Source organism: Halogeometricum rufum, assembly GCF_900112175.1.
Classification (GTDB): domain Archaea; phylum Halobacteriota; class Halobacteria; order Halobacteriales; family Haloferacaceae; genus Halogeometricum; species Halogeometricum rufum.
Window position 1 is genome coordinate 1 of record NZ_FOYT01000003.1, and the last position, 57,671, is coordinate 57,671.

At 64.5% G+C, this 57,671-nt stretch carries 50 protein-coding genes and 1 pseudogene (1 of these 51 running past the window's edge); 24 read left to right on the forward strand and 27 right to left on the reverse strand.

Going from position 1 to position 57,671, the window contains the following annotated elements; all coding sequences use genetic code 11:
- Window positions 1–1,062 (reverse strand): chorismate-binding protein (locus BM310_RS15160; RefSeq protein ID WP_089809296.1); only part of this gene is annotated, 1,062 nt, incomplete at its 3' end.
- 326 nt (window positions 1,063–1,388) lie between these two features.
- Here BM310_RS15160 and BM310_RS15165 point away from each other — a divergent pair.
- Complete coding sequence (locus BM310_RS15165; protein ID WP_089809298.1) at window positions 1,389–2,282, forward strand: bifunctional methylenetetrahydrofolate dehydrogenase/methenyltetrahydrofolate cyclohydrolase; 894 nt, start codon at window positions 1,389–1,391, stop codon at window positions 2,280–2,282.
- 251 nt (window positions 2,283–2,533) lie between these two features.
- On the opposite strand, the gene BM310_RS15170 is transcribed toward BM310_RS15165, so the two are convergent.
- Window positions 2,534–2,734, reverse strand: a complete 201-nt coding sequence (locus BM310_RS15170) for a hypothetical protein (protein WP_089809299.1) — start codon at window positions 2,732–2,734, stop codon at window positions 2,534–2,536.
- 88 nt (window positions 2,735–2,822) lie between these two features.
- Here BM310_RS15170 and epsC point away from each other — a divergent pair, with 88 nt between their 5' ends.
- The 3 genes from epsC (at window position 2,823) to BM310_RS15180 (ending at window position 4,890) form a co-directional block, all read left to right on the forward strand.
- On the forward strand, window positions 2,823–3,692 hold the full coding sequence (gene epsC / locus BM310_RS15175) for a serine O-acetyltransferase EpsC (RefSeq protein ID WP_089809301.1): 870 nt from the start codon (window positions 2,823–2,825) through the stop codon (window positions 3,690–3,692).
- 118 nt (window positions 3,693–3,810) lie between these two features.
- Complete coding sequence (locus BM310_RS21475) at window positions 3,811–3,969, forward strand: hypothetical protein (RefSeq protein WP_177232660.1); 159 nt, start codon at window positions 3,811–3,813, stop codon at window positions 3,967–3,969.
- A gap of 270 nt (window positions 3,970–4,239) precedes the next feature.
- Window positions 4,240–4,890 carry a bifunctional 4-hydroxy-2-oxoglutarate aldolase/2-dehydro-3-deoxy-phosphogluconate aldolase gene (locus BM310_RS15180; RefSeq protein WP_089809304.1) on the forward strand — a complete coding sequence of 217 codons (651 nt, stop codon included), beginning with the start codon at window positions 4,240–4,242 and terminating at the stop codon, window positions 4,888–4,890.
- A gap of 29 nt (window positions 4,891–4,919) precedes the next feature.
- Here BM310_RS15180 and BM310_RS15185 read toward each other — a convergent pair whose 3' ends face one another.
- The 8 genes from BM310_RS15185 to BM310_RS15220 form a co-directional block, all read right to left on the reverse strand.
- Entirely contained in the window at window positions 4,920–5,345 is a 426-nt protein-coding gene (locus BM310_RS15185; protein ID WP_089809306.1) for a DUF7522 family protein, read from the reverse strand.
- Between the two features lie 124 nt (window positions 5,346–5,469).
- Window positions 5,470–6,282 carry an SDR family NAD(P)-dependent oxidoreductase gene (locus BM310_RS15190; RefSeq protein WP_089809308.1) on the reverse strand — a complete coding sequence of 271 codons (813 nt, stop codon included), beginning with the start codon at window positions 6,280–6,282 and terminating at the stop codon, window positions 5,470–5,472.
- Complete coding sequence (dgoD, locus tag BM310_RS15195) at window positions 6,276–7,424, reverse strand: galactonate dehydratase (protein WP_089809311.1); 1,149 nt, start codon at window positions 7,422–7,424, stop codon at window positions 6,276–6,278. The genes BM310_RS15190 and dgoD overlap by 7 nt, the downstream gene beginning before the upstream one ends.
- Before the next feature lie 68 nt (window positions 7,425–7,492).
- Window positions 7,493–8,614 carry an ABC transporter ATP-binding protein gene (locus BM310_RS15200; protein ID WP_089809313.1) on the reverse strand — a complete coding sequence of 374 codons (1,122 nt, stop codon included), beginning with the start codon at window positions 8,612–8,614 and terminating at the stop codon, window positions 7,493–7,495.
- Between the two features lie 4 nt (window positions 8,615–8,618).
- Entirely contained in the window at window positions 8,619–9,542 is a 924-nt protein-coding gene (locus tag BM310_RS15205) for a carbohydrate ABC transporter permease (RefSeq protein ID WP_089809900.1), read from the reverse strand.
- Entirely contained in the window at window positions 9,535–10,542 is a 1,008-nt protein-coding gene (locus BM310_RS15210) for a carbohydrate ABC transporter permease (protein WP_089809315.1), read from the reverse strand. The genes BM310_RS15205 and BM310_RS15210 overlap by 8 nt, the downstream gene beginning before the upstream one ends.
- Window positions 10,543–10,549: 7 nt before the next feature.
- A complete protein-coding gene (locus BM310_RS15215; protein ID WP_089809317.1) occupies window positions 10,550–11,929 on the reverse strand; it encodes an extracellular solute-binding protein in 1,380 nt (459 codons plus the stop codon).
- A 125-nt stretch (window positions 11,930–12,054) separates the two neighbouring features.
- Complete coding sequence (locus tag BM310_RS15220) at window positions 12,055–14,061, reverse strand: beta-galactosidase (RefSeq protein WP_089809319.1); 2,007 nt, start codon at window positions 14,059–14,061, stop codon at window positions 12,055–12,057.
- Window positions 14,062–14,189: 128 nt separating this feature from the next.
- On the opposite strand from BM310_RS15220, the gene melA reads away from it, so the two are divergent.
- The 7 genes from melA (at window position 14,190) to BM310_RS15255 (ending at window position 26,409) form a co-directional block, all read left to right on the forward strand.
- Entirely contained in the window at window positions 14,190–15,497 is a 1,308-nt protein-coding gene (melA, locus tag BM310_RS15225) for an alpha-galactosidase (RefSeq protein ID WP_089809322.1), read from the forward strand.
- Window positions 15,498–16,179: 682 nt separating this feature from the next.
- On the forward strand, window positions 16,180–16,929 hold the full coding sequence (locus BM310_RS15230) for an IclR family transcriptional regulator (protein ID WP_089809324.1): 750 nt from the start codon (window positions 16,180–16,182) through the stop codon (window positions 16,927–16,929).
- Between the two features lie 714 nt (window positions 16,930–17,643).
- The gene (locus BM310_RS21940) at window positions 17,644–18,624 is read left to right on the forward strand and encodes a 2Fe-2S iron-sulfur cluster-binding protein (RefSeq protein ID WP_089809326.1); all 981 of its coding nucleotides are present in this window, start codon (window positions 17,644–17,646) and stop codon (window positions 18,622–18,624) included.
- A 32-nt stretch (window positions 18,625–18,656) separates the two neighbouring features.
- The gene (gene fdhF / locus BM310_RS15240; protein WP_089809902.1) at window positions 18,657–20,894 is read left to right on the forward strand and encodes a formate dehydrogenase subunit alpha; all 2,238 of its coding nucleotides are present in this window, start codon (window positions 18,657–18,659) and stop codon (window positions 20,892–20,894) included.
- Between the two features lies 1 nt (window position 20,895).
- The gene (locus BM310_RS15245) at window positions 20,896–21,633 is read left to right on the forward strand and encodes a DUF1641 domain-containing protein (RefSeq protein ID WP_089809328.1); all 738 of its coding nucleotides are present in this window, start codon (window positions 20,896–20,898) and stop codon (window positions 21,631–21,633) included.
- 12 nt (window positions 21,634–21,645) lie between these two features.
- Window positions 21,646–23,700 (forward strand): molybdopterin oxidoreductase family protein, encoded by a 2,055-nt coding sequence (locus tag BM310_RS15250; RefSeq protein ID WP_089809329.1) that lies wholly within the window; start codon window positions 21,646–21,648, stop codon window positions 23,698–23,700.
- Window positions 23,701–23,790: 90 nt separating this feature from the next.
- Window positions 23,791–26,409: a cation-translocating P-type ATPase gene (locus tag BM310_RS15255; protein WP_089809331.1), complete on the forward strand. Its 2,619-nt coding sequence runs from the start codon at window positions 23,791–23,793 to the stop codon at window positions 26,407–26,409.
- Window positions 26,410–26,423: 14 nt separating this feature from the next.
- On the opposite strand, the gene BM310_RS15260 is transcribed toward BM310_RS15255, so the two are convergent.
- Both BM310_RS15260 and BM310_RS15265 read right to left on the reverse strand, forming a co-directional pair.
- A complete protein-coding gene (locus tag BM310_RS15260; protein ID WP_089809333.1) occupies window positions 26,424–27,002 on the reverse strand; it encodes a VIT1/CCC1 transporter family protein in 579 nt (192 codons plus the stop codon).
- Window positions 27,003–27,008: 6 nt separating this feature from the next.
- Window positions 27,009–27,299 (reverse strand): DUF211 domain-containing protein, encoded by a 291-nt coding sequence (locus BM310_RS15265; protein ID WP_089809335.1) that lies wholly within the window; start codon window positions 27,297–27,299, stop codon window positions 27,009–27,011.
- 94 nt (window positions 27,300–27,393) lie between these two features.
- Between BM310_RS15265 and BM310_RS15270 the strand changes: the two genes are divergently transcribed.
- Both BM310_RS15270 and BM310_RS15275 read left to right on the forward strand, forming a co-directional pair.
- The gene (locus BM310_RS15270; RefSeq protein WP_245778510.1) at window positions 27,394–27,981 is read left to right on the forward strand and encodes a hypothetical protein; all 588 of its coding nucleotides are present in this window, start codon (window positions 27,394–27,396) and stop codon (window positions 27,979–27,981) included.
- Complete coding sequence (locus BM310_RS15275; RefSeq protein WP_089809337.1) at window positions 27,978–28,619, forward strand: hypothetical protein; 642 nt, start codon at window positions 27,978–27,980, stop codon at window positions 28,617–28,619. Before BM310_RS15270 ends, BM310_RS15275 begins: the two co-directional genes overlap by 4 nt.
- A gap of 49 nt (window positions 28,620–28,668) precedes the next feature.
- Here the strand turns inward: BM310_RS15275 and BM310_RS15280 are convergent, their stop codons facing one another.
- Entirely contained in the window at window positions 28,669–29,142 is a 474-nt protein-coding gene (locus BM310_RS15280) for a hypothetical protein (RefSeq protein ID WP_218156451.1), read from the reverse strand.
- A 371-nt stretch (window positions 29,143–29,513) separates the two neighbouring features.
- Here BM310_RS15280 and BM310_RS15285 point away from each other — a divergent pair, with 371 nt between their 5' ends.
- A complete protein-coding gene (locus BM310_RS15285) occupies window positions 29,514–30,866 on the forward strand; it encodes an aryl-sulfate sulfotransferase (RefSeq protein WP_089809341.1) in 1,353 nt (450 codons plus the stop codon).
- A gap of 105 nt (window positions 30,867–30,971) precedes the next feature.
- On the opposite strand, the gene BM310_RS15290 is transcribed toward BM310_RS15285, so the two are convergent.
- Window positions 30,972–32,081, reverse strand: a complete 1,110-nt coding sequence (locus BM310_RS15290) for a tyrosine-type recombinase/integrase (RefSeq protein WP_089809343.1) — start codon at window positions 32,079–32,081, stop codon at window positions 30,972–30,974.
- Window positions 32,082–33,316: 1,235 nt separating this feature from the next.
- Between BM310_RS15290 and BM310_RS15300 the strand changes: the two genes are divergently transcribed.
- Window positions 33,317–34,081 carry an IclR family transcriptional regulator gene (locus BM310_RS15300; protein WP_089809345.1) on the forward strand — a complete coding sequence of 255 codons (765 nt, stop codon included), beginning with the start codon at window positions 33,317–33,319 and terminating at the stop codon, window positions 34,079–34,081.
- A 368-nt stretch (window positions 34,082–34,449) separates the two neighbouring features.
- Here the strand turns inward: BM310_RS15300 and BM310_RS15305 are convergent, their stop codons facing one another.
- From BM310_RS15305 to BM310_RS15340, 8 genes are all read right to left on the reverse strand, one after another.
- Entirely contained in the window at window positions 34,450–35,304 is an 855-nt protein-coding gene (locus BM310_RS15305; RefSeq protein WP_089809347.1) for an MBL fold metallo-hydrolase, read from the reverse strand.
- 64 nt (window positions 35,305–35,368) lie between these two features.
- Window positions 35,369–36,451, reverse strand: a complete 1,083-nt coding sequence (locus BM310_RS15310) for a mannonate dehydratase (RefSeq protein WP_218156452.1) — start codon at window positions 36,449–36,451, stop codon at window positions 35,369–35,371.
- 142 nt (window positions 36,452–36,593) lie between these two features.
- On the reverse strand, window positions 36,594–37,028 hold the full coding sequence (locus BM310_RS15315; protein ID WP_218156454.1) for a nuclear transport factor 2 family protein: 435 nt from the start codon (window positions 37,026–37,028) through the stop codon (window positions 36,594–36,596).
- 112 nt (window positions 37,029–37,140) lie between these two features.
- The gene (locus BM310_RS15320) at window positions 37,141–38,070 is read right to left on the reverse strand and encodes a dihydrodipicolinate synthase family protein (RefSeq protein WP_089809351.1); all 930 of its coding nucleotides are present in this window, start codon (window positions 38,068–38,070) and stop codon (window positions 37,141–37,143) included.
- A gap of 112 nt (window positions 38,071–38,182) precedes the next feature.
- Window positions 38,183–39,013: a carbohydrate ABC transporter permease gene (locus BM310_RS15325; protein ID WP_089809353.1), complete on the reverse strand. Its 831-nt coding sequence runs from the start codon at window positions 39,011–39,013 to the stop codon at window positions 38,183–38,185.
- Window positions 39,010–39,945 (reverse strand): carbohydrate ABC transporter permease, encoded by a 936-nt coding sequence (locus tag BM310_RS15330; protein WP_089809355.1) that lies wholly within the window; start codon window positions 39,943–39,945, stop codon window positions 39,010–39,012. Before BM310_RS15330 ends, BM310_RS15325 begins: the two co-directional genes overlap by 4 nt.
- 116 nt (window positions 39,946–40,061) lie before the next feature.
- The gene (locus tag BM310_RS15335) at window positions 40,062–41,306 is read right to left on the reverse strand and encodes an ABC transporter substrate-binding protein (protein ID WP_177232661.1); all 1,245 of its coding nucleotides are present in this window, start codon (window positions 41,304–41,306) and stop codon (window positions 40,062–40,064) included.
- A 399-nt stretch (window positions 41,307–41,705) separates the two neighbouring features.
- On the reverse strand, window positions 41,706–42,845 hold the full coding sequence (locus BM310_RS15340; protein ID WP_089809359.1) for an ABC transporter ATP-binding protein: 1,140 nt from the start codon (window positions 42,843–42,845) through the stop codon (window positions 41,706–41,708).
- A 144-nt stretch (window positions 42,846–42,989) separates the two neighbouring features.
- Between BM310_RS15340 and BM310_RS15345 the strand changes: the two genes are divergently transcribed.
- Together BM310_RS15345 and BM310_RS15350 are read left to right on the forward strand one after the other, a co-directional pair.
- Entirely contained in the window at window positions 42,990–44,150 is a 1,161-nt protein-coding gene (locus tag BM310_RS15345) for a mandelate racemase/muconate lactonizing enzyme family protein (RefSeq protein ID WP_089809361.1), read from the forward strand.
- A 39-nt stretch (window positions 44,151–44,189) separates the two neighbouring features.
- On the forward strand, window positions 44,190–45,041 hold the full coding sequence (locus tag BM310_RS15350; protein ID WP_089809364.1) for an NAD-dependent epimerase/dehydratase family protein: 852 nt from the start codon (window positions 44,190–44,192) through the stop codon (window positions 45,039–45,041).
- Window positions 45,042–45,090: 49 nt separating this feature from the next.
- Here BM310_RS15350 and BM310_RS15355 read toward each other — a convergent pair whose 3' ends face one another.
- The gene (locus tag BM310_RS15355; protein ID WP_089809366.1) at window positions 45,091–46,152 is read right to left on the reverse strand and encodes a mannonate dehydratase; all 1,062 of its coding nucleotides are present in this window, start codon (window positions 46,150–46,152) and stop codon (window positions 45,091–45,093) included.
- Window positions 46,153–46,296: 144 nt separating this feature from the next.
- On the opposite strand from BM310_RS15355, the gene xacF reads away from it, so the two are divergent.
- A complete protein-coding gene (xacF, locus tag BM310_RS15360) occupies window positions 46,297–47,745 on the forward strand; it encodes a 2,5-dioxovalerate dehydrogenase (RefSeq protein WP_089809368.1) in 1,449 nt (482 codons plus the stop codon).
- A gap of 40 nt (window positions 47,746–47,785) precedes the next feature.
- On the opposite strand, the gene BM310_RS15365 is transcribed toward xacF, so the two are convergent.
- Window positions 47,786–49,009, reverse strand: coding sequence for a mandelate racemase/muconate lactonizing enzyme family protein (locus BM310_RS15365; RefSeq protein WP_089809371.1), 1,224 nt, complete (start codon window positions 49,007–49,009; stop codon window positions 47,786–47,788).
- Window positions 49,010–49,139: 130 nt separating this feature from the next.
- Here BM310_RS15365 and BM310_RS15370 point away from each other — a divergent pair, with 130 nt between their 5' ends.
- The gene (locus BM310_RS15370; RefSeq protein WP_089809373.1) at window positions 49,140–50,078 is read left to right on the forward strand and encodes a dihydrodipicolinate synthase family protein; all 939 of its coding nucleotides are present in this window, start codon (window positions 49,140–49,142) and stop codon (window positions 50,076–50,078) included.
- A gap of 427 nt (window positions 50,079–50,505) precedes the next feature.
- Here the strand turns inward: BM310_RS15370 and BM310_RS15375 are convergent, their stop codons facing one another.
- The gene (locus BM310_RS15375; protein WP_089809374.1) at window positions 50,506–51,180 is read right to left on the reverse strand and encodes a carbohydrate-binding family 9-like protein; all 675 of its coding nucleotides are present in this window, start codon (window positions 51,178–51,180) and stop codon (window positions 50,506–50,508) included.
- 202 nt (window positions 51,181–51,382) lie between these two features.
- Here BM310_RS15375 and BM310_RS15380 point away from each other — a divergent pair, with 202 nt between their 5' ends.
- Complete coding sequence (locus BM310_RS15380) at window positions 51,383–51,808, forward strand: nuclear transport factor 2 family protein (protein WP_089809376.1); 426 nt, start codon at window positions 51,383–51,385, stop codon at window positions 51,806–51,808.
- 831 nt (window positions 51,809–52,639) lie between these two features.
- Here BM310_RS15380 and BM310_RS15385 read toward each other — a convergent pair.
- Window positions 52,640–53,267, reverse strand: a pseudogene (locus BM310_RS15385) (permease); the annotation flags it as partial.
- Window positions 53,268–53,588: 321 nt separating this feature from the next.
- Here BM310_RS15385 and BM310_RS15390 point away from each other — a divergent pair.
- From BM310_RS15390 to BM310_RS15410, 4 genes are all read left to right on the forward strand, one after another.
- Window positions 53,589–53,867, forward strand: a complete 279-nt coding sequence (locus tag BM310_RS15390) for a hypothetical protein (protein WP_089809378.1) — start codon at window positions 53,589–53,591, stop codon at window positions 53,865–53,867.
- A 16-nt stretch (window positions 53,868–53,883) separates the two neighbouring features.
- Complete coding sequence (locus BM310_RS15395) at window positions 53,884–54,471, forward strand: SRPBCC family protein (RefSeq protein ID WP_245778512.1); 588 nt, start codon at window positions 53,884–53,886, stop codon at window positions 54,469–54,471.
- Between the two features lie 104 nt (window positions 54,472–54,575).
- A complete protein-coding gene (locus tag BM310_RS15400; protein WP_089809907.1) occupies window positions 54,576–54,773 on the forward strand; it encodes a heavy-metal-associated domain-containing protein in 198 nt (65 codons plus the stop codon).
- 329 nt (window positions 54,774–55,102) lie between these two features.
- Entirely contained in the window at window positions 55,103–57,118 is a 2,016-nt protein-coding gene (locus tag BM310_RS15410) for a copper-translocating P-type ATPase (protein ID WP_089809383.1), read from the forward strand.
- Between the two features lie 125 nt (window positions 57,119–57,243).
- On the opposite strand, the gene BM310_RS15415 is transcribed toward BM310_RS15410, so the two are convergent.
- On the reverse strand, window positions 57,244–57,671 hold the 3' portion of the coding sequence (locus tag BM310_RS15415; RefSeq protein ID WP_089809385.1) for a helix-turn-helix domain-containing protein. The gene runs 307 nt beyond the window's last position; 428 of the gene's 735 nt are visible here — the last part of the coding sequence; its start codon lies beyond the right edge, outside the window — the gene reads right to left on this strand; its stop codon occupies window positions 57,244–57,246.

Sequence of the window (57,671 nt, forward strand, 5' to 3'; positions counted from 1 at the left end):
GGACACCTCGACGCTGCCGTACTCGCTCACCTTCCCGAGGTCGTTGCGTTCGAGGTCCACCAGCATCGCGTGTTCGGCGCGTTCCTTCTCGTCGGACCGCAGGTCGCGTTCCAGTTCGGCGTCCTCGGCGTCGGTCGCCCCGCGCGGCCGCGTCCCGGCGATGGGTTCCGTGCGGAGGCGGTCGCCGTCCACGTCGAGGAGGAGTTCGGGGCTGGCGCTGACGAGGTCGATACCGGGGAACTCGACGAGCGCGGAGTACGGCGCGGGGTTCACGCGCCGGACGGCGTCGAACGTCTCGACGGGGTGGACGGCGGCGGGCGCGACCAGTCGGTGCGAGACGTTCGTCTGGAACGTGTCGCCGTCGCGGACGTACCGCTTGATTCGCTCGACGCGGTCCGCGAACGCCGCCGCCCCGCACTCGCTCTCGAACGTCGCGCGGTCGCCGGCGGTGCGAACCGGCGGAACGCTCCCGTCGCCGTCGACCGCAGACCGCGCCAGCGACGTCGCCCGCCGCACGCCGTCCTCGTACGCCGCCGCCGGCGAGTCGTCGACGGTCGGGCAGGCGGTCACGCGCAGTTCGACGCTCCCCTCGCGCGGTTCCTCCCACGCCGCGACCTGGTCGAACACGCCCAGTTGCATGCGCGGGAGGCCGTCCGACTGCGTCGTCGACGGCAGTGACTCCAGTTCGCGGGCCACGTCGTACGACAGCCACCCGAACGCTCCGCAGGGGTACGGGACGTCGCAGTCGCCACGAGCGAGGTGCTCGCGTTCGAGGAGCGACGACAGTTCGGCGAGACTCGGGCTGTCGTCGCCCCGCGACGCCGCGTCGGCGCCCACGCGAACCCGTTCCACCGGGTCAACGCCGAAGTAGCCCCACCCCGACTGCCCGCCGGTCGTCTCGTAGTAGAAGCCCTCTGTCTCCTCGTCGCGGGCGCGACGGTAGGCCTCGTAGGGGTCTTCGACGGTGACGCGGACCTCGACGGGCACGCGGGCGCCCGGCGGTGCCGCCCGGGCCGTCTCGACGAACGGTGCTCGCTCCGTGACGGTGGTACACTCGGTCATCTGTGAGGGGTCGCGGCGGGAGTCGTCGCCCCGCCTACGTCGTGCCACACGCTCGGGTCGTCTCCGGCATAAAGCCTCGCGTAACCGGCGTTTCGGGGCGGTACGTGGCCGATTTCGCCGTCGGTCGACGCCGATTCGCCACCGGCGTTCCGCCGTCCACTTCAATGGGCGTACCATTCCACCTGCGGACCTATGTGGCTGGGTCGAGAGACGGTTTGCAGGATGGCGTCACGCGTCACGTGCGGTCGGCGCGTCCGGTCGCGTCGCCGTTGGCGGTGCGCGCCGACCCGCGGACGTCCGCGTGACCATTCACGACTTCACTCACCATGACGACGATAATCGACGGCAACGAGGTAGCCGACGGGATACAGGACGGGATAGCGTCGTGCGTCGAGACGCTCGCGGACGAGGGCGTCACACCGGGGTTGGCGACGGTGTTGATGAGCGACGACGACGCCAGCGAGACGTACGTGTCCATGAAACAGCGGACCTGCGAGGAACTCGGCATCGAGAGCTATCACCACGAGATAGCCCCCGACGAACCGGCGTCGACGCTGTTCGACCGCATCGACGCGTTGAACGACGACCCGGCGGTTCACGGCATCCTCGTCCAGATGCCGGTTCCGGACCACGTGGAGAAGCGGGCGGTCCTCGAACGCATCGACCCGGCGAAGGACGTCGACGGCTTCCACCCGGAGAACGTCGGCCGACTGGTCGCCGGGAACGCCCGCTACAAGCCCTGCACGCCGCACGGCATCCAGAAACTTCTCGCCGCCTACGACGTGGAGACGGAGGGCGCGGACGCCGTCGTCGTCGGGCGCTCCGACATCGTCGGCAAGCCGATGGCGAACCTGTTCATCCAGCGTGACGCCGGCGGGAACGCAACGACCACGGTGTGTCACTCGCGGACGAAGAACCTCGCGGAGAAGACGCGTAACGCGGACGTACTCGTGGCCGCCACGGGCGTCCCCGAGATGATAGACGGCGAGATGGTCGGCGAGGGCGCGACGGTCATCGACGTCGGCGTCAACCGCGTCGAGGCGGACACCGAGAAGGGGTACGAACTCGTCGGCGACGTGGAGTTCGAGAGTGCCAAGGAGAAGGCGTCGGCCATCACGCCCGTCCCCGGCGGCGTCGGACCCCTCACCATCGCGATGCTGATGTACAACACGGTGAAGGCGGCGAGCCTCCAGTCGGGCATCGCCGTGGACCTCCCCTGACACCCGCCGCCGCGGTCCGTATCTGGTACCCCCTGGGACCCCTGATTTCGTCTGTTACCGTCCCGACGCCGCCGCAGTCGCTGGTCGACGGCGCGTTCGGCGAGCGTTCGCCCGCCGGTGCTTCGGTCGACACTCCCGGCCGGCGCGTCGAGTCGACGCTCCGCACGAAACAGCACCTCTCAGAAAAGTCGGGAGTCGAGTTTCGAGTCGCAGACCCCCGCACCGGACTACCGGGGGTCCGCACCAGCGACTCAATGCACCTCGACGGCGCCGCACTCGGGGCAGGTCACTTCGACCGCGTCCCGCGCGTCCGCCGCGTCCTCGACGAGTTCGTAGCCTCTCGCGCACTGTTCGTGGAGGAAGACCCGGTGGTCTCCGTGGTCCCCGAGGACGATGTCGTCCCGTTCGTCCGGGAGGACTAACCCGTGGCAGAAGTAGCACTCGGCGTCCATACCGGTATATGGTGACTAATCGTGATATAACTGCCCCCGCGCGCCGGCGGCGTCCACTACTAAGACGTTCGGCGGCGAACGCCGGAGCATGGAGTACCGGTACACGGGAGAGGCGCACGAACGGTTGTACGCTTCCTACCGCGACGACGAGGACCCGTATCCGAAGCAGGCCCCGATGGAGTTCCCGACGCAGCGTCACAGTCGCGACGAAGTGGACATCCTGAAGCGACTGTTCTTCCCCACGTGCTGGAACGCGGCCAGCCTCGTGCGAGAGGAGTCGGCCATCCTCGACCACCTCGACGAACTCGGGACGCTGTTCTACGCGGGGATTCGCCCGTACACGGACGAGGACCCGGCGGCCACCGTCGAGACGATTCTCGACCGGCTTCCGGACATCCGCGCGCGCCTGAAGAAGGACGTCGAAGCCGCCTACAAGGGCGACCCGGCGGCGAAGACGTATCTGGAGATAATCCGCTCGTACCCCGGCGTCCTCGCCATCCAGGTCCAGCGCGTCGCGCACGCGCTGTACGAGGCGGGTGCGGGAGAGTACGCCCGCGAACTCACCGAGTACGCGAAGACGCAGACCGGCATCGACATCCACCCCGGAGCCGAGATAGGCGAGTACTTCTTCGTCGACCACGGCACCGGCGTCGTCATCGGTGAGACGGCCACCGTCGGCGACTGGGTTCGGCTCTATCAGGACGTGACCCTCGGAGCGCTCCACTTCGAGAAGGACGAGACGGAGGAACACAAACTCAAGAAGGGGTACAAGCGCCACCCGGACATCGGCGACCACGTCGTCATCGGGGCCGGCACGAAGGTGCTGGGGGCGATAACCGTCGGCGACCACGTCAGCATCGGGGCCAACTCGTGGGTGTCCGAGGACGTGCCGGATCACACCACGGTCCTCGTCAGCGACCACCCCACGCAGGAACGCAAGAAGACGGACCGAACGTAACCCGAGCGACCGAATCGACGCTGATGCGGGCGAATCGCTCGCCGAGTCCGTCGTCGAGGGCGTCGAGTCGGACGCCGAGAGCCTGCGGGAGCGGAGACACACGGCGACGCACGGAACGGTGTTGACGAGCGACAGCGAGGCCGACGAGCGGTTCACGACGACGAAGCACGAGCGCTGTGCGGCCGTCGGCATCGAGACGGAACGCGTCGACGTGACCGCACGGCAGGCCGGCTACGACGAGTTCGTCTGCGACGAACGAACCGCGTCTACGCCGTAGATACGCCGACTTCAGCCGCGTTCGGAGCCGGATAGACGCCTTCTTTCGCGAGATGGCGCGAGTTCGGCCATTCTCTGACTCAGATTTGGCATATATGTATTCATAGAGACAGTACTGACAGTCATCTCAGCGATTCGAGATGTAGAATCGCAGATAGAACGGAGGATAGAACGGAGGATAGAATCGCGGGTAGAACGTCGGGTGGGACGCCGGTCGAGTCGTCCGACGTCCGACCACGGCGTTTAAGCGGGTCCTCTACGAGCGATGCGTATGAGCCGAGAGACAGCGGCGCGCATCCGAGACAGCGGCGTCGTCGCCATCGCTCGCGGTACCGACGCCGACGCCGTCGTCGACACCGTCGACGCCATCCGTCGCGGCGGCGTCCCCACCGTCGAAGTGACCGCGAACACCGACGGCGTCCTCGACATGATACGCGACGTGTCGTCGACGTTCACCGCTGACGAACTCACCGTCGGCGCGGGGACGGTCCTCGACGCCGAAACCGCCCGGGCGGCCATCCTCGCGGGCGCGGAGTTCGTCGTCACGCCGTCCTTCGACGAGGGCGTCGTGCGGACGGCGAACCGCTACGGGAAGCCCTCGCTGGTGGGCATCGCCACGCCGACGGAGGCAGTCGACGCGTTCGAGGCCGGCGCGGACATGGTGAAGGTGTTCCCGGCGGCGACCCTCGGACCGGGGTTCGTCTCCGCACTCGGCGGCCCCCTCGGTCACGTCCCGACGGTGCCGACGGGCGGCGTCGGCCTCGGGAACGTCCGCGACTTCTTCGAGGCGGGCGCGACTGCCGTCGGCGTCGGGAGCGCCATCGTGGACGCCGACGCCGTCGCGCGCGGCGACTTCGACGCCGTCGAGGCGAACGCCCGCGGGTTCGCCGAAGCGGTCGAAGACGTCCGTAACGGGGACTGAACCGCCCCCGGCCGAAGTCGGCCGGGCGCTCAGGCCGACGATTCGAGGAGGAGGGTCGAGATGGTCGCCGCGGCCGTCTCGAACTCGTCCACGTCCATCGCGTCCGTCGTGAGGAGGACGCCGTGGTCGCCTTCGAGAATCCGGACGACGAAGCCGTCGCGGTGGAACCGGACGGTGAACTCGTAGTCGCCGATGCCGACCGGGTCCTCGGCCGCCAGCGCCGACCGAACCGGCGACTCCGCGAACCCCACCGTCTCGAAGTCCACGAGTCGCGCCTTCGCGGTGCGCGCCGCCTCGGGCGACTCGTACAGGTCGCTCCGGAGATAGACCACGTCGAACGCGGACGGCGTGAAGTAGACGACGCTTCGGAGCGTGTCGCCCAGACCCGTGCGCGCGGCGCCGATTATCCCCTCCGCCAACTCCGAACCGATTCCCGTGTGGTATTTGTCTGCCATACGTCCAGTACTGTCGCTCAGAGACTATCACCGTATCGTCAGACCGCGGAGAGCGTCCTGACGGCGAGAACGTCGGGAGGGGAACTCCGAAGAACGTCGAGGTGTGCGCCGGAGTCGGTCCGAGTCAGTCGCCGTCCCGGCGGCGTCGGTAGTCCGGGAGCGTGTCGTCCTGCATGACTGCGGCCCGCCCGCCGTCCGCGAGCAGGTTCGCGCCCGTGACGAACGCGGCGTCGTCGCTGGCGAGGAAGGAGACGACGCCGGCGACGTCCGCGGGGGTTCCGAGTCGGCCCGTCGGGTGGATGGCTTCGAGTTCGCGGCGGCGTTCGTCGGACATCTCGCCGGTGGTTCGGTCGATGGCGACCCAGCCCGGGTTCACCGTGTTGACGCGGACGTTCGGACCGAAGTCGAGCGCCATCGCCCGCGTCATGCCGTCGATGCCCGCTTTCACCGCGTTGTAGGGGAACTTCTCCGGCATCGTCAGCACGGCGTGGTTCGAGGAGACGTTGACGACGGCGCCGCGGTCCATCTCGGCGAACGCGTGCTTCGCACAGAGCCAGTACGACCGGAAGTCCGTCTCGAGGACGAACTCCCAGTCGTCCATCGTCGCCTCGTCCGCGGCGGTGTCCGTCTCGACGCCCGCGTTGTTGACGAGGACGTCGACGCCGCCGAACTCCTCGACGGTGGCCTCGACGAGTGCCGCGACGTCGTCCGGGTCGCGCACGTCGGCGCGGACGAACCGGGCCGACCCGCCCTCGTCCCTGATTCGCTCGACGACTGCCTCGCCCGCCTCGGCGGTCCGGCCCGTGACGACGACGTTCGCGCCCTCGGCCGCGAGGCGTTCGGCGACGCCCGCACCGATACCGCGCGTCGACCCCGTGACGAGGGCCGTGTCGCCGTCGAAGCGACCGGGGACCGGCGTCGGGTCGCCGCCTACCATTCGGCGACGCTCCCGTCGGGGTGTCGCCACACCGGGTTGTGCCAGTCGTCGTGCCCGGCGCGGTCCTCGACGACCGAGGCGTCGATGTCGACGCCGAGGCCCGGGCCCTCGGGGATGTCCACGAAGCCGTCGTCGTACTCGAACACCGAGGTGTCGGCGAGGTAGTCGAGCACGTCGGACGTCTCGTTGTAGTGGATGTCGAGGCTCTGCTCCTGGATGAGGGCGTTGGGCGCGCAGGCGTCGACCTGCAGGCAGGCGGCCAGCGCGATGGGTCCGAGCGGGCAGTGCGGCGCGAGCGCCACGTCGTACGCTTCGGCCATGCTCGCTATCTTGTTGACCTCGGTGATGCCGCCGGCGTGACTCACGTCGGGTTGGATGACGTCGACGACGCCCTGTTCGAACACCTGCTTGAAGTCCCACCGAGAGAACATCCGTTCGCCCGTCGCTATCGGCGTGGTGGTGTGCTGGGCGATTTCGGCGAGCGCGTCGTTGTGTTCGGGCAACACCGGTTCCTCGACGAAGAACGGTTCGTGTTCGGACAGCGCCTCCGCGAGGCGCTTCGCCATCGGCTTCGTCACGCGGCCGTGGAAGTCGACGCCGATGTCCACCTCCGGCCCCACCGCCTCCCGGACCGCACCGAGTCGCTCGACGGCGCGCGCGACGGTGTCCGGCGAGTCGATTCGGCTGAGTTCCGACGTGGCGTTCATCTTCAGCGCCGTGAAGCCCGCGTCGACCTTCTCGCGGGCGGCGTCGGCGACGCCGCCGGGTCGGTCGCCGCCGATCCACTGGTAGACGCGGATGCGGTCGCGGGCCTTCCCGCCGAGCAGTTCGTGGACGGGGGCGTCGTAGCACTTCCCCTTGATGTCCCAGAGCGCCTGGTCGATGCCGGCGATGGCGCTCATGAGGACGGGACCGCCGCGGTAGAAGCCGCCGCGGTACATCGTCTGCCAGTGGTCTTCGATACGGAGCGGGTCCGTCCCGAGGAGGTAGGTGTCCATCAACTCCTCGACGGCGGTTCTGACGGTTCGGGCGCGTCCCTCGACGACGGGTTCACCCCACCCGACGAGACCGGCGTCGGTCTCGACGCGCAGGAACAGCCATCGCGGCGGGACGGCGTAGAGGTCGTAGTCGACTATCTTCATGCTGGGTCGGTCGTTGTGTTCGCTCTCATTTAGCTCTGCGTTCGACGTCCGCTGCGGAGGCGAGCGTCTCATTCGGTCGTCATCCTCGCGACGTCGCCGTCGACGGTGTCCGTCTTCGTCTTCAGGGCGTCACCGGTGTCGGGGTCGAAGAGGTAGAGCGCCTCCTCGCCGAACGTGAACCGGACCGTCTCGCCCGTCTCCGGACGAACGGCGCTGTCGATTCGCGCCGTCAACTCCCGGCCGGCGAGTTCGAGGTAGAGGAAGTTCTCGTTGCCCATGTGCTCGGCCACGTTCACCGTCGTCGAGGTGCCGCCCTCGGGAACGAGTTCGACGTCTTCGGGGCGGAACCCGGCGCGGACGCGGTCGTACCCCTGAACCGGCGACTCGTCCGACAGGTCGTACTCGAAGTCGCCCGGGCCGACGAGCGTCGACCCCTCCACGTCGACCGTGAGGAGGTTGATGCTGGGCGACCCGATGAAGTCCGCGACGAACTCGTTCGTCGGCGACCTGTACACCGTCTCCGGCGCGCCGACCTGCTGGAGTTCGCCGTCGTTCATCACCGCGATGCGGTCGCCCATCGCCATCGCCTCCGTCTGGTCGTGCGTGACGTAGACGGTGGTGACGCCGAGCGTCTGCTGGAGTTCCTGCAGTTCGGTCCGCATCTCCGAGCGGAGTTTGGCGTCCAGATTGGAGAGCGGTTCGTCCATCAGGAACACCTCCGGTTCGCGCACGATGGCGCGGCCGAGGGCGACCCGTTGCTGCTGACCACCGGAGAGCTCTTTCGGCTTGTCGTCGAGGAGGTCCTCGATGCCGAGCATCGAGGCGGCGTCCTCGACGCGCTCGGTTATCTCCGCCGTCGTGAGCTTCGTCGAGAGCTTCAGTCCGAACCCGAGGTTCTGTCGGACGTTCATGTGCGGGTAGAGCGCGTAGTTCTGGAACACCATCGCCACGTCCCTGTCGCGTGCCCGGAGGTCGGTCACGTCGCGCGACCCGAACGTGATGGTACCGGACGTCACGTCCTCCAGCCCCGCGACGCAGCGGAGGGTGGTCGTCTTGCCGCAGCCCGACGGTCCCACGAGGACGAGGAACTCCCCGTCGCGAATCTCGAGGTCGACGTTCTCGACGGCGACTATCTTCTGTCCGCCCGATCCGAACTCCTTTCGTACCGCGTCTAGTTGTATGCTCGACATTGGGTTACTCCTTGACGGACCCCGCGAGGATTCCGCTGACGAACTGTTTCTGGAGGAACAGGAACAGCACGAAGATGGGCACGATGGACAGCGTCGCTGCGACCATTATCTGGTCGTAGTAGACGCGCTGTGCGCCCACGAGCTGATTTATCGCCACCGGGATGGTGTACTTGCCCTGTTCGAGGATGACCAGCGGGAACAGGAACAGGTTCCACTGGAACAAGAAGAGGATTATCGCCAGCGCCGCCAGCGACGACTTCATCGTCGGGAGCGCTATCTTGTAGAACAGTTGGAACTCCGTCGCGCCGTCCATCCGCGCCGACTCCAGCAGGGCGTCCGGTATCGACCGCATGTTCTGACGCATCAGGAAGATACCGAGCGGGTTCGCCGCCCACGGGAGGATGATGGCCCAGTAGGTGTTGGTCATGTCCAGCCGGCTCATCAGCAGGAACAGCGGGATGACCAGCAACTGGATGGGGAGGATGAGCGTCGCCAGGATGGAGTAGAACATCGGCTTCTTGAAGCGGAACTCGTACTTCGCGAAGGCGAACCCGGCCATCGAACACAGCAGCAGCGACAGCAGGGTGTACACCACGGCGATGAAGATGCTGTTGGAGATGGCGCCGGGGTTCCACAGGTGCCAGAAGTCGTAGGCGAAGTACACCGGTCCGAGGTCGACGTACTGCGTCATCTGGCCGATGTGGCCGAGGAACTGGACGTTTTCGCGGGCCTGCAGGGACTGCAGGTTCGCGAAGAACTCGTCGCCGGGGAGCAGTCGGGGCGACGTGCTGGAGAGGAACTCCGACTCCGAGAGCGTCGAGGCGACGAAGATCCAGTAGAGCGGGACGAGCGTGAGAATCGACCCGAGGAGGATGAACGAGTACGTGAGGAACTGCCAGACCGCGTCTCGGCGCGTCTCCTCACGCATCGTCGTCACCTCCGACGCGGAGTTGGACCGCCGAGAGGACGCTCACCACGCCGATGAGGACGTAGGTGAGCGCGCTCGCGTAGCCGAGGCGGAAGTCGATGAACGCCGTCTGGTAGATGTACTGCACGATGGTGATCGTCGACTCCAGCGGCGCGCCACCGCTGTTGATGATGACGGGCTCGCTGAACAGCTTGAACGTCCCGATGGTCGAGGTGACGAAGACGAACAGCAACACCGGACGCAGTTGCGGGACGGTGACGTACCGGAACTTCTCGATGCGGTTCGCGCCGTCTATCTCGGCGGCCTCGTACAACTGCTGTGGGACGTTCTGCAGTCCCGCGAGGAGGATTATCATGTTGTAGCCGGTCCACCGCCAGGTGACCGCGCCGACGATGGTCATCCGCGACCAGAACCCGCTGGTGAACCACGGAATGGGGTCGAGGCCGATTGTCGTCAGCACGTAGTTGACGAGCCCCGTATCCTGCATCATCAGCAGGAACACCGTCGAGTACGCGACGAGGTTCGCCGACACCGGCAGGGCGAGGACGGTGCGGAAGACGCCCCGGAACTTGACGAACGACGCGTCCAGCGCCACCGCCAGAAGCAACGCGATGCCGACCATCAGCGGCACCTGCACGAGCAGGATGAACACCGTGTTGAACAGCGCCTGGTGGAACAGCGCGTCTGAGAACATCGCCGCGTAGTTCGACAGCCCCACGAACTCCAGTCGCGAGAGGCTGAGGAGCCTGAACGAGAAGAACCCCGTGTCTATCCAGAGCAGCGTCTCGCTGCCGACGCCCTGGAACCTGAAGAACGACAGGTACAGCGTGTAGAAGATGGGGAACGCGAGGAAGACGGTGAACAGCGCGATGGCCGGGAGCAAGAACAGGTAGCCGACGAGGCCGTCGCTGGCCGACGGCATCGCCGCCGAGACCGACTGCCGCCAGAAGCGGAGCGAGTCGCGGGCGTTCGAGAAGCGGGGTGAGTCTTGCGTCGCCATCAGGTGGTCACGCGAGTTCCCGATCCGTTCGGTCCGCGACCTGTTCTGCGGCGCGCTGGACCGCCTTCTCGGGCGAGATGTCGCCGCTCATCATGGTGCGGAAGTGCGTGTTGACGGCCTTCGTGACCTCCGGCGTGTCCGGCGTGTAGCGGTACGGCGGGATCTCGGGCGCGATGTCCGCGAACAGTCGGCCGGCCGGCTGACCGCCGAGGAACTCGTTCTCCTGGTCGAACGCCTCGCTCTCGTACGTCGTCTCGAGGGCGGGGAAGATGCCGTACTCGTTGTACATCTGAATCTGGTTCTCCTTGTTCGCCAGCGTGTACACCATGTAGTCCCACGCGCGCCGCGCGACGGGGTCGTCGACCTGGTCTGCGATGGTGACGTTCGACCCGCCCCAGTTGGTCGCGCGGGGGCCGCCCGATTCGAGCGCGGGCGGTTTGATGACCCCCCACTGGCCCGACGTGTCGGAGAGTTCGGCTTTCAGCGTCCCCTCCATCCACGCGCCGGCGGTGAGACTCGCCGTCGACCCGTTTCCGAACGCCGTGAACCACGACGACGACCACGACGCGAGGTCGTTGGCGATGCCGGAGTTGTGGACGCGTTGGAGAATCTGCGCGACTTTCACGCTCTTGTCGCTGTGGATGTTGACCGCGCCCGACTCGGTGAACGGTTGCCCGCCGAGTTGCCGGAACATCATCCGCCAGAGGCCGTCGTAGTCGTTCGGCGGCAGGTTGAGCATGTACTGGCCGTCCGGGAGTTTCTTGCCCTCCTCGATGAACTGGTCCCACGTCTCGATGCTCTCGGAGTCGATGCCGTGTTCGTCGTAGACGTCGCGCCGGTAGAACGTCCCGACGGGACCGATGTCCCACGGGAGCGCGTACACGCCGCCGTCCTTCGTCAGCGGTTCCCACTTCCCGTCGACGAACTTGTCGCGGACGCCCGACTCCTCCAGCCACCCGGAGAGGTCGCGGAGGCCGCCCGTGGAGACCCACGCCGCCGCGTCCACGCTCTCCATCATCGCCGCCCCGGGCGCGCCGGACCCCGAGAGGAGCGTCGACTTGAACTTGCTCTTCATGTCCGCCCGGCCGATCTGGGTTATCTTCACGTCGCCGCCGTGGGCCTCCTCGTACGGTTCGTCGATGAGGTCGAGCGACTTCGCCGCCACGTCCCAGCCCCAGACCTCGATGCTGTCGGCCATCTCCGGCCCGCTCTGGGTCGTCTGCGTCGCCTGGTCGCCGCCGCCGGACGTCGCAGTCGACCCGCCGCCCTCCGTCGCCGTCGACGGCCTGTCGCCGGTGCCCGCACAACCGGCGAGGCCCGCCGCACCGGTGAGTCCGAGGTACTTGAGAAGCTGTCGCCGGTCGAGACTGCTGTCTGCTCCAGTCATTGGTGCTCGTCCTTGAGTCAGTATGAGGAAAGATACTTATAGATAACGATTGGTGCAGGTTCGAGCGCGGAGAGAGGAAGTGAGCGGGAGAGGCAGTGAGCGAGAGAACCGTCGCGACGCCGGCCCTACGGCGAGCGTCGTACCGAGAGGTCGCTCGCGGCCGCCTCGACGACTGCCGCGTCGAACCCGTCGAGCGACGACTCGCCCACTCGGAAGTCGGCGTCGTCCGGGGCGTCGACGGCGACGGGGTCGCTCGTGAAGTTACTCACCCACGTCAGGCCGTCGCGTTCGTTCACCCGGACGCCGTCGGGGAGGCGGTCGGTCGTCGCGACGCCCGCCCGGGAGAGGACGCCCGAGACGAGTTCGTCCGCGAGGTCCGCGCCGGGCCAGACGCCGCAGTAGACGACCGACCCGCCGTCGGTCGGCGCGCGCGTGACGGCGGGCGTCCCCGCCGCGAGGTCCGTCGTGTGCGTCGCCACCGTCTCGGTGTCCTCGTCGGGGACGAGCCACTCGGACCAGACGGAGACGGCGCGGGACCCCGCGTCCGTCTCGACCGCGAGGTCCACGTCCGCGGGGTAGCTCTCGTGTTGGTCGACCCGAACGCCCGCGAGGTCGGCGAACGGGCCGGGGGCGAGTTCCTCGTGGAGTTGGTTGGAGGGGGTCTTCACGCCGGAGCGAGCGCCGAGGAGCAGTTCGCCGCCGTCCTCGACGAACTCGCGCAGGTGCGCCGCGCGCTCGTCGTCCGCGAGGTGGAGCGACGGCGCGACGACGGCGGCGTAGTCCGAGAGGTCGGTCTCCGGGTGGACGAGGTCGACCTGCACACCGCGGGCGCGGAGCGCGCGGTAGTAGGTCCGGGCGTGCTCCCAGTAGTCGAACTCGGGCGCGTGGGGTTGCGCGTCTATCGCCCACCAGTCGTCGTAGTCGTGCAGGAGTGCCACCGGCGCGTCGACGTGGGCCGCGTCCACGTCGGCGAGTTCGGACGCCGCGGCGACGGCGTCGCGATAGCCCCTGTCCGGACTGCCGTCCTGCTTTCTGAGGCCGGCGTGGTACTGCTCCTGCCCCTGCCTGCATCGTCGCCACCGAAAGTAGAGGACGGCGTCCGCGCCGTGGGCCGTCGCGTGGTGCGCCCACAGGCGCATCGCCCCCTCGCCGGGTTGCGGGCAGTGCGGCGGCCAGTTCACGTCGCCGGGTTGCTGCTCCATCACCCAGAACGGCGCGTCGTTCGTGCCGCGGTAGAGGTCGTGGTTCATCCCCACCTGGTCGGGGTCGCCCGCGCGGAGTTCGTCCATCGACGGCGCGCCCGCGCGCCGGTCCTGCACGAACCCCGTCGGGTACGAGTCCCACGTCACGAGGTCGAGGTCGTCGGCGACGGCGTGGGCGTCCAGCGTCTCGAAGTCGCCCATGAAGTTGTGCGCGACGAACCAGTCGTCGTCGCGGTCACGGAGTATCTCGGCGTGGACGCGGTTGTAGTCGACGACGCTGTCCGACGAGAAGCGTCGGTAGTCGAGCAGGTGGGAGGGATGGTGTTCGGCCGGCGTCGGTCGCGGCGGGTCGACCGCCTCGAACGAGTCGTACCGCTGGCTCCAGAACGTCGTCCCCCACTTCTCGTTGAGGTCATCGACATCGTCGTACGTCTCCCGAAGCCAGTCCGAGAACGCCGCCGCGCAGTCGTCGCAGTAACACCGGACCGTCCGGTGACAGCCGAACTCGTTGTCGGTCTGCCAGCCGACGACGGCGTCCTCGTCGGCGTACCGGTCGGCCATCTCCGAGACGACGCGACGCGTCTCGCGACGGTAGACGGGGGAGTTGAAGCAGTAGTGACGGCGAGAGCCGAAGTGGCGGGGCGTGCCGTCGGGGTCCGCCTGCAGAATCTCGGGGTGGCGGTCGACCAACCACTTCGGCGGCGTCGCCGTCGGCGTACACAGGACGACCTTCAAGCCGTGGTCCGCGAGTGTCGCTATCGCCTCGTCCAACCAGTCGAACTCGTAGACCCCGCGTTCGGGTTCGAGGACGGCCCACGAGAACTCCGCCAGCCGGACGTACTCGATGCCGGCCTCTGCCATCTGTTCTGCGTCGCGCTCCCACCGCTCTCGCGGCCAGTGTTCGGGGAAGTAGCACACGCCGATAGTCATCGTCTATCTCCCCTCTCTCCGGCCGAAGAGAAAAGCGTTCCCCGACGACGCGTCCGGTGCCGGCGGCCCGGTGTCGGCGCATCCCTCCACCCGGCACGCTTATATCTCCCTCACTGCACCTGCGTACCATGCCGACGATTACGTTCATCGGAGCGGGCAGTATGGTGTTCGCGCGGAAGTTGATCGGAGACGTGCTCTCGTTCCCGGCACTCGCCGACAGCGAGATTCGGCTGATGGACATCGACGAACGCCGCCTGTCGCAGACGGCGCGCGTCGCCGAAGCGATGGTCGAGAACGAGGGTCTCGACGCGACGGTTCTGGCGACGACGGACCGCCGGGAGGCCCTCGACGGCGCGGACTACGTCCTGAACATGATCAACGTGGGCGGGGAGGAACCGTTCGAGAACGAGATTCGAATCCCCGAACGGTACGGCGTCGAACAGGCCATCGGCGACACCGCCGGCCCCGGCGGCATCTTCCGCGCCCTCAGGACCATCCCGACGATGCTGGACATCGCCCGGGACGTGGAGGAGTGCTGTCCCGACGCCCTCTTCATGAACTACACGAACCCGATGTCGATGCTCTGCCGGGCGATGTTCGAGGCGACGGACGTGGAGACGGTGGGTCTCTGCCACTCCGTCCCGCACACCGCGGAGGCGATTGCCGACTACCTCGACGTGCCGCAGGACGAACTCGACTACTGGGTCGCCGGCATCAACCACTTGGCGTGGTTCCTCGAACTCGAACGCGACGGGGAGGACCTGTATCCGGCGCTCCGAGAGGCGATGACGACGGAGTCGGTGTACCGCCGCGACACCGTCCGCTTCGAGATGCTGAAGCACTTCGGCGCGTTCGTCACGGAGTCGAGTCACCACGTGAGCGAGTACCTGCCGTACTTTCGAACCGAGGCGGAGACGATAGCGGCGATGCACGGCGAGGGCTACGCCGAACGGATGCCCACGGGGACGTACCTCGAAGGCTGGACCGCCCGTTCCGCGTCGCGGGACGAACCGACTATCGAGGAGAGTCTGGACGAGGTGGGCGTCGAACGGTCCGAAGAGTACGCCTCGCGCCTGATTCACTCAATCGAGACGGACACCCCCCGGCGATTCAACCTCAACGTCTCCAACGAGACGGACGCCATCGCGAACCTCCCGAACGACGCCTGCGTCGAAGTCCCGTGCGCCGTCGACGGGGCGGGGGTCCGACCCTGTTCGGTGGGCGAACTCCCGACGGAACTCGCCGCCTTCGACCGACAACACGTCGCAGTGTACGAACTCGCGGTGGACGCCGCGCTAGAGAACGACCGAGAGAAACTGCACCGCGCGGTCAAACTGGACCCCCTGACGAGTGCCGCGTGCACGCTGGACGAAATCCACGAGATGACCGAGGAACTCCTCGACGCCAACGACGCGTACCTCCCGCGGTTCGACTGACCGTTCGCAATCGGCGAACGGTTCGAGCACCGCGGGCCAGTTCGTCCACGCCACGCGGTGTAAAGCGCCGCCAGCCGAGATATCCGGCCGTCAGACGACTCGAACAGGAGTTCCGGCCAGCGAGAGCGTTCGCCCACGAAGAACGGTTCGCGTGACACCGCCCGGCGAGCGCACAATTTTTGTTGGAACTTTCGTGATATACAATTTTCCGCGCTTTGATGGGCGGATATATCGGCCTGCGCCGGCTTCCGGCGTCGGCGTTCTCAGTGAGTTAACGATTGACTTCGTCCGTCGCGCGAGGTTCGGATTTCCGTTACAATGATATACTCGTAACGCGAGTCCGAATCGAACGCTCGTGCCACCGGCCGGAATTCGCCCGGTCACGGTGTCTCTCGGGTGACCGGCCGCGTCCCCCCTCGGCCGTCGTCGAACTCGTCCTCCACACAGCGGTCTGTACGTGCGGTATTCGGTGAGAGCGGCGCTCTCGACGCCGACAGTTCGGCGGCGGGCACGACGGGAGTTCGACGATGAGGACGCACGCCGACGTGCGCACGAAAGGTATATGGGAATTCCATCACGAACTATACTCTATGTTCACTCATCGAGAACGCACGTCGGGCCGGGTCGCGAAGGGGCCGTCGAAGCGGCGTTCTGCCTCGAGGACGCGGGAGGAGACGGGACGATGACCGAGGAGTATCCGGTGAAGGCGACGTACACGAGCGTCCGGGTGCTCAGAGCGGTTCGGGCGAGCGACGGTATCGGCGTCTCGGAACTCGCGCGACGGTTGGACCTCTCGAAGAGCGCGGTCCACAAGCACGTGCAGACGCTCTCGTCGCTCGGCCTGCTCGCCCGCGAGGGCGACGACTACTACGTCGGACTCGGCCTGTTCGAACTCGGCACCGCGGCGCGGGACCGCCTCCCGACGTACGAGGCCGCACTCCCGGCGGTCGAACGACTCGCCGACGTCTCCGGTTGCGTGGCGACGCTCCTCGTCTACGAGTCCGGTCGGGGCGTCGTCGTCGCGCAGACGCGGGCGAACGAGTCGATGTCGCCGCCGTTCGGCGAGGGGGACACGGTTCCCCTGCACGCGACGGCGGGCGGGAAGACGATACTCGCGTACCGACCCGGCGAAGAGGTCGACCGGTGCGTCGCCGACGGACTCGACGCCATCACGGAGAAGACGATTACCGACGGCGAACGCCTCCGTCGGGAACTCCAGTCCATCCGCGACCGGCGCGTCGCGTTCGACCGGGAGGAGAACGCCGCCGGGTGGCAGAGCGTCGCCTCGCCGATTACCGACTCGCGGCAACGCGCCATCGCCGCCGTGAGCGTCTCCGGTCCGATGGAGCGGATGTCGGGGAAGACCCTCGAAGAGGACATCACCGGTCTGGTCGTCAGCACGGCGAAGTCGGTGGAGAACGACCTCCTGTGAGGGGGCGCACCGAGCGTTCCGAACGTGAGCGTCGTCGGCTCGACCTCTCCAAGCGTCTCGTGTCCGGTATCGAACGCCGATTAATCCTATCGAGTGACAGATACACCCGGTCCGAAGTTCGATTTGGAATATTGAATACATATCTCACCGTCAGGGCCGTATCAGGAACTACTTTGCCGGCAGTGAAGTTCAGTCCGGTCGATTACCGGCGTCGATTCGGTGACGTCGTCCGTCGAGGGTCGAACGTGGACGGTTCGGGTAGGACGGGCACCTACGTCTGATTTAGCCGGACCGACAGTTCCCCCGCGGAGAGACGGCCTGTGACGCCCGGGCGACGACGGCCGGTGGCGGTGTGGACGGCCACTTCGTATCAGGATTTTTGTATGATGTGTTCTGGCGTGACGGCCGGGCGGGGTGACTATCCGAGTCGGCCGAACCGCCACGAAGGGGCGACAGAGACCAGTTCGGGCGCTACGGCGTCGAACGACCGACAGACGGAAGCCCGCTCGATGTCACCTCACGAGTAGATTTATTATCGCGACCGACGACCGTGTTACATACGGTATCAAATGACACTCAGCACCAGCGAGAGCGGAGTCGTCGTCCGATTCCACAGTTGCGGGCGGCGGGTCTACGGCGTCGACAGTCGGCGGCAACCGCCCGGGAGACGGGGCCGGACGAACGGCCGTCGCTCGACTCGGGAGGGGTCGCGAGATGAGTTCTGACCGGCAGACGGCGACCGACGCGCCACCGTTGACCGAGGAGATTGCGCCGGGGACGGCGTCGGACCCGCCGGTCGGCAGCGACGACGCCGCCGTCGTCACCGTCGACGGCGTCGAGGTGTCCGTCGAAGCGGGCGGAACGCTTCTCGACGCCGTCGAGGCCGTCGAGACGGACGAGTACGTCCCGGCGCTCTGTCACTACGGCCGGCAGGACATCGGCCCGCGGAGCGAGTGCCGGACGTGCATGGTCGAGACGGCGTCGCACGGCGTCGTCCCGGCGTGTAGCTACCCCGTCGAAGACGGGATGGAGGTCCAGACGGACGCCTCGGCCGCCGCCGAGGCCCGCAGCGTGAACCTCGATTTGGTCCTGTCGGACCACAACCTCCGGTGTACGACCTGCGGGAAGAACGGCCGGTGCGAACTGCAGGACGCCTCCATCGAACAGGGCGTCGAGGAACCGCGGTACGGCGTCCTCGACGACCGAGACGAGTACGAACCCATCGACGACACGTCGTCGTTCATCCAGATCGACCGCAACAAGTGCATCCTCTGCAACCGGTGCGTCGAGGCGTGCAACGACGTGCAGGTCGAGGGCGTCCTCAGACTGGAGGGGTCGGGACCGGACACCCGCATCGGCTTCCAGAACGGCGCGGCGACGATGGAGGACTCGACGTGCGTCTCCTGCGGGCACTGCGTGACCGTCTGTCCGACGGGGTCGCTCGTCGAGAAGGGAATCGAGGACGCGACGACCCTCCCCCTCCCCGGCTTCACACAGAAGAACAGCATCGGCAAGACGTACCAGCGAACAGGGCAGTCGAAGGGACCGATGACGCCGAAGAAACGGGACGAACGAACGGAGACGACCGCACCGAGCACCGCGAGCGCAACCGGCGAGATGTCCGCCGAGACGGCGGGCGAAGAGTCCGACGAGTACGACTTCTTCGAGGACGCGACCGGAGGTGACTGGCCGTGAGCGACGAGGAGTTGGCCGGCGTCGCCGGCTACATGCAACGGGCGAAGGAGCAGGCGATGCAGAACGTCGAACACGTCGCCGAGGGCGTCGCCGCAGACACCCTCTCGGAGGGGAAACTGTTCGAGATAGCGCAGGCCGTCGGCGACAAACGGCTCGAAGACCTGAACGTCGCCGACACCACCTGCGGGTACTGCGCCGTCGGCTGTCGATTCGACCTCTACTCCGACGGCGAGGAGATTCTGGCCGCGCGGCCGACCGAAGACGAGGACGCCCCGGTCAACGGCATCTCGACGTGCGTGAAGGGCAAGTTCGGCTACGACTTCGTCAACTCCGACGACCGACTGACGACGCCCCTCGTGCGGGACGAGAACGACGAGTTCCGCGAGGCGTCGTGGGAGGAGGCGTTGGACCGCGTCGCGGAGGGACTCGGCGGGATTCGCGACGAACACGGCGGCGATGCGCTGTCGGTCATCGCCTCCTCGAAGGCGACGAACGAGGAGAACTACCTGATGGGCAAGTTCGCCCGGCAGGTGCTCGGAACGAACAGCGTGGACAACTGCAACCGCCTGTGTCACTCCTCGACCGTCGCCGGACTCGCCGCGACGTACGGCTACGGGGCCGCCTCCATCAGCGTCGAGGACCTCGAACTCGCCGACTGCATCCTCCTGACGGGGTCGAACACGACCGAGGCCCACCCGGTGCTGGCCACGCGCATCAAACAGAACGTCCGCGACGGCGCGGACCTCCTCGTCTTCGACCCGCGCGAGGTGCAGATAGCCGAGTACGCCACGCAGTACAGCCGCGTCAAACCCGGCTACGACGCCGTCTGGATAAACGGCATCACCCGGTACATCGTCAACAACGACCTGCACGACGAGGCGTTCGTCGAGGAACGAACGACGGGGTTCGAGGACGTGAAGGAGGCCGTACAGGAGTTCACGCCGGAACGCGTCGAGGAGGTAACGGGCGTCCCGCGCGAGGAAATCGTCTCCGCCGCGGAGACCATCGCGGAGGCCGACACCTGCGTGTTCGGGTGGACGCTCGGCCTGACCGAGCACTCCCACGGGACGGAGAACGTGATGGCGATGGCGAACCTCGCGGCCGTCACCGGCAACCTCGGCAAGCCGGGGACCGGCGTCTCGCCGTTCCGCGGACAGAACAACGTGCAGGGCGGTGGCGGCGACATGGGGCCGCTACCGGACAACTTCCCGGGCTACCAGGACATCGCGGACGACGAGATTCGCGCGAAGTTCGAGGAGGCGTGGGACTGCGACATCTCGCCGGAGTACGGCCACTACACGACGCAGATGTTCCTCGCCGCGGACGACGAACGCGTCCGCGGGATGTACATCATCGGGGAGAACGCCGCGCTGTCGGAACCCGGCGTCAACCACGCCGAAGAGATTCTGGCGGACCTCGACTTCCTCGTCGTGCAGGACCTGTTCGTCAACGAGACGGCGCAGTACGCCGACGTGGTGCTTCCCGCGTGTTCGTTCGTCGAGAAGACGGGCACGTTCACGAACACCGACCGCACCGTGCAGATGGTCAAGCAGGTGATGGAGCCGAAAGGCGACTCGCGGCCGGACTGGAAGATACTGCAGGACCTCGCGAACCGGATGGGCCGCGACTGGGACTACGGCTCCACCGCGGAGATTATGGAGGAGGTGAACTCGCTGACGCCGCTGTACGGCGGCGTCTCGCACGCCCGCGTCGAGGCCGAGGGCGGCCTGCAGTGGCCCTGCTGGGACAAGGACCATCCGGGGACCGAACGGCTGTACACCGAGGAGTTCAACACCGACGACGGGAAGGCGCAGATGCAGGCCATCGGCTACAGCGAACCCGCGGAACTGCCGGACGACGAGTACCCGTTCACGCTGACGACGGGGCGCGTCCTCTACCAGTACCACACGGGGACGATGACCCACCGCGAGGAGGGCATCATGCAGTACACGCCGAGCGACTTCGTGGAGATTCACCCCGACACGGCCGTCGACTACGGCATCGAGAGCGGCGACATGGTCCGCGTCGAGTCCCGGCGCGGCGAGGTGACGGTGCCCGCGCAGGTGACCGATCGGGTCGGCAGGGACAACCTGTTCGTCCCCATCCACTTCGCCGAGAGCGCGGTGAATCGCCTGACCGACGAGGAGCACCTAGACCCGGCGGCGGCGACGCCGGAGTTCAAGGTGTCCGCCGTCCGCATCCGCCCCGTCAAGGGGGAGGCCGAACCGGTTCGGCGCGCGGACGTCGAAGCGAGCACGGGGGACGACTGAGATGGCGAAACCGCAGGACACCTACCCGGAGACGGCGACGAACGGCGCGCGGAAGGAACGGGCCGACCCCGCGGGCGAGGCGGCGGTCCGCGAGGCGGTCCGCGAGAACGGCGACCGACTCGCGGCCGCACTCGACGCGTCGGACGAGGTGGACGACGCCCTCACCACGGCGATACTGATGCTCGCCACCGCCGACGAGGCGGAACTCGAACACGTCACCGAGTCCTCGGCGAACCTCGTCGAGGCGGCAGATGGACTGACGACGGAGGGAGCGGCCGCACTCGCGAACGACGTCGGCGAGAACGCCGAGGACCTCTCGGAGTCGCTGGAGACGGTCCTCGAACTCCAGCGGCAGGGTCACCTCGAAGACCTGGTGACCATCGCGACGGCGTTCTCCGAGTCGCTGTCGCCCGAGGAAGTCGAGGAACTCGCGACGATGCTGGAGGAGAACGGGACGGACATCGTGGAGGCGTTCGACGTCGTTCTCGAACTCCAGCAGGAGGGGCACTTGGAGGACCTCGTGGCCCTCGCGAAGACGCTCTCGACGCTGGACATCGACGACGACACCGCCGCCGGAATCGACACCGTCCTCGGCGCCGTCGGCGAGGCCCAGCGCACGGCGCGACCGGTCGGCGTCCTCGGACTCTTCAGCGAACTCCGGAGTCGGGACGCCCGCGCCGGCATCGGCTACCTCGTCGCCCTCCTGAAGGCGCAGGGGCGGCGCATGAGGAAGCGATAACGTGGTGTCGCCGTGACCGACCAGCCGTCCGAGTCGGCCGGGGAGGGTACGGCGGACACGTCCGAGCGGACGCCGTCGGAATCGGCGCCGGACGAGCAGACCGAGACGGTCTGCCCGCTCTGTGCGGTCGGCTGTCACCTCGAACGGGGAACGGACCGGACGCGGGCCGTCGGCCGCGAGGGCCCCGCGAACCCGAACGGCCGCCTCTGCCGGAAGGGCCTCCGCGCCTTCGACGCCGTCGCGGCGGACGACCGACTCACGCGACCCGCGATTCGTCGCGGCGGCGACCCCGAACCCGTCTCGTGGGAGGCGGCGCTCGACCACGTCGTCGAGCGCTTCGAGGGAGTCCTCGACGCGCACGGCCCGGACGCACTCGCGTTCCTCGGCGCGCCGCACTGCACCACCGAGGAGAACTACCTCCTGCAGAAACTCGCTCGGTCGCTGGGGACGAACGACGTCGACAACCGCGCGCGCCTCTGCCACGACGCGACCACCCGCACGCTGGCCGACCGCCTCGGGTGGCCGGCGACGACGAACGGTCTGTCGGACCTGCGCGAGGCGGACGTCGTCGTCGTCGCCGGCGCGAACCCCGCGGCGCGGCAACCCGTCGCGTTCGACTCGTTCGTCCGCCCCGCGGTCAACGACGGCACCACGCTCGTCCACGTCGACCCCGTCGGCAACGAGACGACTCGCCTCGCGGACGTTCACCTGACGCCGCGGCCGGGGACGGACGCGCTGGTGTTCGACCTCCTGTCCGCGCTGGTCTTCGACGCCGACGGCGTCGACTCGGGGTTCGTCGGGTCGCGGACGCGGGGCTACGACGACTTCGCGGCCGCGATGGCGGAGTTCGACCGGGAGCGAGCGCGGGGCGTCGCGGGCGTCGACGCCGACGGAGCCGAACGCGTCGCCGAACTCGTCGCCGACGCCGACCGGGTGGCGGTGCTCACGGGGACCGGAATCGAGGGCGGCGCCGCCGCCGGCGACGCCGCGGCGCCGGACTCGATACTCAACCTCCTCCTCGCGTCGGGCAACGTCGGTCGTCCGGGGACCGGCTGGTTCGTCCTCCGCGGCCTCGTCAACGAACAGGGCGCGACGGACGCCGGGTGCGTGCCCGACAGACTCCCCGGACACCGGGCCGTCACCGACGAGACGGCGCGGGCGCGCGTCGCCGACGAGTGGGGCTTCGAACCGCCGTCGTCGCCGGGCCGTGACGCGCGGGAACTGCTCGCGGCGTTCGGCGACGAGATTCGGGGCGCACTCGTCGTCGGCGAGGACCCGGCCACCTCGAAGCGGACGACCGAGTGGCTGGGCGACCGACTGGGCGGCCTCGACGTGCTGGTCGTCTTGGAGGTGGCCGAGAGCGACACGACGCCGTACGCCGACGTCGTCCTCCCGGCGGCGACGGGCGTCGAGAAGGACGGGACGGTCACCAACCTCGAACGCCGCGTCCAGCGGCTTCGAGCGACCGGGTCTCCGCCGGGCGAGGCCCGCTCCGACTTCGCCATCCTCGCGGAACTCGGGCGGCGACTGGCGGACGACGAACGTCAGTTCGACTACGACCACCCGGGCGAGGCGTTCGACGAACTGACGCGCGTCGCGCCGACGCACGCCGGCGTCTCGTACGACGAACTGGGGGCCGAGGGTCGGCAGTGGCCGTTCGGCGGCGAGTCCGTCCTCTACCGGGAGGCGTTCGACACCGACGACGGGCGCGCGCCGTTCCGCCGCCCCCGACCGATAGTCGCGTCCGAACGGGGCGACGGCCTCCGACTCGTCACCGGCGGGCGGGCGAGCGACTTCCTCGACGACCGTGCGGCGAACGACCCCGTCGTCCGGATACACCCCGCCGACGCGGACGAACAGGGGCTGAATCCGGAGGCGCCGGTGGTCGTCCGTGCCGCAGAGCGCGACGACGAGGCCGCCGAGAGGACGGCCCTCGAACTCGCGGTGCAGGTGGACGACGGCGTGCGACGGGGGACGGTGTACATGCACGCGGCCGTCGCGGACCCGCTTCTCAGGCGCGACGTGGAGACGGTCGTCGTGGAGTCGCAGTCGTCGCTGGGCGGGTAGCCGACGGCGACTCGGTCCACGCGTCGGAGCCGGCCCGCCAACAGAAACTATTGTCACGGTGACGGGAGTAGAGTCTCCCGAAGGAGCCCGATGGACTGGCACGCACGCGATACCGAGACGGTGTACGAGGAACTGGACACGACGGCGGAGGGGCTGTCTCCCGAGGCGGCCGCCGAGCGACTGGAGCGTGTCGGTCCGAACGAGATAACCGGCGAACAGCGACGCGGCCCCCTGCGCATCTTCCTCGCGCAGTTCTCCAGCGCGCTCATCTGGGTCCTCCTCCTCGCGGCCGTGCTCTCGTTCAGCATCGGCCACGCCGTCGACGCGATTCTCATCGGCGTCATCCTCCTCGCGAACGGCGTGTTCGGCTTCGTTCAGGAGTACCGGGCCGAGCAGAGTCTGGACGCCCTCCGCGAACTGACGACGCCGGAGGTGACGGTTCGCAGGGACGGGGAGGAAGAGCGCAGAGAGGCGACTGAACTGGTCCCCGGCGACGTCGTCGTCTTCTCGCAGGGCGACGTCGTGCCCGCCGACTGCCGACTCGTCGAGGCGAACAACCTCGAAGTGGACGAGGCGGCGCTGACGGGCGAGAGCGTGCCGGTGACGAAGCGAACGGAGCCCGTGGCCGACGACGCCCCGCTAGCCGAACGGGAGAGCATGGTGTACAAGGGGACGAACGTCACGCGCGGGCGCGGCGTCGCCGTCGTCGTGGGAACGGGGATGGACACCGAAGTCGGCGGTATCGCCGAGGAGTTGAGCGGCGCCGAGACGCTGGAGACGCCGCTTCAGCGCGACCTCGACCGACTCGGCCGCCGCCTCGGAATCGGCGTGGTCGCCCTGTCGGCGGTACTCGTCCCGTTGCTCGTCTTCGTCGGCGGCCGGTCGCTCGTCCAGTCGGCGCTGACGGCCGTCTCGTTGGCCGTGGCGGCGGTCCCCGAGGGGTTGCCGGCCGTCGTGACCCTCACGCTCGCGCTCGGCGTCCGGCGGATGGCCGACGAGAACGCCCTCGTCCGGACGCTCCCCGCGGTGGAAGCGCTCGGCGCGGTGGACGTCGTCTGCACGGACAAGACGGGGACGCTGACGGAGGGCGAGATGCGCGTCCGAGCGGCGTGGGTGTACGACCGGACGTTCGACGTCGGCGAGGACGAAGACGACGACGCCATCGAGGACGAGCGGTTCGACCGACTCCTCGAAATCGGCGCGCTCTGTAACGACGCGACCGCAGACGACGGCGACCCGACCGAACGCGCCCTCGTGAGGGCCGCGAACCGACGGTTCGACGTCGACGGCCGGCGGGAGGCACGTCCGCGGCGCGACGAGAAACCGTTCTCCTCGGAGCGAAAGCGCATGGCGACGATACACGACGACCAGGTGTACGTGAAGGGTGCGCCCGACGAGGTTCTGTCTCGTGCGACGCGAATCCTGACCGAGGACGGCACCGAAGAGTTGACCGCGGAGCGACGCGAGCGGATAGACGACCAGATAGACGACTTCGCCGAGAACGCGCTTCGGGTCCTCGCGTTCGCGTTCAAGGAGCGAGACGACGACGGCGGCTCGGAGGAGAACCTGGTGTTCGTGGGCCTGCAGGGCCTCATCGACCCGCCCCGGAAGGAGGTTCGCGACGCCATCGAGGACACCCAGCGCGCGGGCATCGACGTGAAGGTCATCACCGGCGACCACCCGACGACGGGGCGGGCCATCGCCGCACAGGTCGGGGTCGAGTCGGACGTGCTGACCGGTGCCGAGGTGGCGTCGATGGACGAGGACGAACTCCGCGAGCGAGTGGAAGAGATAGACGTGTACGCGCGCGCGGAGCCGTCGCACAAGGTCCGGATTCTCAAGGCGTTGCAGGCGAACGGCCACCGCGTGGCGATGACGGGCGACGGCATCAACGACGCCCCGGCGCTGAAGAACGCCGACGTCGGCATCTCGATGGGCGTCCGCGGGACGGACGTCGCGAAGCAGGCCAGCGACATCGTCCTCCTCGACGACAACTACTCGACGATTCGCAACGCGATCCGGCGCGGTCGGACCATCTTCGACAACATCTGGAAGTTCGTCGCCTACCTGCTCAGCGCGAACTTCGCGGAGGTGCTGGTGGTGTTCGTCGCCTCCCTGTTCGGCTACCTCATCCTGCCGGCGGTCCAGTTGCTGTGGATAAACCTGCTCACCGACGGCCTGCCAGCGTTGGCGCTCGGGGCCGACCCCTCGGGCGACGTGATGGACCGAAGCCCCCGCGAACGCGTGACCGGCATCATCGACCGCCCGATGCTCGAACTCATCGCCGGCGCGGGCCTGACGGTGACGGTGCTGATGCTGGGCCTGATGTTCTACGTCCTCGACGGCGCACCGGCCGTCACGCCGTACGCCATGACGATGGTGTTCACTGGCTTCGTGCTGTTCGAGTTCGTCAAACTCTACGTCGTGCGGTGGACGAAGGGGACGCCGACGCTGTCGAACGCGTGGCTCGAAGTCGCCGTCGCGGCGTCGTTGCTCCTCCAGTTGGCCGTCCTCTACACGCCGCTCAGGACTTACTTCGGGACCGTTCCGCTGGGTCTCGCCGACTGGGGACTGCTCGGCGGCGTGGTCCTCCTCGGCTCCCCGGTGCTGCTCTCCGTGGGCTGGCTGGTCAAGCGCCGCGAGACGGGCCGCCGCCCGGCAAAGACGGTGCAGTCGACCGAACCCGAACCGGACCCCGGTGACGACTGAACCGGCCACGACGCTCAGTTCGGCAGGAGGACGTTGATGACGGCGACGACGAGGCCGGCCAGCGCCATCCGGAGCGCCGAGACGTACCACCGCTGGCCGGAGATGGACCCCATGTACGCGCCGAACGCCGCGAGGATTCCGGTTCCGAGGGCGACGCCGGCGACGCCGGCTTCGGCCATCGAGAACACGGACCCCTCGAACAGGAACGGGACGAGAGGGACGAGGATGCCGATGAGCGGGCCCAGTCCGCTCATCGTGGCGTGGACGAGTCGCGCGCCTCGTTGCTTGCGTTCGACCTGCGTGTCGTCCAGGTCGACCAGCATGGACCGTTCGAGCCTGAGAATCTCGGCTCTCGTCTCCGCGCGCTCTATCTCCCAGACGCTCCAGACGGCCGACGTGCCCAACCCCACGGCCGCGCCGACGCCTATCTTCACCACGGTGAGTCCGTCGGGGACGCCCGAGAGCACGGCGCCCACGATGACGCCGATGCTCGTCAGCGTCCCGTCGAACCCGTTCGAGACGAAGTACCGGCGAGCGATGGAGACGACGTCCTCGTCGCGGAGGAGGCGCAGAAAGCGGTTGCTCGAAGACACGTCGCGCTACCCGTCCTGTAGCGTCAGCCGTTCTTCGACGATGTAGTCGCCGAACGCGACTTCGTCCACCGAGTGGATGGTGCCACCGAGGTCCTCCACGGCCGCCTCGACGGCGTCGTAGTCCAGCGACGACCCTTCGAGGGTCAGCTTGACGTTCTGGACCTCTTTGTCGAGTTCGATGAGCGAACCGGATATCGCCTCCACGCTCTCGGTGTCGGCGACGTCGGCGGTGAACGCTACCAGCGGGGGGTCGTGCGGTTTCAACACGTCGAGTACGAGTCGGCGGACGTCGGCCATCAGGTGGACGCAACGGCGGGGACGGCCTTAGTATGGTGGGGACCGAGTCGATTCGGCGAGACGACTTATGTCGGTGCTGACCCAACGACGCCCTATGTCTCTCAGTTCACTTGCGCGCAGCGAACGGGCGAACGCCGCGCTGGGGTGGACGTTCACCGGCGTCACCGCCGCGGTCGGCATCGCGGCCGTCGTCGCGGGGTCGCTGGCGTGGGCGGGGCTGTGGTTCCTCCTCTCGGTCGTCGTCGCCGCGCCGGCGGTCGGGACCGGAGACTGGAAGGCGCTCGTTCCGTGGCCGCTCCCGGCGATGGCCGCGGCCGCGGCCGTCGTCCAGAGCGTCGGGCTGTATCCGGAACTCGCGGGGTACGTCGCCGTCGCGGGCCTCGCTCTCGTCGTCGTCGTCGAACTCGACGTGTTCAGTTCCGTCGAGATGAGTCGCCGCTTCACCGTCGTCTTCGCGGCGATGACGACGATGGCCGTGCAGGCGTGGTGGACCGTCGTCCAGTTCGTCTCCGACTGGTGGTTCGGCACGGCGTTCCTGCGCTCGCAGACCGAACTCCAGTGGGACATCGTCGCCGTCACCGCCGTCGCAGTCGTCGCGGGGGGCTTCTTCGTCTGGTACTTCGACCGAATCGACCACGCCGGCGGACGCGGGTACGCCGTCGAGTCGGGGGGGTCCTCGTGACGCTATCCGAGACGCTCGGACTGGGACAGCGATGGGAACGACGCCTCGTCCGCCTCTTGCAGGCGGGACTCGCCGGTCTCGTGCTGTACGGACTGGCGACGTTCCGCCTCGGGATGGCCGCCAACGGCGCGCTGGCGCTCTCGGTGACGCTTCTCCCCGCGGCGTTGCGACGGGAGTACGGGTACACGATGGACGCCGGACTCGTGCTGTGGATCACCCTCGCCATCGTCCTGCACGTCGCCGGGTCGCTCGGCGTCTACGCGGAGTTCTCGTGGTACGACGAGATAACGCACACCGTCTCGGCCACCGTCGTCGCCGGCGCCGGCTACGCCGCGCTTCGCGCCGTCGAGCGCCACTCGTCGGCGGTGGAGGTGCCGCCGCCGGTCCGGTCGGCGTTCGTCGTCGTGTTCGTCCTCTCGTTCGGCGTCGTCTGGGAGGTGTTCGAGTTCGGCGCCGTCGAACTCTCGCGAGCGCTCGGGTTCGACTCCCCCGTCACCGTGTACGGCATCGACGACATCGTCACCGACTTCGTGTTCAACACGGTGGGCGCCGTCCTCGTCGCACTCTGGGGGGCCGACTCCGTCGGCGGCTTCGTCGCGTTTCTCGGCCGGCGACTCGGGTCGAACCCGGGAGAGTGAGACGCGTTCGGCCTCCCTCCCGCGACGGGGCGCGTGCGGCGACGACGGCTCAGTCCCGCGACCCGGCCCAGACGCCGAGCGTGAGTCCGTACATCAGGTGGCCCGCGTGGAACACGGCGGACTCGTCGGCGGCGAGGCGTTGACCGACGAGGTGTCGGAGGACGACGCGTTCGCCGACGACCGAGAGCGCCGCCCCGTACGCGGCCCCGGCGACCAGACCGGCCGTCTCCGGTCGATCCGACCGCTCGATGCGACGCTCGCAGCCGAGTGCGAAGAGGACGCCGGCGACGACGCCGTAGCCGAAGTGGAGCGCGAGGGACGAGACAGGGTAGTCGTCCGGCGCTCCGCCGACCCACCGACCGAGAAACTCGGCCGTCGGCGGGAGCGACTTCGCCGTCGGGAGGCGGAAGACGGTCATCACGAGCGTCGCCAGCAGTCCGCCGACGGCGCCGACGGCGGTCCGGGAGGCGCGTCCGTCGCGGGTCGATTCGTCCGTCTCGGTCATCGGTTCGGGAGGGGACACGAGCGGTTGTGGTCGACACACGACCCCGACGTAACCGTGGTGGCTCCGTGCGGGGGGCCGGCACCGGACCCGAGCGATTCGGGCGGCGTCCCGGCCAGCGACTCCCTCGGAGCGGAACTCGCGCCGGGGTCGCCGACGGACGTGTACCGCACCGACACCGAGGCTTGTCTACCGGTACGTCGCTCGATTCCGCGTTCGAGGGTCTCCGGGAGGTTCGGATACGACCGCCCGGCCGGCGTGCGAACGCTCACGACGACGCCGGTCGGACCCTCGTCCAGTCCGGGGACCAGCGTCTCGTGGTCGCCTTCCAGTCCGTATACGCGAATGTCTCGGAACGGAAAATTTATATCGAGTAGCAGATAGCCAGAGATGTGAGAAAGAAGCGGAAACTGATAGTTCGAACCTTCTTCGCTCTCGTTCTCGTCGGTTCGGCGGCGTTTCTCGGACTCAGCGCGACCGCCGGGGCGACGGGCGACTCGTCGGTCGACCAGCGGACGATAGCGGGCGACTACAGTGGGACGACGGTCATCACTGCACACGGCGACACCGAGAAGTCGAAGCTGTTGGTGTACGGCCCGGACGGCGGCGTCCAGTACGTGAACAGCACGTACGACCGGTACTTCGACGTCGACCCGGAACCGGGGACGAAGAACACCGTGACCTACACCGCCGCGATGCACGTGTACGGCGCTCCCTGTCAGGCCGGTGAGAAGTGCAGTTACAGCGTCATCGAGCAGTTGAACCTGACGACGGGGGAGACGAACGTCCTCTACAAACAGTACCGGCCGAACATCCACAACTCGCGCTGGCACGACGCGGACCGAATCGACGAGGACCGCTGGGTCGTCGCCGACATCGCCTTCGACCGCGTGTTCATCGTCAACACGACGACGGGCATCGTCGAGTGGTCGTGGAACGCGCAGAACCACTTCGACATGAAGACGGGGAACCCCTACCCCGAAGACTGGACGCACATCAACGACGTCGAGGTGACAGAGGGCGGTCAGATAATGATCAGCGTCCGAAATCAGGACCGCATCGTGTTCTTGGACCAGAAGACGGGCGTCGTCGAGGACCGAACGCTCGGTGAGGAGGACAACTACAGCGTCCTCTACGAACAGCACAACCCCGACTACATCGACGCCGAACGCGGCGGCCCGGCGGTGCTGGTCGCCGACTCGCACAACAACCGTATCGTGGAGTTCCAGCGCTCGAACGGCCGGTGGATGCAGACGTGGGAGTGGACGGACGCCGAGATGCAGTGGCCTCGCGACGCCGACCGACTCCCCGACGGGAACACGCTGATCAGCGACTCGTCCGGAAACCGCGTCCTCGAACTCGGACCCGACGGCGACGTGCTGTGGTCGGTCACGGTCGACACGCCGTACGAGGCCGAGAAACTGGGCACCGGCGACGAGAGCGCCGGTGGACAGACCGCTCAGGCGCTGGGTCTCCCCTCGAAGACCACGGACGGGACCGCCGCGGAGAGCCAGTCGTCCGGCCGACCGCTGACGTTGCAGTTCCTCCTGTTCGTGCGTAACCTGCTGCCCGCCCTCGCGGTGAACGCCGTACTCTACGTGCTGCCGACGTGGGTCCACTTCGCCGAGTTGGCCGTCATCGGCGGACTGGGTCTGGTGGTGCTCTCGTGGGCGTACCTCGAATACCGGTGGTCGCGGTACTCGCTTCGCTTCGGCCGGCCCGTGCGCCTCGACCGGGGCGACTGAAGTCCGACCAGCGAAAGATTCGGAACTCACCTTCTCGACGAGCGATTCACCGCGACGAGACGGTCGGAAGCGACGACGCCGGCTATCGGCGGTGTCGCTCGGCTCTCACTCTTCGTCCAACACGTCGCTGACGGCGTCCCCTCGTTCGGACGCATCGATGTGGGAGTACGCCTCTTTCGTCGTGCTGAGCGACTTGTGCCGAAGGACGTCCTGAGCGAGTCCGCGGTCGGTCCGGAACAGTTCGTCGCCGAGGCCGCGCCGGGCACCGTGCGGGAGGGGCGGCTTGCCGTCGATGTCGACGTCGGCCGCGTCGGCGACTCGTTCGAGGACGCGTCGCGCGCCCTCGGTCGTGATGGCGGGCGGCGCGATGGCCTCCTCGCGGAGGACGTCGTCGACGTCCGCGCCGTCGAGGCGTGCGTCCCCCGCGTCGGCACCGAGAGCGTCGCGGACGACGCCGTACTTCGACGGCGCGTGACTCGTCGGGAAGACGGGCCAGTCCGCCGCCGGCGGGTCGAGGACGGTCTGCCACCGTTCGATGGCGTCTCGCGCCTGCTCGGGGACGGAGACGTCCTCCCACTCCTGCGCCTTCCCCCAGACGCGGAACGTCCACGCCTCCGTGTCGACGCGATCCCACGTGAGTCCCTGTCTGCCCTCTCGGTCGTCGCCGCTGACGCGGAACACCTCGGCACCGCGGACGCCCGTGAACGCGAGGACGTGGACGAGAGCGCGGTCACGGACTTCGGCCCGCGCGTCCATCCCCTCGTCCTCGATGGCCTCGTACGCGACTTCGTTCGTGTGTCGAACGAGTCGGCGTCGCGCCTCGCGGGTCCAGAACTGCTGGCTGTGGTCCTCGTCGTCTCGCGGCAGGGGTTCGCGCGCCCGGTCGGCGAGGGCGGGGTTCCGCGTGAGGTCGCCGTCCCGGACGCAGAATCCGAGGAAGCCTGAGATGACGTTGTAGTACGTCTGCGCCGACGACGCCGAGATGCCGCCCGCCTCGACACGCTGAGCGAGACGGTCGGCGTACCGGCGGAGAATCTGCTGTCCCTCGGTCTCGAACGCCTCGAAGGAGTTCTTCCCGCGGCGGCGGAGCCACGTCTCGAACTGCGAGAGGACCGACTCGGCGGTCGACCGGTACTGCGCGCTGGTTCCGTTGGCTCGAAGGTATCGGCTCACGGCGGCGGCGACTTCGGACTCGTCTGGTTCCGACGCGGTCATTGGAGTCGCGTACGGCGACGCCCCCCATAAATCCACTTGGCTTTACTAAGTTAAAACTAAGTGCAAGCATCAAACACCGATTCACCACAGAGAATACCTGCAGTGCCAGTATTCGACGTTTCAAGGGAAAACCAACCAGCCATACACTTTATAACGCTATACCAAAACTCCAGACACAGCAATCCCCACAACCTCGGAGGATGATTCGATTCTGGTCCAGTTCCTCCGCGAATCGATCTCAGATGGGACCGATTACGAGCGTATAATCCTTTTCTTGATCGATGCTGCGCTGTATATCACCAAAACAGCAAGCAACGTTCGTCTTTTGACGATGTTGCCACTCAGAACGGGCACATCAGAGAGTGATCCAGTCTCAGTCAGGGGGCGGAAGCGTTGAGGAGACCAATTCGACGTTCGCCAGCAGTCAATACCGGCGCATACTCTATCTCTTCACCCACAGAGGCTTTCAGCAAGAAGTCCGTGGAACGCCAGATATTGTGCAGTAGCTCCGCGAAGACGAACGACGGGGTTGGAACCGAGACACGTCGCTCCGTAGACAGCGTATTGATCGACGGTATCAGCATTTTCAGTACAATAATAAGACTGTAACGGTAGGGCCCCGGTCGTGTCACGGAGATATCAGCAGGCAGAATGGACTTTACCGTGGGGTAACCGTTGCTCACGTCCCGCTTGACAGAACGGTCCTCATCTTAGTTTGTACAGGAACCGAGACGGAACGACGATGTCAGCAGACCCGGCCGCGAACGATCACACACGACTCCTCGCGCCTCGCCGCGCACCGACGTTTCGGCCGGCCGGGAGACGCACATCTGACAAACCGGTGGCTTGATGCGACGGAGAAAAAGTGTTTCTGTGTCGCCGGTCGGTGACTCGTCTTGTACCTCCACTCGATTCCGAGACAGTTGTCGCGCGTCCGCTACGTGCAGCAGTTATCTTATCTGTTCGACGGAGTTCAGTCCTCCCCGAGGCGTTCCTCCCTCGAGAACGGCTCTCGATAGAGTGAACTCAACAGCTACTATCGGAGACCGTTCAGACACGAAATCGAACCGACTCTTTGATCGACGCGACGTTACAGACCCGTTCCCGACCCACTCGTGCCCCTCACGAGTCTCCTGATTCGGTGTCTGTGTCGAACTAGTGGGGGTGTCGTAAGAACCGAGCCCGTTTCCGCATGGAGAACAAAATTTAAGAGCCTCCGAAGGTACTGCTGTTACATGCCCGAAAAAACGCGGCGAACTGTCGGCGCCGTTAGAACCACGTGTGAGATACTCAACGTGCTCCAAGACCGGCGACAGGCGGGTGTCACGGAAATCAGCGAGGAAGTCGGTCTCGCGAAGGGGGCGGTCCACCGACACCTGACGACGCTCACGGAGTGTGAATACGTCGTGAACGAGGACGGCCAGTACAGGTTGAGCCTCCGATACCTCGACATGGCGAACCAGGTGAAGGAAATGGTCGGTAACTACGACGTCATCGTGAATGAACTCCAGAATCTCGCCGAGGACCTGGGCGAGATAGCGCAGTTCGCGACCGAGGAGCACGGGTGGGTGACCTACGTGTACAAAGCGAACAGCGAATCGGGGATCCAGACGGCCTCCTCCGCAGGGAAGCGCGAGTACATGCACTCCACGTCTCTCGGCAAGGCGATGTTGGCCGAGATGGACGAGGACCGCGTGAACGAGATCCTCAATAAGAACGGGATGCCCCAGAAATCGGATAAGACCGTCGCCAGTCGCGAGGAACTGTTTGACGTACTCGAACAGGTCCGCGAACGGGGTTACGCGGTCGACAACGAGGAGAACATCAGGGGACTCCGCTGCGTCGGAACACCGCTCATCGACCCCGAAACAGGGGTGTTCGGAGCGGTGAGCGTCTCCGGCCCCATCAGTCGCATCACCGAAGACCGCATCGAAGGTGAGATCGTCAACGCTCTCACCCGCACGACGAACGTCATCGAAATCAACTCGAAGTTCGCCTGAGGCCCTCACTCGTCAAGCGACGTCCCAGGTTCTGTTCTCGGCGTCTCTTCCCGGTTTGTCCGCGCTGCCGTACAGGTATCTCTCCGGCGAGTTCTGTATCTCGTAGGCCGGGGGTCCTCCACGTCGCGGGGTCTGTATCTCTGATGCGCGTCGTGAGAGCCGACGTCTTCGAGACGATACGTGGACCTGTGTCTCTCTTCCTCTTCGACTTTTACGTTCAGCCTGTTTTGGTGCATCGACAACCGGCGACTGCCTCTACGCGACCGACCGAAACGAGCGTACCGTGCCCGTCTGTAGTGGATGACGGACGCTAGACGAGCACGCGGCTGTTCTGGAAGAGAGATGTCCCGCTCAGCACACAAGTCGTGCTACAGGTGGATACGGTCACCTATCTGGGCGAGTTCTAACTTGCGCGGGTACGAGAACGAGCGGCTGTGTGCACGAATCGACTCCGGGTCGCCGCACAATCCTCGCCAGAGGTCGTAGTGAGACGGGAGCAAACGGTCGAGTTGAAGCATGTTCGCTGCGGTCACGACTTGATCTTGGTCGTTGTACCACTGAACGGTCCTGGGCTTGTCCTCTTCCGGGAACTGAATTCGTCCTCTGGTGCCGAACGCGAGTACCCCGAGATCGATATCATACGTCTCTCCTATCTTCGTGAACCCCTCGCACGGAAGGCTATCTCCACCATGGAAGAACGTCCCGCTCTCGTGTTCTATCACGTACGAAACCGGGTCTACGCAGTTCGGATCGCGTGCCTCGTGTACGTTGATAGTGAACTCACCGACGGTGACCTTATCTGCTTCCGAGACGGTGTTGAGCTGGCTCGGTGAGATGTCCCACGAGTCTTGCCAGCGTTCTGTTTCGATGAGACGAATGCTCTCTTCGGGTGCATAGAGCTGAGCAGCCGTCCGCTCCAACATCGGTGCCTGACTGGCTTCGTGTCGATGGTCCGAGTGTTCGTGACTGATGAGCAACGCGTCGAGCGAGGACACGTCGTTCGGGTCGAACGGGACCGGAATCATTCGGATAGTCCGCGGTCTCGATGGGACGTGCAGGTCACCCGTCCCGAGGTACGGGTCGATATAGATGGTGGTTCCGGTCCGGTCCTTCAACAGGAATCCGTTGCCACCTAGAAACCAGACGGCAACGCCGTCCGTCGTTGCGTTCCTCACTCGACGCAGTAACCAATCTCCCCAATCGCTGTGAATCGTCGGCGTCATATGTTCTGATTGTGCGGTTTATCGCATTCGCTTCGTGGACAATCTGGGAACAGGAGTGTGGATGTCACGATTCGTCCGTCGTGGTTCCCTCTCGATCGATATTTCTGAGCAGCCCTCGAATGTACCCCGCGGTGTACGCCCGGGCACGAGGGCCGCCCTTCGGATACCCGTCCATCGATTCCGAGTTCGGCTCGTCCCAACTCACATCCCCGTTCACACGAGGGACGTGGTCTGGATTGACCGAACCCTTGAACCCGACTTCCTTGAGCGCCCTGATGACTGACGTCTCGTCGTAGTTACTCCGCGGATCGTCCAAGAACGTCTCCGTGAATCGGGGGACGGTTCCGATAACATCTCGGAAATGAACGAACACTATCTCGTCTCGTTCTCCGAAGTGGCGAACGACGTCTACGACGTCCTCGCCCATCTCCGAGAAGCACCCCAGACAGAGTTTTATCCCGTGACTGGGGCTTTCGGTGATGTCCATCGCCCGTTCGAAGTGGTCGCGATTCCGGAGCAGTGATGCCGTTCCGTCCAGTTTCTCGTAGAGTGGTGGGTCAGCGGGGTGGACTGCCAATCGTACGCCTTCCTCTTCGGCGACGGGGACGATTTCGTCGAGGAACATCTGGTAGTTTCTCCACAGTTCCTCTTCGCTGACGTCGTGCTTCGTCTTTTCGTCGTTCCTGACGGTGTCCTCCTCGTCGAAACTCGCCGCACGGGCACCGCCTCTGACACGTTCTTCGTGGGTGGTCCTCTGAACCTCGCCCGCCATCCACTTATATCCGAGTATCGGGATATCCGCCCGCCCAAGATTTCGCGTGAGTTCGACGAGCGAATTCATCTGATTCCACTTTCCGGGTTCGTCGAACAGTATCTTATCGTACGCCGAAATCGGAATCGAGTGGAGTCCGGAAAATCGCAGGCCGGCGTCCGTCAAGCGTTGGTTCAGCCTCTCCAGTCTCTCGACGGAAGGGACGTGGTCTTCGCCGAACTGTAGGGTTTCAGGGCTCGAACCGGCCGGTTCCGGGTCGACGTACACGTCAGAAACGCCGATCTGTCTTAAGTAAGCGAGGCGCGCGTCCGTGAGAACCTTTGTTCGCATCCCCAGTCGAATCGACTCTTCTGCTCTCATCGAATCAGCTCCCATAGCGAGATGTTCCCCTGAACGATATATAAATCCCCACTCCATCGTTCCACTCGAATGTACCACGTATATTCGAGACTATCGCCTCTCAGCGGCGGAGGTCTGGAGTCTCTGACCCGTTTCTTGGTCCGGAACGAACATATGATCAGAGCGAACTATCGCGCTCGATCGGCGGTTCGAGCGGGTAACCTCGACCTTCGTAGTCGAATCCCCCGAGTTCATGACGGTCTAGGTCAGGACTCTGTGGTGCCGCGTAGTAGGCTCTGATCTCTCTGATGAGGCCGGTTTCGGGGTCGAACTCGTACCACTCGTCTCCCCGAAGCACCGTCCCCTCTTTCGTCTTGAAGTGCGTCCATTCCATTACCGCCTTCGCGTTCTCGGGGTCGGTCAGGACGCTGTCAACCGTCCAGACGGACCCGATGGTCTCGACGGCCTCCGACCAGCGTTCGCCGATCGTCCGTCCTCCCTCGAAGGGCCCTCTGTACATCCCCGGAGGAAAGTAGTGGACGGCGTCGTCGGTGAAGTACGACGCGACGGCCTCGACGTCGCCCGCGTTGCAGGCTTCGAAGTAGTCGCGCATCGTCTGTTCCATCGTCTCGTGCGTGAGTTCGGTCATCGTTATCGTGTCTGAATTGTCGTCGTTCTGGTCGTTTCCCGTTACTGTGCGGCAGATTCGGTCGGAGTCGGTCGTCTCAGAGCGTATCGTCGATGAACGATTCGAGGTCCTCGTAGAGGTCTCTCGCGCGTTCGTACTCGCGGTCTGAGAGCTCGACGAGGGGCTCCCGGACGCGACCCCCGGTGAGTCCGGCGAACTCCATCCCCGCTTTCACCGCCGGGATGCTGTTTCCGACGGGGAGCGTGTTTCCCTCTCCGGGTTCGTGGCGAAACCGCATGTATGGCGATGTCGCGTCTCGAATCCGGCGTGCCAACCCCGTGTCGTCGCGTTCGAGTGCGTCGAAGAGGGCGCGCCCGATTCTCGGCTCGAAGTTCCCGATTCCCGACGCCATCCCTTCTGCGCCCTCGTAGTAGAGGGCGATCGCGTGCAGTTCACCCAGTCCGTTTATCCAGACGACGTCGTCGCTCCCCGCTTCGACGGCCGCCGAGAACGTGGGAAGGTCCTCCAGCGTCCATTTGATGCCGATGACGCTCTCCAGTTCCGTGAGGTCGGCGAGGAAGCCGACCGAGGGGTCGAATCCCCGAATGTAGGGGACGAGCGGAATATCGACGGCCTCGCCGATTCGACCGTAGTACGAGAGCAGTCCTCGTTCGTGTTTGTACGTGTGGTGCGGCGGCATTACGAGGAGGACGTCCACGCCGACGTCCTCGAACTTGGCTCCGAGTTCCCTCGCCGCCTTCGTGCTGCCTCCGACACCGGCCATCACGCAGGCGTTCGCGGGAAGCGCGTTCACGCTCGTTTCCGTTACTGCGATACGCTCCTCGTGTGACAGCGAGTGGTACTCGCTGACGTTCGAGCAGGCGAACAGCGTGTCGATGCCCTGCTCGGCGATCGCGTGCGCGTTCGCCGCGAGTGCGTCGTGGTCGACCGAGAGTGAGTCATTGAACGGCGTCACGAGCCCGGTTATCGCGTCTCGCAAGTGGTGTCTGACTTCGTTCCTGTCCATGTACGGTATGTGTGAGCATGTGACTTAACGTTTGATGTAGTCCCGCGCGCCGTCGAGGTGGCACGTGGCGCGCCGCCGTGGCAGACTCTCGGAAACGAGATGGAGAGGCGGGTTACGACATGGCGAACGCGTTACCGATGTACCGACGAGCGATTAGGTAGAGTACGAGCGGCGGCGTCCCCATGATTATCGTCGCGGCCATCATGCGACTCCAGAGAATCTGTTCGCCTGAGTGGACCGTCTTGTACAGCGCGACCGGGGCGGTCTTCGGTCCGAGGTTGTTGGTGAGGACATTCGAGAACAGGAAGTCGTTCCACCCAGAGAGGAACGATAGGAAGCCGACCGCTATGATGGCTGGCCCCGCAAGCGGGAGGATCACCCGGATGAACGCCTGAAACTGGGTGAGTCCGTACATCTGAGCCGCCTCTTCGAGGTTGTCAGGAAGCCCCTCGAAGAAGTCGCGGAGGACCCAGAGTGCGAACGGTGTGACGAACGCCTGATAGGCCACCCAGAGCCCCGGAATCGTGTTGTAGAGCCCGTACTGAATCCACCAGTCGGTGTACGGAATCACCAGAATGATGTACGGGAACAACAGCGACCCGATTATGAGGTAGAACCCGAGTTCCTTCCCCGGGAAATCCTTCCGTCCGAACGCGTACGCGCCCGGAATCGAGATGAGAAGCGAGAGGACTGCCGTTCCCAGTCCCACGATGAAACTGGTGATGAGCGGCCCCCCTAGGTCGGCGAAAGCGTTCTCCCACGCCGTCAGCGTCGGGTTCACCGGAATCAGGTTGTAACTGCTGAAGATGGCCTCCGGAGACTTGAACGACGAGAAGACGACGATGAAGTACGGTATCAGTATTATTCCGACTAGGAAGAGGATGACCGCGTAGCTCGAAGCGGTCCAGAACCAATCGGACGCGGACCGGTTGTGAGCGCTCATGCGACCTCACCTCCTCGCTGCTGTCGGAACTCACGGATGAACACGAACGTGAACCCGATAGTGAGGACGAACAAGATGACTCCGACGGTGAACGCCAGTCCGAGGTCCCCCTGCGTGAGCGTGAACCGGTACAGGAGGATAGCAAGAATCGACGACTCGTACCCCGGTCCGCCCTGCGTCATCTGGAGCGGCTGAGAGACCTTCACGAGGTTCCGGATGATTCGGAGGCTGATGGCGATGAGCATCGCGCTTTTCATATAGGGGAGGGTGACGTACCGGAAGCGCTGGAGCCGGTTCGCGCCGTACACCTCGGCCGTTTCGTAGTGTTCGTCCGGGATGCTCTGTATCGACGCGATGAAGATGAGATACATGAACTGCCAGAACGTCCACGACCCGACGAGAGTGACGACGGTGATGGCCGACGACCCGTCGATTCCCCAGTAGATGGGGCTGTCAAGGATACCCCAGCTCGTGAGCCAGCCGAACACTGGGCCGTAGTTCGGGTTGAGGATGTATAGCCAGATGGTCCCGGTCACGACCGGCGGCATGGTGTACGGGATGAGGAACATCCCGTCTGCCAAGTCGTCGAATCGCTTGAGCTTCCGAACGGACAGCGTCGCCGCGAGTGCGAGCGCGAACTGGATTATCGTCATCGACATGTAGATGAGTGTCGCTCGCACCGACACCCAGAACGTGTCCCACTCGAAGACGTAGACGTAGTTGCTGAGACCGGTCCACTCGTGCTGACCGAAGGCTGGCCAGACGTGGAAACTCATCCAGATGCCCCGCAGGAACGGGAACCATACGACGAGTAGTAAGAACAGGAGCGTCGGTGCGAACAGGAGATACGAGAGCCAGTGCTCCTGTACCGCGTCCCGAGCGGTACGGTACGATTCGCGAGGTAGGCCGATTCGTGTGAACGTCTCTAACATGTTATCAGTCTGAAATACAGCGGGGGTTACCCCACTCCGAATACGTGTTCTGCGTGCGTTTCGATGTCATACCACAATGTGTCTCCTGGTCACGGACTAATAAATGTGGAGGTCCCTCACCGACTGAAGACCTGTTGTCGGATCTGGCTTGCGGCCTGATTGCACGCTTCCTCGGGCGAGAGTTCGCCTGTCATCGCCTGCTGGAATATCGGACCGGAGATGTTGTACTGGACGGCGGCCATCTCGGGGAACGCCTGCCAGCCGTACTCCGACTCCTCGGCGATGGCAATCCCCGCTTCCACGGCGTTGTTCTTCAGCGTCGGGCTCTCTTCCCACGCGTTCCGGTTGAACGGGAGCAGACCCCACTTCGTGAACGCCTTCTTCTGCACTTCGGTACTCAGCATCGTGTCGATGAACTCGATACCGGCCTGTCGTTGGCGTTCCCACTTGGCGGACGACACGTTCGGCGGCTTCGAGCCCAGAGCCAGCGCCGTGGCGTTGAACTCGCCGCGGAACCCGGACTCGCCTTTCCAACTCGCGCCGTACCGCAGCGTCCCGTTTTCGAGCATGTCGGGTGCCAAGTTCGAGAGCAGACCGTAGTTGAGCATCCCGACCTGACTCATGCTCGCCCTGCCGTCGGCGAGGAAGCGACAGGCGTCCTCGTCGGACGTCGTCGCCGAGTTCTCCGCGGAGAGACCCATCTCCCGGTATATTTCGACCTGTCGGCGCAGGGATGTCTTCCACGCGTCCGAGTCGAGGTGCGTGTCCGACCAGTCGGCGTTGACGTACAGTCCCTGCTCTCCACCGATCGCGTGAGCCCACGTCGGCGATATCTCGTCCATCAGGTCACCCGGCGCACCGTGGACCTGGAACCCGATGTCACCCGGCCCGTCCTTCTGGAGCGTTTTCGCGATGTCGATCAGTTCGTCGTAGTTCTTCGGCGGGAAGTCGGTCTCGATGTCGAGTCCGGCTTCCTCGAAGTGGTCCGCGCGGGCCACGAACGGTTCTTGCATCACGAACCCGAGAAGCGCCGTCTTGAGTTTGTTGTCCTCGAAGCCGCGGTAGATGTTCTCGACGACGGGCTGTGCCCACTCGGTTCCCGACACCACATCGTCGCTCAACTGGTCGAGGACCGATCCCCATGGCGTGACGTACCCTGCGTCGATGAGACCTCCGATTCGAGAGGGTGCGGTCTGGTACAGCGTCGGAATCTGGCCCTGCGCCATCCGCTGTCGCCAGTTCCCGTTCTGGACGTTCGAGACGGTCTCTTTGATCCACTGGACGCTGTTGCCGGTTCGCTGCTCGTACGCCTTGATGGTCTCGTCCAGGAACTGCTCTGCGACTTTGGACTGCCCGTGCAAGGTTGTCCACAGCGTTATCGTGGTCCCGTTCGCGTTCTTCTCGCTCCCGCCCGTGGTGGCAGTTCCTCCGCCCCCACTGGCGTCTGTCGTCCCACCGTTACCGCTACCGCCGTTCCCTCCGGCGCAGCCGGCGAGCCCCGCAACGCCCGCCACACCGAGAGACTTCAACGCTCGACGACGTGAGATGCCGAGCGTGGCGTTGGTCGAGTTGCTACTGTATCCGGTCGCCTCACTGTTGCCATTGTTTGGCATGCTATCGTGTCTCTTTCGTGCACATTAATAAAACTATCTGAAATATATCTTATATTCGGCGAACAGACGGAGGCGGCAACGGAGTGGCGGTGTTCGCGAGCGCGCAGTCGAAGAAGGGGCAGGGGTCACGGAGCGTCGACTCGGCGGTCAGATAATTCGCTGTCCCCGTTCGTCGAATAGCCAGACGTTCTCGCGGTCGATGTCGACGGAGACCCGATCTCGCTCGCCCGACAGAACACCCTGATTGACCGTCGCTGCGAGGTTGATGCCGGACTCGGTGAGGTACACCGCGTCACGGGCGCCGTGCGGTTCGACCAGTTCGACGTCCGCTTCGAACAGCGACGTCTCCGGCTGGAGGTCGAGGTGTTCGGGGCGGACAGCGAGCGTCAACCGGTCGCCTCGACTGACGTTCGCCGACTGCGCTGCGCTTTCGGCGAACTCGACGTCGAACAGGTCTGTCGAGACGACGAGGCCGTCCGACGTGTCGGTCACGCTACCTTCCAGTTCGTTGATGGAGGGTGAGCCGATGAATCGGGCGACGAACACGTTCTCCGGGTCGTTGTATATCTCGTGTGGGTTGCCGACCTGCTGGATGTGACCGTCGTCCATGACGACGATTTTGTCACCCAGCGTCATCGCCTCTTCCTGGTCGTGCGTGACGAATATCATCGCCGTCCCGAGTTTACGCTGGAGACGCTTCACCTCGGTCCGCATCTGGTCGCGCAGTTGGGCGTCGAGCGCCGAGAACGGTTCGTCGAGCAGGAACGCGGCCGGGTTCATCACCATCGCTCGCCCGAGACTGACGCGCTGTTGTTGCCCTCCCGAGAGCGCTGACGGCTTTCTGTCGAGCAGTTCACCGATGTCCAGCATCTCCGCCACCTCCTCGACTCGTTCTCGTTTCTCCTCCTTCGAGAGGTCGGTCTTCATGTCGAGCCCGAATCGGATGTTCTCACGCACGCTGAGGTGCGGGAAGAGCGCGATCGACTGAAAGACGAACGCGAGGTCCCGGTCTTTCGGTTTGTCCGTCGTCACGTCCTCCCCGTCGATGCGAATACTCCCGTCATCGGGTTGTTCGAGTCCGGAGATACAGCGGAGCGTCGTCGTCTTCCCGCATCCCGACGGGCCGAGGAACACGACGAACTCGTCGGCCGCGATGTCGAGAGAGATGTCCTCGCACGCGACGACTTCCCCCTGATTGAAGGTCTTCCGTATGTTGTCGACCTCGATTCGACTGTCGGTAGACTGTAGACTCGTCTGAGACCCGGACTCTGTTTGTTCTGCCGCCATAGTCGACAAGTCTCCTCATCGTTACTTAAGTTTTGGCTCCGGCGTACCCCGCAGGTCGTCGGGTCGGAGCGTCACCGTCGCGGCTGATTGTCTGTCGACTGGACCCGACCAAAGTTATTTCTCCGCATAGCATGAGGCCAACGCATGGTAATCGAATCAGTCGAAGCGATTCCGCTCGAGTACCGACTCCCGGACGGCCGTCGGTTCGGCGGTTCGCGGGGTATCACAGGAACTCGAAACGCGACGCTCGTACGCGTCGAAGCCAGCGACGGAACGGTCGGATGGGGTGAGGCGTTCGCGCCGCCCCGGTCGGTCGCCACGGTGGTCGAAGAAGTCGTCGCGGACTACGTCGTCGGGCGTGACCCCCGCAACGTCGAGACGTTGACGGCGGACGTCTACGCCGGTAGCTACCACTTCGGACGGGGGCCGCTCGTACACAGCGCCGTGAGCGGCGTGGACGTCGCGCTCTGGGACGTCATCGGCAAGCAGACCGGCCGCCCGGTCCACGAACTCCTCGGGGTGACCGAAGGCGTCGAGTTTCTGGAGGGGCGCGACGCCACCTCGGTCGTTCCCTACGCCTCGACGATGTACATTACCGAGTGGGGAGAGGACCCCGCGGAGCCGATTCGTGACGCGGTGAACGAAGGGTTCGACGCGGCGAAGATCAAGATCGGACGCGGACTCGAAGACGACGTCGAGCGGGTGAAGACCGCGCGTGAACACCTCGGCGACGACGCGGACCTCATGGTCGATTTCAACGGCAACTACCGACCAAAGCAGGCTGCGCGCGTCATCGAGGCGCTCGAACCGTTCGACCTCACGTGGGTCGAAGAACCGGTTCCGCCGGAGAACGTCTCGGGATACCGCGACCTCGCGCGGTACACGAACGTTCCCTTGGCGGCGGGCGAGGCACACTACAGTCGCTTCGAGTTCAAACGGCTCGTCGACGACCGACTCGTTGACGTCGTCCAGCCGAACATCGGCCACTGCGGTGGGTTCTCCGAGGCCAGATTCATCGCGAAACTCGCGACGACTGAGAACGTCACCGTCCGCCCCCACGTGTGGAACTCCGGCGTCGGGGTCGCGGCGGCCGTCCAGTTCGCCGCGAGCGTACCGACTTACCCGCACGCGGGCGCCAATCCCGACCCGATGCTGTTCGAATTCGACCGCAGCGAGAACCCGCTTCGCCACGAAATTCTCGAGGACCCCCTCGATCCGTCCGGCGGGGAACTCGCCGTCCCCGACGACCCCGGTATCGGCGTGACCGTCGATACTGACGCCGTCGAGAGGTACCGCGTAGACTGACCCAAACCGTTATCTGGGCGTCCCCGGAACAGTTCTTTCATGCGCGTACTAATCACCGGTGCGTACGGTCGCTGTGGAACCGCGCTCATCGACCACCTCGACGACGGCGGCGAACACGAGTTCACGTATCTCAACCGCTCGGACCGTCCTGACGACCATCCGTACGGCAACCACGACACGTATCTGGCCAACGTGGCCGACTACGAGGCGATGCACCCGGCGTTCGAGGGGCAGGACGCCGTCGTCCATCTGGCCGGCCACCCGTCCGTAGACGGGCCGTGGCCGGACATCCTCGAATCCAACATCGTCGGGATGTATAACGCGCTGGAGGCCGCCCGAGAGCACGACGTCGGGACGTTCGTGTTCGCCTCGACGAACCACGTGATGGGGATGTACGAGACGGAGTTCGCCCCCGAGTTGTACGAGCCCGGGTTCGATCTCACCGTCGACCACACCGACCCAGTCCGTCCGGACTCCTACTACGGTACCTCGAAGTCCTTCGGCGAGGACCTCGGCCGCTACTACGTCGAGAATTACGACGCGCCGACGAAGTTCTACGCCCTCCGCATCTGTAGCGTCCGCATGCCCGAGTACGACCATCCCTACGGCGACGCGGAGTACGGCGTCGAGAACGGGGAGTTCGAGCGGGGGAGCGACGCCTACGTGCGCGAAGTGAAGCGAATGAAATGTACGTGGCAGTCCCGGCGGGACTTCGCCCACCAAGTTGAGCAATGCCTCCGTGACGACGATGTCCAACACGGCGTCTTCTACGGCGTCAGCGACAACGACCGCCGGTGGTTCGATATCGAACACGCCCGCGACGTCATCGGGTACCAACCGCAGGACAACGCCGAAGACTGGGACGAACCGCCCGCCGGGTCGCTCGATTGACGCCGCCGAAGAGCGTACCGTCGTCTGCGGTGGTCGGGTCGGAGTCGGGTCACCGCTCGGTTTCCACCGTATCGACGACACCCCGGAGATATCCCACCGTAAACGACCGGGCCCGGTGGCGCCAGTCGTCGTCGCCCACCATCTCCGGGACGTGGTCCGGGATGACGACGCCGTCGTAGCCGACGTCGTACAGCGTTCGCACGACGTTCGCCGTGTCGAAGTTCCCCTCGTCGACGAACGTCTCGTGGAACTTCGGCATCGTCCCAACGACGTCGCGGAAGTGGATGAACACGATCTGGTCGCGTTCGCCGAACCGCCGAAGCACCTCGTGGACGTCCGCCCCCATCTGCGAGAAACAGCCGAGACAGAGCTTTAGCCCGTGGTTGTCGCTCGGGACGAGTTCCATCGCTCGCTCGAAGTTCTCGACGTTGCGAAACAGTCTCGGGATGCCCCCGAGCGATTCCAACACGGGCGGATCGACGGGGTGAAGCGCGAGGCGGACCCCCGCCTCCTCTGCGACCGGAAGCACCGTCTCCAGAAACCACTCGTAGTTCTCCCAGAACTCCTCCTCCGTGTAGGCGCGGTCCAGTCCCGGCGCGAGTTCGTCGGGGTCCGAAATCTCGTCGAGGTCGAAGGCCGTTCCGACGGCCTTCCCCCGAAGTTCGACCGGCGTCGTCCGCATCGGGACGACGCCGCGGGGGTTCCACTGGTACCCGAGTATCGGAACGTCGGCCGCACCGAGATTCCTGATGAGGGTGGTTATCTGTTCGAGTGCCTCATCGGCCCCCTCGCGGTCGAACATGATGTCGCCGTATAGCGAGTACGGCAGCGACTGGATGCCTATGAAGCTGAGCCCTTCTGCTTCGAGGCGAACCTTCGCCGCCTCCAGTTCCGACACTGTCGGTATCGAGTCGCGCCCGACAGCGATGGTGTCCGCACCCTCCCGGTCGTTGAACTCATCCGGTTCCTCCTCTGTGTCGGCGTGGTCGACGAAGACGTCCGTCGCGCCGAGCTGGCGGATGAACCGGAGGCGGTCGGTCGCGAGACTCCGTGTTCGGACACCCACGCGAACCGCACCGTCAGTCTCGTCTCTCGTTCGGCCTTTTGGCATGGCTCTTACTCAGAGGAGTGGGGCTAAATTACTACTGGTGATTCGCCCCGTTCGTCCGGCCCGGCCGGTGTGGACGATGCGGCAGAAGCCGCAATAACCACCGATACACGAAGAAGAGTGTAGACGGACGCCGAACCGTCACTCGTGGTAGACAGTAGCCGTAACTACGTCGACGGACAGTGGAGCGAAACGAGAACCGGGGACACGGTGGACGTCGTCAACCCCGCGAATCCGACCGAAACTATCGCGCGGTATCAGCAGTCGGGCGTCGCGGACGCGAACGAAGCCGTCGAAGCGGCGTCGAAGGCGGCCGAAGCGTGGGCGAACACCGCTGGACCCGAACGCGGGGCGGTGCTCCGCGAAGCCGGGAAGCGTCTGGACGCCCGGACGGACGAACTCACGGACCAGTTAGTGGCCGAGGAGGGGAAGGCCCGGCCGGAGGCGGCGGGCGAAGTTCAGCGCGCGGTCGATATCTTCTACTACTTCGCGGAGAAGGCGTCCGACCTCGGTGGAACGGTGAAGGGGCCGAGCGGACGGAACACGAACCTCTACACGCGGGAGGAGCCCGTGGGCGTTGCTGCGCTCATCACACCGTGGAACTACCCCATCGCCATCCCGGCGTGGAAACTCGCGCCCGCCCTCGCCGCGGGTAACACCGTCGTCCTCAAGCCTGCTTCCCTCGCCCCCGGCCCGGCACTCGCCCTCGCAGAGGCACTCGACGAGGCGGGCCTGCCCGACGGCGTCTGCAACGTCGTCACCGGCCCCGGAAGCACGGTGGCGAACGCGTTCGTCCAGCACGAAGCCGTGGATGCCGTCTCGTTCACCGGTAGCAGTCACGTCGGCGAGATGGTGTACGACCAGGCGACCGACGAGGGGAAACGCGTCCAGACGGAGATGGGCGGGAAGAACCCCACCGTCGTCGCCGCGTCGGCCGACCCCGCGGAGGCGGCGGAAATCGTCGCCGCGGGCGGGTTCGGCACCACCGGGCAGTCCTGCACCGCGTGCTCCCGCGCCATCGTCCACGAGGACGTGTCCAACGACTTCGTGGCCGAACTGGTCGACCGCGCCGAGTCCGTCGACGTCGGCCCCGGCCTCGAACACGAGATGGGGCCGCACGTGAGTCAGGACGAACTCGACTCGACGCTCGAATACGTCGACGTCGCGCAGAACGAGGGTGCGACGCTCGCCTCCGGTGGCGGCGTCCCCGAGGGCGAGGCCGTCGAAGACGGCTACTTCGTGGAACCGACGGTGTTCACCGACGTGGAGTCGGACATGCGCATCGCTCAGGAGGAAGTGTTCGGCCCCGTCGTCGCCGTCATCGAAGTGTCGGACTTCGAGGAGGGAATTGAAGTCGCCAACGACGTGCCGTACGGGCTTTCGGCCAGCGTCGTCACCGACGACCACACCGAGGCCAATCGGTTCGTCGACGAGGCCGAAGCGGGCGTCGTGAAGGTGAACGAGAAGACGACGGGCCTCGAACTGCACGTGCCGTTCGGCGGGTTCAAACGCTCCTCCTCCGAGACGTGGCGCGAACAGGGCGACGCCGGACTCGACTTCTACACCATCGAGAAGACCGTCTACGACAACTACTGACGGGCCGGGGCACCGTCGCTGGTGCCGAACGCGGTGGCGGTCACTCCTCGTCGTAGTGGAACTCCGTCCACGGACCTTCGATGTACTCGTACTCGTCGAGTATCGACTCGTTTATCTCGACGCCGAGCCCGGGACTGTCGGACAGTTCGAGACAGCCGTCGTCCACCTCCAACGTCGAGACGAGGACATCCTCTGCGAGTGGGAACGGGTACATCGCCTCGACACCGTCGCCGAAGACCGGGTACTCGAGTCGGACGTCCTCCGGCGACGCCGCCACGAGATGAGCGTTGGCGACGAGACCGAGGTTCGTGCCGAAGTTGTGCGGGACGAACGTCACGTTCTCGCGATCGGCGCACCGTTCGACGCACTCCCAGCATCCGGTGAATCCGGCGTGGTGGCGGACATCCCCCTGTAGGAAGGAGACTCCAGTGTCCGAGAGTCGCCGAAGCCCCGCGACAGACTCCTCACTCTCGCCGCCCGCGAGGGGAAGGGTCGTGTCGGACGCCAGTCTCCGGTACGCGCCGTAGTCCATCGGTTCGACTGGCTCCTCTATCCAGAAGGGTTCATACGCCGCGAACCGTTCGAGCAACTCGACGACTTGGTCGTACGAGTACGATCTGTCGCCGAGTTTCCACCAAGTGTGGGCGTCCACCATGAGGTCCATCTCGTCGCCGACAGCCTCTCGGATGAGTCGGATAGTCCGTTCGTCTTCGTCCGGTCCGAGTCCGGGGCGGTACTTGTACGCCGAGAATCCCCGTTCCTGAAGGGCTTCGGCTTGTTCCGCGTATCCCTCGGGTTCCATATACATGCCCGCGCTCGCGTAGAGCTCGAGCGGGTCTGGTTCGACGCATGCGTCCGACAACAGCTCGTAGACCGGGGCACCCCGCTCCTTCCCGAGCAGGTCGAAGTAGGCGACGTCGACGACGCTGAGCGCTTCGGACTCCAGTTTTGTCGGCAGTCCGAGGGTGCGGATGGCTTCGTGAAAGTCTTCCGGCTTCGAGATTTCGACGCCGGCGAGCGCATCCCGCACGTGAGTCTTCAGGAGGTCGGCCAAGTCCTCTGCCGACGCTCCCTCGAAGTACTCCCGCATGGCGGAACTCGAAGCGGCGGCGGGTGCGTACCCCACTAGCCCGTCCGCCGTAGTAACCGTGGCGAGCGCGAAGTCCCGCTTCAACAGCCGTCGGACACCGCCGTAGAACTCGCGTTCTTGCGGGGGTTCGATAGCGGAGGACAGTGTGTGAACGTTAATATCGACTACTCTCATACGGCATTCGTAACCACCCCGCATATTAGTTGTTCCGCGTGACGCTTCGCTGTTCCGTTCGTCGATGCCGAACGACTTCGTTGGCTGCAACCGGGGGTAGATTTATACGATATCCCGGATAGGACAGAGTATGCCACTGTCAGCCGACGGTGTCAGGAGTCATCTCCGTGGCGTTGCGGTCGGACTCCTCACGCCGTTCGACGACTACCTCGAGATTGAACACGACAAACTGGCCGAAAACGCGAGGATGATCTCGAAAGAGGGAATAGACACGTTCCTCACGGCAGCGAATATCAGCGAATACCATGCCCTCTCACAGGACGAACGCATCGCGGTCACGGAGACGAGCGTGAACGCCCTCTCCTCGGACGCGTGCGTCCTCGCTGGCGTCGGCGGCAGCGTCGACAACGCGACCAAACTCGTCGAGGCGTACGACAGAGTCGGCGTCGACGCTATGATGATCATGCCGCCGGACTTCACCTACCTCCACGAACGCGGACTCCTCGACTACTATCGGAAACTCGGCTCGGAGACGGAGACGCCACTCGTTCCGTACGTCAGGGGGTTCGACCCATCGACCGACTATCTCGCTGATTTGACGCGAATCGACGGCGTCGTCGGAATCAAGTACGCGCTCGAAGACTCGGTGAAACTCGGGGAGGGGGCGACTGAAGGAGCAGACGACGTGGTCTGGGTGAACGGACTCGCTGAACCGTTCTCGGTATCGCACTGGGCTGAGGGTGCCGAGGGATTCTCGGCGGGCGTGAGTAACTTCCGACCCGAGGTGGGCCTCGCGTTGTTCGACGCGCTGTCCGAGGGAGACTGGAGACGGGCCAGAGAGCTGCGGAACATCTGCATGCCATACCAGCGCTTCCGCGAAGAGACTGGCGACGACAACGAGATAGAGGGTGCGGTTAGCGTCCCTGCCGTCAAAGCGGGTCTCGAACTCGCCGGCCTCCACGGCGGCAACGTTCGCGAACCGATTCGACCGTTGTCGGAGGCAGACCGAACGCGGGCCGAACGACTTTACGACCGACTAGACGCCGACATCGAACGTCTCATCGACTGACATCGCACGCTGAAACTGAGTTCGCAGACCGAAGTCGCGAGCGCTGCCGCCGTCGACACGAGTGGACGACATCTCGTCTGTTCTCATCTGCCGGAACTGTTCGACCCGAGAGCGACCAGTTTCAGTACCTCTCTGCCGAGGCCTCGTTATTCGAGCACGCTGATTCGTTCTCTCTTCGGGAACGGATATCGTGCGGTCGAAATCATGTATACATGGTGAAAAACACATCTAATCCACCAATATGGCTCCTCTCGGTCGTTCTCCATCGGAGAACTCGTCGCGAGACAGCTAATCATTACTAAACTAAAACTGTAATGCTTCGGGTCTGGAAAGGGGACCGTAAAAGCTCGACTCGCCTCTTCACCGAGGAATCGAACGAAGGCGTTTCCCACACGAGAACGGAGGGGTTGCGGAATTAGTGCTGGAGTCAGTTGAACCGTAGACGCCCGAAGTACTCCGGCGAGTGGTACGCTGGTTTGGACTTCTCTATGCGGTTCCAGGTCGCCTTCTGAGAGTCCGACTGAACACCACTCCGGTAGAAGTTCCCCCGCCAGCACGTGCCTTTCGACGGCGCGAGTTCGATGCCGGTCAGTTCGGTGAGAACCGAGAACGGAATCTCGGCGGCGAGCCACCAAGACTCGTCGTCGTGCTTCGGTTCACGTGTCTCTCTCGGAACCGACGTCTCGACGGCGACGCTCGCCGCGAGGTCCGAGGAGATAAGGTCACGGTCGATGCCTCGTTCCTGCCACCCGGGTCCCTGCCAGGCGAGTTTGAACTGACCGCAGCAGTTCGCCTCGAAGTTGAAGTACTTCTCATTGCTCTCCGGGTCCGGCCTCGAAAAGAACTCCACGGAACTGTCGCGGTATGTCGGCCCGTTCAGTTCCGTTACAGTGGCCTCGATGTGGTGGTCCTCGACGTCGAACCAGAGGTAAAGTGCGTCCGCGTCGTAGAGTACGCGGCCGATGGTCCGGGGTTTCGGTCCCGACTCATGCCAACTGAAACTGTTCACCTCGAACTGGTTCGCCCGCTCCCACGGCGTCTCCTCGTGATTAGCCGAGAGTGGAACTGGCCGGTCTGCACGCTTGACGACATACTCTTGCATAGATATCCGTAGACGCGCGTTACTAATACAAATTTGTTTGCCTCTCAGTCACTCGGGCCGTCTGCGAGTACTCGTGTCGGAAAGTCACACGCCCCCGTGTGAAGAAGGGCCGACGGACAGAACGACGACACTGACGACCAGACACGACGCTCCTGACCGCGTCAACCCCTACGTTCTTGACCTTCCCTCGCGAGGTAACCATGTGGTCGAAGACACTCACGTTCAGGACGTACTCGAACTGACACAACTGAAGCATCGCTACTGTCACGCCATCGACGACGGCGATTACGAGACGTGGGTCTCGCTGTTCGCCGACAACGGCTCTTTCGTCCGCGCCGGCGTAGACCGGTACGACGGTCACGACGAGATCCGGACGTTCGCGAACGATGTTTTCGATGCGGCTTTCTCGTACTCGGCGCACATCGTGACGAATCCGGTCGTCGAGGTGAGCAACGAAACGGCGACCGGTCGCTGGTACCTTTTCTTGCCGTATCTCTCCTCAGAAGGGGAACGTGGCTGGAAACAGGGCGTCTACGAGGACACGTTTCGGCGGGAACACGACAAGTGGCGCTTCGAGACGGTCACAATCTCCATGCGCGAAGACCGCACTCTTGGAGGGACCGGATAGTTCTGCACTGCTCTCTCGGCCGCGGCCCCTCGAGTCGGTTGGCCAGTATTCGTCGCTGGTTTCAGTAGGTCCGGCTTCGTACATCTCCCTGTCGAGACGAGTGTCGGCATGTTCGCTATGGACAGCTACTGGTTCATGGCCTGCCGTCTATGACTCCCTCGACGAAGGAGAAACGGAATGGCAAAATCCACGTCGAACCGCGGGTGTGCGCACGACGTGGCTCCAAAGCGAATATTCGTTCCCATGTAAAACTAGATTGCTCGACTACTTCTCGATTCCGGCATTTAGATACTAAAGACAAATAACCAATAATATATTTCTGAATACCTCAGTCAAATTTGGCGAAGTGGAATTTGATACTCGTTATTAGCTACAGCTAGCCAATATCCCCTGTGAAACTGTGTCCAAATAGTATCGAGTTCCGAAACTGGAGCATCGGAACTGGAGGGACGGCAACGAGTGGGTCAGTAATCAACTCAATGGGACCATCCGTCCGGTGTCGCTCTCGTCCCCGCTGCCCCCTCCGAACAGTTCCGTCAGAAGAAGTGAGAACCGATAGGGAAAACTTTCAACGGTTTTGCTGATTAAGTTTGGCTATACATTATTGATATCTAACTAATACAGAAAATCTTCGATTACAGCTCGCAGATCAGAAACGACGGCGTCGATAGTCACGAAATCCATCAACTTGGACTCTGAGACAGTTTTACCTATCAACATTCTCTTTTTGTTAGGGTATTACGGATTGGTGTAGAGGAATAGGAATCAATCGAAGATAGTCCGTTCGGGAAAATGTGGGATGACCAGACGTACTACTCATCCATCTCCTTGTTCGTCGCGCCAACCGCCGCTACTTGCGGCTTCCTGCTGGTAAGTCTCCATGCAACCTTCCGAACAGAATTTCAGCGTTTCGCCCCCGTCAGTCACCAGCGAGTACTCGTCTTTGCCTTCCATCCCGCAAGTTGGATCCTCAGTAATCCCTTGGTCGTGGTCGTGTTGATTCAGTTCCTCCCGTACTTGCTCGAAGAGGTTCTCTGGGAGGGTCAGATGGACGAGGACCGCCATCACGGCGATGAGAATGACGCCGCCAAGGAGTTCTGCAACGAAACTCCCACCCGAGGAGGATCAGAATCATCAGTCCGAGTTCGACGATGAGGTTCGTCGAGGCGAACATGAACGCGAGGAAGTTCACCGTATGCGCTCCCTTCTTGAACAGCCCCTTCCCAATGGCGACCGCGCCGAAGCTACAACCACTACTTGCCGCGCCGAATACGGTTGCTTTCGTGAGGCCACTCAGATTCCCCTCTCCGAGGACCTTGGCCATCCGCTCTTTCGAGACGTAAACCTGAACGAGACTCGTGATGACGAGCCCCATGATGATCGCCCACGCCGCCGTCCAGAGGACTCCGATGCCGATCCGTAAGGACTCGAGGATTCCGTCGGCCAGGGCGGCTTGCAGATCTAGACTATCGCAGCCATCTGTTTTGTTATTTTTTCTTAAGAAACCGGGGAAGTGGGCGGAGTGAATCTTGCATTCAAACGTGATTCGTGATATTCAGATGCGGTCAACCGTTCGAGGACTGCGTTCGCTCTCATCAGTTTTCGCGTGTCACTGATTCCAGTCGGTGGTTGCTCCTTGGTCTTCCGACGGACCGGCCACACAGCTATGGGGGTTGTACCGCTGTTTCCCCACGGTATTCTTACTCCGTGTTACCAAGGGATCGGTCCCTTTCGAATTGTAAGAGAAACCCGATTGAAGGAGTAGAGCGTATCTCTAGTCATGAGCACGACTACCACAAACCAAGACGCGTACGAAACAGACTCCACGACCAACGTGGTGCATCTCGATTCGGTGGCACTGGCGGGCGCAGCAGCAGTCGTCTCTGCCATCGCGATGCTCCTGCTCGGTGTGTTCGGAGCGGTCGGCGTCTACGAGGGCGCAGTCGAAGCAATGGAGCAGTGGCACCTGTTCTTCGAACCGACCGTCGTCGGGACTGTGGCGGGCATGGTCGAGGCAGCGGTGATCAGCTTCGTCTTGATGTACGCCTTCGCATCATAAATCAGGGAGTCAATTCGTGTACGTCACCGACAAAGCCGAAATCGTCATCGACGCATCGTCCGAAGAGATCTGGGAGTACGTAACCGACCCAGTCCATTGGACGGCGTCGAACCCCGAGGAACACTATGGGCTCGAATACGACACGCCCGATAACCGTCCCCGAGAGGGCGCAACGTTCCACCAGGCCGAAGAGGTCGCCGGAATGTACGCCGACCTGCATGGCCGATTCCAGTATATCGACCATCCCAACGTGGCGGTCTGGACGGGGACTGCGTACTACCCGCTCTTTCGAGGACTCGTCACCGTTCGGATTCTCGAAGGAGGGACCATCCGACTCGAAGAGACTGAAGACGGGACTCGGATGTCACACGCCGTCTGGATGGACTTCCCGAACAACCGACGGGGACGGGCGCTGAAATGGGTGTTCACGACTGCTCTCAATGGGAGGGCGAAGCTCTACGACCACACGAACAAGGAACTCGTCTTCTTCAAGGAGCGACTCGAATCCACGGCGACCACGCGGTGCGATCATCGACGCGCTATGTATAGGTGGTCGTTTTCGTCGAGGTCGCACATAGTGGTACAAACGGCGATGAGTGACTAAAGCATCTCGGCGGGATACGCTTAGATTCCAAGTTTTGGGACACCTACGATCCACTAGTTCAAAGGGAAAATCCGCATAAGACAGGGGAGCGTATGTATTCGTGTATGTCATCGGCTATCACCGTCGAGGGAATGACCTGTGGCCACTGTGAACAGACCGTCGAAGAAGCGCTTCGAGAGGTGAGCGGTGTGACCGACGCGACTGCCGATCGAGAGGCCGAACAGGCAAGCGTCGATGGTGACGCTGACACCACAGCACTCGTTCAAGCCGTCGAAGACGCTGGATACACGGCACACGCCTGAAGCACTGTAGTCACACGTCACACCTGACTCCCTGTCCCCTACATCCATCACTATTCGGCGCGTACTCTCAGAGACACCGATGAGCTATGGACGACCACGAACACTCAGACGACGGCGACCACACCCATCACGACCACTCCGACCCCGGCGCGAGTGACGAACCGAATGAGATAGCCGACGACCGGGAGGTCGACCGGGTCGAACAGAGAATACTCGAGGAGGAAGGGGAAGACGCCGAAAAAGCCGAAGAGGAGATCCACGAACGAACCGAACACGAGATGGCTCACGGAGCGGACGGTCACGGAGACGGTCACGACGGCCACGGCGGAATGCACGAGGGGCACGAGCAGATGTTCCGTCGGCGTTTTTTCGTCTCGACGCTTCTCTCAATTCCGGTCCTTCTGTACAGCGAAACCCTTCAGGGATGGCTTGGATTTACGGTGCCGGCGTTCCCGGGCAGCGAGTGGATCAACCCCGTCTTCGCGGTGATCGTCTTCGCCTATGGTGGCTTCCCGTTCCTCCGGATGGCCGCTCCGGAACTAGAGGATCGCTCGCCCGGGATGATGACGCTCATCTCGATGGCGATCACCGTAGCGTTCATCTACAGCCTCGCGAGCGTCGTCTTCCCCACGCAGTCGGCGTTCTTCTGGGAGTTGGTGACGCTGATCGACATCATGCTATTGGGCCACTGGATCGAGATGCGGTCCGTGCGCCGAGCTTCGAGCGCCCTCGACGAGCTGGCGAAGCTCATGCCCGACACGGCAGAGCGGATCACTGAAAGTGGGGATACCGAGGAGGTGCCGGTGAGCGAGCTGTCGGAGGGTGACCTTGCCCTCGTGCGCCCCGGCGCAAGTGTCCCGTCCGACGGCGTCGTCGAGGACGGTGACTCCGACGTGAACGAGTCGATGATCACCGGCGAGTCTAGACCCGTCTCGAAAGAACCTGGCGACGAGGTCATCGGCGGCACGGTCAACGGCGACGGAAGTCTCCGGGTCCGAATCGACGCAACAGGTGACGAGACGACGCTCGCGGGCATCATGCGCCTCGTCGAGGAGGCTCAGGAGAGCAAGTCCAAGACCCAGGTACTGGCCGACCGCGCGGCAGGCTGGCTGTTCTACGTCGCCGTTGCGGCGGCAGCCGTGACCGCGATTGCGTGGACGGTCGCGATCTCGTTCGATGCGACGGTAATCGAGCGTGTCGTGACCGTTCTGGTCATCGCGTGCCCACACGCACTCGGGCTCGCTATCCCGCTCGTCGTCGCGATCAACACGTCGCTTGCAGCCCGGAACGGTATGCTCGTCCGAGACCGGATTGCCATGGAGGAAGCCCGGAACCTCGACGCAATCATCTTCGACAAGACCGGGACACTCACCGAAGGCGAACACGGCGTGGTCGGGATGGAGACCATCGACGGCGTCGACGAGGAGGACGCCCTATCCCTAGCAGCAGCCGTCGAAAGCGACTCGGAACACATGATTGCGCGGGCGATCCGGCAGGCGGCCGACGAGCGGGGGATCGACGCGCCCGATGCTGATGACTTCGAGGCGATGAAAGGGCGCGGCGTCCGGGCGATGGTAGACGATGACGAGATATACGTCGGCGGCCCGAACCTCCTGAATCACCTCGACAGTGACGTTCCGGGTACGCTCCAGACCTTTGCCAAAGAGGCCGGTGAGAACGCACAGACGGTCGTGTACCTGGTTCGTGAGGGTGAACTAATCGCCGCGTTCGCTATGGCGGATGTGATCCGCGAGGAGAGTTACCGGGTCGTCGACGCGCTCCACGAACTTGGCATCGAAGTGGCGATGTTGACTGGCGATTCCCAAGACGTGGCCGACGCGGTGGCCGATGAGCTGGGCATCGACACGGTGTTCGCTGAGGTGCTGCCCGAGGATAAGGATGAGAAGGTTCAGGAACTCCAGGACCAGGGCAAACTCGTCGCGATGGTCGGCGACGGCGTCAACGACGCGCCGGCACTGACTCGGGCGGACGTCGGCATCGCCATCGGCAGCGGGACGGACGTCGCCGTCCAGTCCGCAGACGTCATCCTCGTCCAGAACAACCCGATGGACGTGGTCCGCCTCGTGAAACTAAGCAAGGCGAGTTACCGGAAGATGCAGGAGAACATCGTTTGGGCCGCTGGCTACAACGTCTTCGCCATCCCACTGGCAGCCGGCGTCCTTGCACCGATCGGAATTCTGCTGTCGCCTGCAGTGGGCGCACTCCTGATGTCGCTAAGTACCGTCATCGTCGCGATCAACGCGCAATTGCTCCGGCGCGTCGATCTGTCGTTCCCAAACCTCCCAGAAGTATCACCACCTACTGACGCTCAAACTGCAGACTGAGATGTCCCCTTCTGCTCACGTCAGGAAGGGTTCTTTTTCGCGGACACCAATTTCTGGGCGTAAGATGCCTTTTTAACGACTCACAATCAGCTAACCGGAGCACCGTCCATCGTGAAGAGGGCCAGTTAGTCGGCAGCCTGCTCAGATTGGCGGTTCTTTTCGACCTCTAATGGGTCTGCTGTCGATGTCGCTGTAACCAGTCGCAGGAACTGTCCCGCGTTCGTGAGAAGTTTGTTCTCCGCTTTCCGGAGGTGTTCTTCGTACGTCGAGCGAGCGACGGCCGTCTGGTCGGCCAGGTCACGGAGTGACGTCTTCCGGGGCTGTTCGTAGTAGCCACTCTCCAACGCCAACCGAAGTGCCGCCATCTGTCGTTCGGTCACGTCTTCGAACAACTGGTCGACCGGGGCCAGCATACTGTGTGGGATTCGTTGTTCGGTGATCGCCGTCTTCGAGAGAACTTCGATATCGCGGTCAGCTTCCAACTCGTGAAGGAGAGTTCTAATATCACTCTCATCGAAGGCAATCACGGAGTAGTGCTCCCAGCCCTGACGAT

Excerpts from the sequence above, each read along its gene's own strand:
- BM310_RS15165 (WP_089809298.1), top strand. The coding sequence starts at position 1,389 with ATGACGACGATAATCGACGGCAACGAGGTAGCCGACGGGATACAGGAC.
- BM310_RS15170 (WP_089809299.1), bottom strand. The coding sequence starts at position 2,734 with ATGGACGCCGAGTGCTACTTCTGCCACGGGTTAGTCCTCCCGGACGAA.
- epsC (WP_089809301.1), top strand. The coding sequence starts at position 2,823 with ATGGAGTACCGGTACACGGGAGAGGCGCACGAACGGTTGTACGCTTCC.
- BM310_RS15180 (WP_089809304.1), top strand. The coding sequence starts at position 4,240 with ATGAGCCGAGAGACAGCGGCGCGCATCCGAGACAGCGGCGTCGTCGCC.
- BM310_RS15185 (WP_089809306.1), bottom strand. The coding sequence starts at position 5,345 with ATGGCAGACAAATACCACACGGGAATCGGTTCGGAGTTGGCGGAGGGG.
- BM310_RS15190 (WP_089809308.1), bottom strand. The coding sequence starts at position 6,282 with ATGGTAGGCGGCGACCCGACGCCGGTCCCCGGTCGCTTCGACGGCGAC.
- dgoD (WP_089809311.1), bottom strand. The coding sequence starts at position 7,424 with ATGAAGATAGTCGACTACGACCTCTACGCCGTCCCGCCGCGATGGCTG.
- BM310_RS15200 (WP_089809313.1), bottom strand. The coding sequence starts at position 8,614 with ATGTCGAGCATACAACTAGACGCGGTACGAAAGGAGTTCGGATCGGGC.
- BM310_RS15205 (WP_089809900.1), bottom strand. The coding sequence starts at position 9,542 with ATGCGTGAGGAGACGCGCCGAGACGCGGTCTGGCAGTTCCTCACGTAC.
- BM310_RS15210 (WP_089809315.1), bottom strand. The coding sequence starts at position 10,542 with ATGGCGACGCAAGACTCACCCCGCTTCTCGAACGCCCGCGACTCGCTC.
- BM310_RS15215 (WP_089809317.1), bottom strand. The coding sequence starts at position 11,929 with ATGACTGGAGCAGACAGCAGTCTCGACCGGCGACAGCTTCTCAAGTAC.
- BM310_RS15220 (WP_089809319.1), bottom strand. The coding sequence starts at position 14,061 with ATGACTATCGGCGTGTGCTACTTCCCCGAACACTGGCCGCGAGAGCGG.
- melA (WP_089809322.1), top strand. The coding sequence starts at position 14,190 with ATGCCGACGATTACGTTCATCGGAGCGGGCAGTATGGTGTTCGCGCGG.
- BM310_RS15230 (WP_089809324.1), top strand. The coding sequence starts at position 16,180 with ATGACCGAGGAGTATCCGGTGAAGGCGACGTACACGAGCGTCCGGGTG.
- BM310_RS21940 (WP_089809326.1), top strand. The coding sequence starts at position 17,644 with ATGAGTTCTGACCGGCAGACGGCGACCGACGCGCCACCGTTGACCGAG.
- fdhF (WP_089809902.1), top strand. The coding sequence starts at position 18,657 with ATGCAACGGGCGAAGGAGCAGGCGATGCAGAACGTCGAACACGTCGCC.
- BM310_RS15245 (WP_089809328.1), top strand. The coding sequence starts at position 20,896 with ATGGCGAAACCGCAGGACACCTACCCGGAGACGGCGACGAACGGCGCG.
- BM310_RS15255 (WP_089809331.1), top strand. The coding sequence starts at position 23,791 with ATGGACTGGCACGCACGCGATACCGAGACGGTGTACGAGGAACTGGAC.
- BM310_RS15265 (WP_089809335.1), bottom strand. The coding sequence starts at position 27,299 with ATGGCCGACGTCCGCCGACTCGTACTCGACGTGTTGAAACCGCACGAC.
- BM310_RS15270 (WP_245778510.1), top strand. The coding sequence starts at position 27,394 with ATGTCTCTCAGTTCACTTGCGCGCAGCGAACGGGCGAACGCCGCGCTG.
- BM310_RS15290 (WP_089809343.1), bottom strand. The coding sequence starts at position 32,081 with ATGACCGCGTCGGAACCAGACGAGTCCGAAGTCGCCGCCGCCGTGAGC.
- BM310_RS15300 (WP_089809345.1), top strand. The coding sequence starts at position 33,317 with ATGCCCGAAAAAACGCGGCGAACTGTCGGCGCCGTTAGAACCACGTGT.
- BM310_RS15305 (WP_089809347.1), bottom strand. The coding sequence starts at position 35,304 with ATGACGCCGACGATTCACAGCGATTGGGGAGATTGGTTACTGCGTCGA.
- BM310_RS15310 (WP_218156452.1), bottom strand. The coding sequence starts at position 36,451 with ATGGGAGCTGATTCGATGAGAGCAGAAGAGTCGATTCGACTGGGGATG.
- BM310_RS15315 (WP_218156454.1), bottom strand. The coding sequence starts at position 37,028 with ATGCGCGACTACTTCGAAGCCTGCAACGCGGGCGACGTCGAGGCCGTC.
- BM310_RS15320 (WP_089809351.1), bottom strand. The coding sequence starts at position 38,070 with ATGGACAGGAACGAAGTCAGACACCACTTGCGAGACGCGATAACCGGG.
- BM310_RS15325 (WP_089809353.1), bottom strand. The coding sequence starts at position 39,013 with ATGAGCGCTCACAACCGGTCCGCGTCCGATTGGTTCTGGACCGCTTCG.
- BM310_RS15330 (WP_089809355.1), bottom strand. The coding sequence starts at position 39,945 with ATGTTAGAGACGTTCACACGAATCGGCCTACCTCGCGAATCGTACCGT.
- BM310_RS15340 (WP_089809359.1), bottom strand. The coding sequence starts at position 42,845 with ATGGCGGCAGAACAAACAGAGTCCGGGTCTCAGACGAGTCTACAGTCT.
- BM310_RS15345 (WP_089809361.1), top strand. The coding sequence starts at position 42,990 with ATGGTAATCGAATCAGTCGAAGCGATTCCGCTCGAGTACCGACTCCCG.
- BM310_RS15350 (WP_089809364.1), top strand. The coding sequence starts at position 44,190 with ATGCGCGTACTAATCACCGGTGCGTACGGTCGCTGTGGAACCGCGCTC.
- BM310_RS15355 (WP_089809366.1), bottom strand. The coding sequence starts at position 46,152 with ATGCCAAAAGGCCGAACGAGAGACGAGACTGACGGTGCGGTTCGCGTG.
- BM310_RS15365 (WP_089809371.1), bottom strand. The coding sequence starts at position 49,009 with ATGAGAGTAGTCGATATTAACGTTCACACACTGTCCTCCGCTATCGAA.
- BM310_RS15370 (WP_089809373.1), top strand. The coding sequence starts at position 49,140 with ATGCCACTGTCAGCCGACGGTGTCAGGAGTCATCTCCGTGGCGTTGCG.
- BM310_RS15375 (WP_089809374.1), bottom strand. The coding sequence starts at position 51,180 with ATGCAAGAGTATGTCGTCAAGCGTGCAGACCGGCCAGTTCCACTCTCG.
- BM310_RS15390 (WP_089809378.1), top strand. The coding sequence starts at position 53,589 with ATGAGCACGACTACCACAAACCAAGACGCGTACGAAACAGACTCCACG.
- BM310_RS15400 (WP_089809907.1), top strand. The coding sequence starts at position 54,576 with ATGTCATCGGCTATCACCGTCGAGGGAATGACCTGTGGCCACTGTGAA.
- BM310_RS15410 (WP_089809383.1), top strand. The coding sequence starts at position 55,103 with ATGCACGAGGGGCACGAGCAGATGTTCCGTCGGCGTTTTTTCGTCTCG.